This window comes from Sneathiella chinensis, assembly GCF_012720115.1.
Classification (GTDB): domain Bacteria; phylum Pseudomonadota; class Alphaproteobacteria; order Sneathiellales; family Sneathiellaceae; genus Sneathiella; species Sneathiella chinensis.
Map to the genome: position 1 here is coordinate 574220 of NZ_VNWN01000002.1, position 53837 is coordinate 628056.

Annotated in this window: 60 protein-coding genes, 2 tRNA genes, 1 pseudogene and 1 riboswitch (2 of these 64 running past the window's edge); of the genes and pseudogenes, 29 read left to right on the forward strand and 34 right to left on the reverse strand. The window is 58.2% G+C overall.

Annotated elements, in window-relative coordinates:
• The 3 genes in view from FQB27_RS02720 to ftsE are tightly spaced (at most 1 nt apart) and all read right to left on the reverse strand, a layout consistent with a single transcriptional unit that may run on beyond the window.
• Positions 1-432, reverse strand: partial view of a D-glycero-alpha-D-manno-heptose-1,7-bisphosphate 7-phosphatase gene (locus FQB27_RS02720; protein ID WP_169559324.1) — the 5' portion only. It extends 120 nt beyond the left edge of the window; 432 of the gene's 552 nt are visible here — the first part of the coding sequence; it begins with the start codon at positions 430-432; its stop codon lies off the left edge, out of view.
• 1 nt (position 433) lies between these two features.
• Positions 434-1318, reverse strand: a complete 885-nt coding sequence (locus FQB27_RS02725; RefSeq protein WP_169559325.1) for a cell division protein FtsX — start codon at positions 1316-1318, stop codon at positions 434-436.
• Positions 1318-2016, reverse strand: a complete 699-nt coding sequence (gene ftsE / locus FQB27_RS02730) for a cell division ATP-binding protein FtsE (protein ID WP_169559326.1) — start codon at positions 2014-2016, stop codon at positions 1318-1320. Before ftsE ends, FQB27_RS02725 begins: the two co-directional genes overlap by 1 nt.
• A gap of 124 nt (positions 2017-2140) precedes the next feature.
• Between ftsE and FQB27_RS16930 the strand changes: the two are divergent.
• From FQB27_RS16930 to FQB27_RS02745, 4 genes and pseudogenes are all read left to right on the forward strand, one after another.
• Positions 2141-2236: pseudogene (locus tag FQB27_RS16930) on the forward strand (MJ0042-type zinc finger domain-containing protein); the annotation flags it as partial.
• A gap of 30 nt (positions 2237-2266) precedes the next feature.
• Positions 2267-2875: a DUF3426 domain-containing protein gene (locus FQB27_RS02735; RefSeq protein WP_240953333.1), complete on the forward strand. Its 609-nt coding sequence runs from the start codon at positions 2267-2269 to the stop codon at positions 2873-2875.
• Between the two features lie 64 nt (positions 2876-2939).
• Positions 2940-3482 (forward strand): hypoxanthine phosphoribosyltransferase, encoded by a 543-nt coding sequence (hpt, locus tag FQB27_RS02740; RefSeq protein ID WP_169559328.1) that lies wholly within the window; start codon positions 2940-2942, stop codon positions 3480-3482.
• Between the two features lie 14 nt (positions 3483-3496).
• The gene (locus FQB27_RS02745; protein ID WP_169559329.1) at positions 3497-3916 is read left to right on the forward strand and encodes a response regulator; all 420 of its coding nucleotides are present in this window, start codon (positions 3497-3499) and stop codon (positions 3914-3916) included.
• A gap of 254 nt (positions 3917-4170) precedes the next feature.
• Here FQB27_RS02745 and FQB27_RS02750 read toward each other — a convergent pair.
• Together FQB27_RS02750 and FQB27_RS02755 are read right to left on the reverse strand one after the other, a co-directional pair.
• Positions 4171-4256 (reverse strand) — tRNA-Leu (locus tag FQB27_RS02750).
• Between the two features lie 94 nt (positions 4257-4350).
• Positions 4351-5061 (reverse strand): response regulator, encoded by a 711-nt coding sequence (locus tag FQB27_RS02755; protein WP_169559330.1) that lies wholly within the window; start codon positions 5059-5061, stop codon positions 4351-4353.
• 260 nt (positions 5062-5321) lie between these two features.
• Between FQB27_RS02755 and FQB27_RS02760 the strand changes: the two genes are divergently transcribed.
• Genes FQB27_RS02760 through FQB27_RS02770 form a run of 3 tightly spaced genes read left to right on the forward strand, consistent with a single transcriptional unit; the run spans position 5322 to position 7016 of the window.
• Positions 5322-5900 carry a YqaA family protein gene (locus FQB27_RS02760; protein WP_169559331.1) on the forward strand — a complete coding sequence of 193 codons (579 nt, stop codon included), beginning with the start codon at positions 5322-5324 and terminating at the stop codon, positions 5898-5900.
• A 25-nt stretch (positions 5901-5925) separates the two neighbouring features.
• On the forward strand, positions 5926-6435 hold the full coding sequence (locus tag FQB27_RS02765) for a disulfide bond formation protein B (protein WP_206374233.1): 510 nt from the start codon (positions 5926-5928) through the stop codon (positions 6433-6435).
• Positions 6432-7016 (forward strand): demethoxyubiquinone hydroxylase family protein, encoded by a 585-nt coding sequence (locus tag FQB27_RS02770; RefSeq protein WP_169559332.1) that lies wholly within the window; start codon positions 6432-6434, stop codon positions 7014-7016. Before FQB27_RS02765 ends, FQB27_RS02770 begins: the two co-directional genes overlap by 4 nt.
• A gap of 69 nt (positions 7017-7085) precedes the next feature.
• Here FQB27_RS02770 and FQB27_RS02775 read toward each other — a convergent pair whose 3' ends face one another.
• The 5 genes from FQB27_RS02775 to FQB27_RS02795 all read right to left on the reverse strand — a co-directional run bounded on the left by FQB27_RS02775 (position 7086) and on the right by FQB27_RS02795 (position 11213).
• A complete protein-coding gene (locus FQB27_RS02775; RefSeq protein ID WP_169559333.1) occupies positions 7086-7814 on the reverse strand; it encodes a hypothetical protein in 729 nt (242 codons plus the stop codon).
• A gap of 94 nt (positions 7815-7908) precedes the next feature.
• Positions 7909-8460 (reverse strand): HNH endonuclease, encoded by a 552-nt coding sequence (locus FQB27_RS02780; protein ID WP_169559334.1) that lies wholly within the window; start codon positions 8458-8460, stop codon positions 7909-7911.
• 130 nt (positions 8461-8590) lie between these two features.
• Positions 8591-9292 (reverse strand): alpha/beta hydrolase, encoded by a 702-nt coding sequence (locus tag FQB27_RS02785; protein WP_169559335.1) that lies wholly within the window; start codon positions 9290-9292, stop codon positions 8591-8593.
• The gene (locus FQB27_RS02790) at positions 9289-9942 is read right to left on the reverse strand and encodes a DNA-3-methyladenine glycosylase family protein (RefSeq protein ID WP_169559336.1); all 654 of its coding nucleotides are present in this window, start codon (positions 9940-9942) and stop codon (positions 9289-9291) included. Before FQB27_RS02790 ends, FQB27_RS02785 begins: the two co-directional genes overlap by 4 nt.
• Positions 9939-11213 carry a S41 family peptidase gene (locus FQB27_RS02795; protein WP_169559337.1) on the reverse strand — a complete coding sequence of 425 codons (1275 nt, stop codon included), beginning with the start codon at positions 11211-11213 and terminating at the stop codon, positions 9939-9941. The genes FQB27_RS02790 and FQB27_RS02795 overlap by 4 nt, the downstream gene beginning before the upstream one ends.
• A gap of 123 nt (positions 11214-11336) precedes the next feature.
• Here FQB27_RS02795 and gluQRS point away from each other — a divergent pair, with 123 nt between their 5' ends.
• Positions 11337-12182 carry a tRNA glutamyl-Q(34) synthetase GluQRS gene (gluQRS, locus tag FQB27_RS02800; protein ID WP_169559338.1) on the forward strand — a complete coding sequence of 282 codons (846 nt, stop codon included), beginning with the start codon at positions 11337-11339 and terminating at the stop codon, positions 12180-12182.
• A gap of 115 nt (positions 12183-12297) precedes the next feature.
• Here gluQRS and FQB27_RS02805 read toward each other — a convergent pair whose 3' ends face one another.
• Positions 12298-14310, reverse strand: a complete 2013-nt coding sequence (locus tag FQB27_RS02805; protein ID WP_169559339.1) for a protein meaA — start codon at positions 14308-14310, stop codon at positions 12298-12300.
• Positions 14311-14568: 258 nt separating this feature from the next.
• Between FQB27_RS02805 and ccrA the strand changes: the two genes are divergently transcribed.
• Both ccrA and FQB27_RS02815 read left to right on the forward strand, forming a co-directional pair.
• Complete coding sequence (gene ccrA, locus FQB27_RS02810) at positions 14569-15873, forward strand: crotonyl-CoA carboxylase/reductase (protein ID WP_169559340.1); 1305 nt, start codon at positions 14569-14571, stop codon at positions 15871-15873.
• A 56-nt stretch (positions 15874-15929) separates the two neighbouring features.
• Positions 15930-17609, forward strand: coding sequence for an acyl-CoA dehydrogenase family protein (locus FQB27_RS02815; protein ID WP_169559341.1), 1680 nt, complete (start codon positions 15930-15932; stop codon positions 17607-17609).
• Between the two features lie 94 nt (positions 17610-17703).
• On the opposite strand, the gene FQB27_RS02820 is transcribed toward FQB27_RS02815, so the two are convergent.
• The 3 genes from FQB27_RS02820 to FQB27_RS02830 form a co-directional block, all read right to left on the reverse strand.
• Complete coding sequence (locus FQB27_RS02820) at positions 17704-18591, reverse strand: YihY family inner membrane protein (protein ID WP_169559342.1); 888 nt, start codon at positions 18589-18591, stop codon at positions 17704-17706.
• Between the two features lie 58 nt (positions 18592-18649).
• Entirely contained in the window at positions 18650-18844 is a 195-nt protein-coding gene (locus FQB27_RS02825) for a tautomerase family protein (protein ID WP_169559343.1), read from the reverse strand.
• A 125-nt stretch (positions 18845-18969) separates the two neighbouring features.
• Complete coding sequence (locus FQB27_RS02830; protein ID WP_169559344.1) at positions 18970-20160, reverse strand: NAD(P)/FAD-dependent oxidoreductase; 1191 nt, start codon at positions 20158-20160, stop codon at positions 18970-18972.
• 62 nt (positions 20161-20222) lie between these two features.
• Here FQB27_RS02830 and FQB27_RS02835 point away from each other — a divergent pair, with 62 nt between their 5' ends.
• The 5 genes from FQB27_RS02835 (at position 20223) to FQB27_RS02855 (ending at position 23815) form a co-directional block, all read left to right on the forward strand.
• Positions 20223-20417 carry a twin transmembrane helix small protein gene (locus tag FQB27_RS02835; RefSeq protein ID WP_169559345.1) on the forward strand — a complete coding sequence of 65 codons (195 nt, stop codon included), beginning with the start codon at positions 20223-20225 and terminating at the stop codon, positions 20415-20417.
• 9 nt (positions 20418-20426) lie between these two features.
• Positions 20427-20996, forward strand: a complete 570-nt coding sequence (locus FQB27_RS02840) for a cob(I)yrinic acid a,c-diamide adenosyltransferase (RefSeq protein ID WP_169559346.1) — start codon at positions 20427-20429, stop codon at positions 20994-20996.
• 201 nt (positions 20997-21197) lie between these two features.
• Positions 21198-21947 carry an electron transfer flavoprotein subunit beta/FixA family protein gene (locus FQB27_RS02845; protein WP_169559347.1) on the forward strand — a complete coding sequence of 250 codons (750 nt, stop codon included), beginning with the start codon at positions 21198-21200 and terminating at the stop codon, positions 21945-21947.
• Complete coding sequence (locus tag FQB27_RS02850) at positions 21947-22876, forward strand: electron transfer flavoprotein subunit alpha/FixB family protein (RefSeq protein ID WP_169559348.1); 930 nt, start codon at positions 21947-21949, stop codon at positions 22874-22876. The genes FQB27_RS02845 and FQB27_RS02850 overlap by 1 nt, the downstream gene beginning before the upstream one ends.
• A gap of 66 nt (positions 22877-22942) precedes the next feature.
• Positions 22943-23815: a 3-hydroxybutyryl-CoA dehydrogenase gene (locus FQB27_RS02855; protein ID WP_169559349.1), complete on the forward strand. Its 873-nt coding sequence runs from the start codon at positions 22943-22945 to the stop codon at positions 23813-23815.
• Positions 23816-23824: 9 nt separating this feature from the next.
• On the opposite strand, the gene FQB27_RS02860 is transcribed toward FQB27_RS02855, so the two are convergent.
• The 4 genes from FQB27_RS02860 to arsC form a co-directional block, all read right to left on the reverse strand.
• Entirely contained in the window at positions 23825-24784 is a 960-nt protein-coding gene (locus FQB27_RS02860; RefSeq protein ID WP_169559350.1) for a DMT family transporter, read from the reverse strand.
• A 304-nt stretch (positions 24785-25088) separates the two neighbouring features.
• On the reverse strand, positions 25089-26273 hold the full coding sequence (locus FQB27_RS02865; protein ID WP_169559351.1) for an acetyl-CoA C-acyltransferase: 1185 nt from the start codon (positions 26271-26273) through the stop codon (positions 25089-25091).
• Positions 26274-26395: 122 nt separating this feature from the next.
• Positions 26396-27325: a methylmalonyl Co-A mutase-associated GTPase MeaB gene (meaB, locus tag FQB27_RS02870; protein WP_169559352.1), complete on the reverse strand. Its 930-nt coding sequence runs from the start codon at positions 27323-27325 to the stop codon at positions 26396-26398.
• A 15-nt stretch (positions 27326-27340) separates the two neighbouring features.
• Positions 27341-27688, reverse strand: a complete 348-nt coding sequence (arsC, locus tag FQB27_RS02875; RefSeq protein ID WP_169559353.1) for an arsenate reductase (glutaredoxin) — start codon at positions 27686-27688, stop codon at positions 27341-27343.
• Between the two features lie 133 nt (positions 27689-27821).
• Between arsC and FQB27_RS02880 the strand changes: the two genes are divergently transcribed.
• From FQB27_RS02880 to FQB27_RS02900, 5 genes are all read left to right on the forward strand, one after another.
• Positions 27822-28658, forward strand: a complete 837-nt coding sequence (locus FQB27_RS02880; RefSeq protein ID WP_169559354.1) for an ABC transporter permease — start codon at positions 27822-27824, stop codon at positions 28656-28658.
• Positions 28659-28829: 171 nt separating this feature from the next.
• Positions 28830-30002, forward strand: coding sequence for an aspartate aminotransferase family protein (locus tag FQB27_RS02885; protein WP_169559355.1), 1173 nt, complete (start codon positions 28830-28832; stop codon positions 30000-30002).
• Positions 29999-30931 carry an ornithine carbamoyltransferase gene (gene argF, locus FQB27_RS02890; RefSeq protein WP_169559356.1) on the forward strand — a complete coding sequence of 311 codons (933 nt, stop codon included), beginning with the start codon at positions 29999-30001 and terminating at the stop codon, positions 30929-30931. Before FQB27_RS02885 ends, argF begins: the two co-directional genes overlap by 4 nt.
• Before the next feature lie 20 nt (positions 30932-30951).
• Entirely contained in the window at positions 30952-31881 is a 930-nt protein-coding gene (gene hslO, locus FQB27_RS02895) for an Hsp33 family molecular chaperone HslO (protein WP_169559357.1), read from the forward strand.
• A 79-nt stretch (positions 31882-31960) separates the two neighbouring features.
• Positions 31961-32554 carry a hypothetical protein gene (locus FQB27_RS02900; RefSeq protein ID WP_169559358.1) on the forward strand — a complete coding sequence of 198 codons (594 nt, stop codon included), beginning with the start codon at positions 31961-31963 and terminating at the stop codon, positions 32552-32554.
• Between the two features lie 109 nt (positions 32555-32663).
• On the opposite strand, the gene FQB27_RS02905 is transcribed toward FQB27_RS02900, so the two are convergent.
• The 4 genes from FQB27_RS02905 to metZ form a co-directional block, all read right to left on the reverse strand.
• Complete coding sequence (locus FQB27_RS02905) at positions 32664-34115, reverse strand: TrkH family potassium uptake protein (protein WP_206374237.1); 1452 nt, start codon at positions 34113-34115, stop codon at positions 32664-32666.
• Positions 34116-34139: 24 nt separating this feature from the next.
• Positions 34140-34715, reverse strand: coding sequence for a GTP cyclohydrolase I FolE (gene folE, locus FQB27_RS02910; protein ID WP_240953334.1), 576 nt, complete (start codon positions 34713-34715; stop codon positions 34140-34142).
• Positions 34716-34838: 123 nt separating this feature from the next.
• The gene (apaG, locus tag FQB27_RS02915; RefSeq protein WP_169559360.1) at positions 34839-35246 is read right to left on the reverse strand and encodes a Co2+/Mg2+ efflux protein ApaG; all 408 of its coding nucleotides are present in this window, start codon (positions 35244-35246) and stop codon (positions 34839-34841) included.
• Positions 35247-35397: 151 nt separating this feature from the next.
• Positions 35398-36597 carry an O-succinylhomoserine sulfhydrylase gene (metZ, locus tag FQB27_RS02920; protein ID WP_169559361.1) on the reverse strand — a complete coding sequence of 400 codons (1200 nt, stop codon included), beginning with the start codon at positions 36595-36597 and terminating at the stop codon, positions 35398-35400.
• A 42-nt stretch (positions 36598-36639) separates the two neighbouring features.
• Positions 36640-36718: riboswitch (SAM riboswitch) on the reverse strand.
• Between the two features lie 100 nt (positions 36719-36818).
• Here metZ and FQB27_RS02925 point away from each other — a divergent pair.
• Positions 36819-36892 (forward strand) — tRNA-Gly (locus FQB27_RS02925).
• An 82-nt stretch (positions 36893-36974) separates the two neighbouring features.
• Here the strand turns inward: FQB27_RS02925 and FQB27_RS02930 are convergent.
• The 3 genes from FQB27_RS02930 to FQB27_RS02940 form a co-directional block, all read right to left on the reverse strand.
• Entirely contained in the window at positions 36975-37142 is a 168-nt protein-coding gene (locus FQB27_RS02930; protein WP_169559362.1) for a hypothetical protein, read from the reverse strand.
• Positions 37143-37153: 11 nt separating this feature from the next.
• Positions 37154-38329, reverse strand: coding sequence for a GGDEF domain-containing protein (locus FQB27_RS16870; protein WP_169559363.1), 1176 nt, complete (start codon positions 38327-38329; stop codon positions 37154-37156).
• 152 nt (positions 38330-38481) lie between these two features.
• Complete coding sequence (locus tag FQB27_RS02940; RefSeq protein WP_169559364.1) at positions 38482-39252, reverse strand: enoyl-CoA hydratase; 771 nt, start codon at positions 39250-39252, stop codon at positions 38482-38484.
• 121 nt (positions 39253-39373) lie between these two features.
• On the opposite strand from FQB27_RS02940, the gene FQB27_RS16555 reads away from it, so the two are divergent.
• The gene (locus tag FQB27_RS16555; protein ID WP_206374242.1) at positions 39374-40192 is read left to right on the forward strand and encodes a NifU family protein; all 819 of its coding nucleotides are present in this window, start codon (positions 39374-39376) and stop codon (positions 40190-40192) included.
• Positions 40193-40272: 80 nt separating this feature from the next.
• On the opposite strand, the gene FQB27_RS02950 is transcribed toward FQB27_RS16555, so the two are convergent.
• Positions 40273-42003, reverse strand: a complete 1731-nt coding sequence (locus tag FQB27_RS02950; protein ID WP_169559365.1) for an adenylate/guanylate cyclase domain-containing protein — start codon at positions 42001-42003, stop codon at positions 40273-40275.
• Positions 42004-42244: 241 nt separating this feature from the next.
• Between FQB27_RS02950 and FQB27_RS02955 the strand changes: the two genes are divergently transcribed.
• From FQB27_RS02955 to ggt, 3 genes are all read left to right on the forward strand, one after another.
• Positions 42245-42823, forward strand: a complete 579-nt coding sequence (locus FQB27_RS02955) for a hypothetical protein (RefSeq protein ID WP_169559366.1) — start codon at positions 42245-42247, stop codon at positions 42821-42823.
• Between the two features lie 143 nt (positions 42824-42966).
• Positions 42967-43185, forward strand: coding sequence for a DUF4170 domain-containing protein (locus FQB27_RS02960; protein WP_169559367.1), 219 nt, complete (start codon positions 42967-42969; stop codon positions 43183-43185).
• Between the two features lie 120 nt (positions 43186-43305).
• Positions 43306-44895, forward strand: coding sequence for a gamma-glutamyltransferase (ggt, locus tag FQB27_RS02965; RefSeq protein WP_169559368.1), 1590 nt, complete (start codon positions 43306-43308; stop codon positions 44893-44895).
• 118 nt (positions 44896-45013) lie between these two features.
• Here ggt and argS read toward each other — a convergent pair whose 3' ends face one another.
• Complete coding sequence (gene argS / locus FQB27_RS02970) at positions 45014-46783, reverse strand: arginine--tRNA ligase (protein WP_169559369.1); 1770 nt, start codon at positions 46781-46783, stop codon at positions 45014-45016.
• Between the two features lie 289 nt (positions 46784-47072).
• Here argS and FQB27_RS02975 point away from each other — a divergent pair, with 289 nt between their 5' ends.
• Both FQB27_RS02975 and groL read left to right on the forward strand, forming a co-directional pair.
• Positions 47073-47360 carry a co-chaperone GroES gene (locus FQB27_RS02975; protein ID WP_169559370.1) on the forward strand — a complete coding sequence of 96 codons (288 nt, stop codon included), beginning with the start codon at positions 47073-47075 and terminating at the stop codon, positions 47358-47360.
• Positions 47361-47390: 30 nt separating this feature from the next.
• Entirely contained in the window at positions 47391-49037 is a 1647-nt protein-coding gene (gene groL, locus FQB27_RS02980) for a chaperonin GroEL (RefSeq protein WP_169559371.1), read from the forward strand.
• A 122-nt stretch (positions 49038-49159) separates the two neighbouring features.
• Here groL and FQB27_RS02985 read toward each other — a convergent pair whose 3' ends face one another.
• From FQB27_RS02985 to FQB27_RS03000, 4 genes are read right to left on the reverse strand one after another with little or no spacing between them, the layout of a single operon-like run.
• A complete protein-coding gene (locus FQB27_RS02985) occupies positions 49160-49786 on the reverse strand; it encodes a DUF938 domain-containing protein (protein ID WP_169559372.1) in 627 nt (208 codons plus the stop codon).
• Positions 49779-50252 (reverse strand): periplasmic heavy metal sensor, encoded by a 474-nt coding sequence (locus FQB27_RS02990; RefSeq protein ID WP_169559373.1) that lies wholly within the window; start codon positions 50250-50252, stop codon positions 49779-49781. The genes FQB27_RS02985 and FQB27_RS02990 overlap by 8 nt, the downstream gene beginning before the upstream one ends.
• Positions 50239-50691: a hypothetical protein gene (locus tag FQB27_RS02995; protein ID WP_169559374.1), complete on the reverse strand. Its 453-nt coding sequence runs from the start codon at positions 50689-50691 to the stop codon at positions 50239-50241. The genes FQB27_RS02990 and FQB27_RS02995 overlap by 14 nt, the downstream gene beginning before the upstream one ends.
• Positions 50688-51257 carry a sigma-70 family RNA polymerase sigma factor gene (locus FQB27_RS03000; RefSeq protein WP_169559375.1) on the reverse strand — a complete coding sequence of 190 codons (570 nt, stop codon included), beginning with the start codon at positions 51255-51257 and terminating at the stop codon, positions 50688-50690. Before FQB27_RS03000 ends, FQB27_RS02995 begins: the two co-directional genes overlap by 4 nt.
• A 218-nt stretch (positions 51258-51475) precedes the next feature.
• Between FQB27_RS03000 and FQB27_RS03005 the strand changes: the two genes are divergently transcribed.
• On the forward strand, positions 51476-51979 hold the full coding sequence (locus FQB27_RS03005) for a GNAT family N-acetyltransferase (RefSeq protein ID WP_169559376.1): 504 nt from the start codon (positions 51476-51478) through the stop codon (positions 51977-51979).
• A gap of 62 nt (positions 51980-52041) precedes the next feature.
• Here FQB27_RS03005 and FQB27_RS03010 read toward each other — a convergent pair whose 3' ends face one another.
• Positions 52042-52671 carry a bactofilin family protein gene (locus tag FQB27_RS03010; RefSeq protein ID WP_169559377.1) on the reverse strand — a complete coding sequence of 210 codons (630 nt, stop codon included), beginning with the start codon at positions 52669-52671 and terminating at the stop codon, positions 52042-52044.
• A 186-nt stretch (positions 52672-52857) separates the two neighbouring features.
• Here FQB27_RS03010 and FQB27_RS03015 point away from each other — a divergent pair, with 186 nt between their 5' ends.
• Entirely contained in the window at positions 52858-53055 is a 198-nt protein-coding gene (locus tag FQB27_RS03015) for a DUF2842 domain-containing protein (protein ID WP_169559378.1), read from the forward strand.
• A 194-nt stretch (positions 53056-53249) separates the two neighbouring features.
• On the opposite strand, the gene FQB27_RS03020 is transcribed toward FQB27_RS03015, so the two are convergent.
• Both FQB27_RS03020 and FQB27_RS03025 read right to left on the reverse strand, forming a co-directional pair.
• On the reverse strand, positions 53250-53675 hold the full coding sequence (locus FQB27_RS03020) for an NUDIX hydrolase (RefSeq protein WP_169559379.1): 426 nt from the start codon (positions 53673-53675) through the stop codon (positions 53250-53252).
• 10 nt (positions 53676-53685) lie between these two features.
• On the reverse strand, positions 53686-53837 hold the final stretch of the coding sequence (locus FQB27_RS03025) for an alpha/beta fold hydrolase (RefSeq protein WP_169559380.1). 631 nt of this gene lie beyond the right edge of the window; only the last 152 of its 783 coding nucleotides appear in the window; the start codon falls outside the window, past its right edge; its stop codon occupies positions 53686-53688.

Below are 53837 nucleotides of genomic sequence, written 5' to 3' on the forward strand. Positions count from 1 at the left end.
CTGCACCAGAATACGGTGGCAGCCTGCGATGCAGGCCGCTTGCAGGTCCCGTTTGCTGTCCCCGACCAGAACCGTATTGCGGGGCTGTTCCCGAAACCGGGTCAGGGCCTCAAGGATCATGCCGGCACCGGGCTTGCGGTTCTCGGTTGCTGCCCAGGGGGCGTCGGGTGCGATCAGGATGTCATCCAACCGCCCGCCTTTGGCCTTCAGGGCGGATTTCAGTTTTCCGTGGATGTTGTCCAGGGTCTCAAGCGTGATAAGCCCCCGCCCGATACAGGACTGGTTGGTGACGATCACCACCTTGTGGCCCCGGGAATTGAGCGTCGCAATAGCCTCAAGGGCGCCGGGAATGAACACCAGTTCATCGGGGCTTTTGACGAAATCGGCGCGGTCTTCGTTGATCACCCCGTCTCTGTCCAGCAATACAAGCACTCTACATCATCCGTTTCAACGAGCTCAAGACAATCCACCGCACTGTAAACAAGGTCAGAAGTGCGACAATCACCGGTAACATAGCCAATGCAATCCATCCTTCCAACACCATTGTTGGGGCGCTGAGAAGGGTGGCGTCCAACCGGCCTGCCAGAAGGGAGAGCAGAACCATGACAATGATGGCAAAGGCCAGCCCCGGCAGCGAGCCGAGAAAGCTGAGCCGGGCGAAATAGGTCTGGAATTGCCGGGCGATATAGGTATCCCGCGCGCCGATCAGGTGCAGGACCTCGATCACGTCCCGGTGCATGACAAGCCCGGTCCGGGCCGCGAAAATGACGATAATCACCGTGACGATGCTGATCAGGAGCATGATGGCCGCCGCCAGAAACTGAACGGAGCGGGCAAGGACGATCATTTTGTCCAGCCACGGGCGGTGGGTGTTGAGCCGGGCTTCGGGGATGGCCTTGTTCAGGGTGGTGGCCATGGCGTTGAGGTCCACCGGGCTGTTCTCGCTGATGGTGACTTCCACAAGGCGCGGGAGCGGCAGTTCCCGAATGATGTCGGCCCGCCCAAGGAAGGGCTCAAGAAGCGAGGCGGCTTCCTCGACGCTGATCGGGCGGACGGTTTCCACACCGGGGGTGCGTTTCAGGAAACTTACCACTTCCTCGACTTTTCGGTCCTGTGCATCGCCGCCCACATGCTGGATTTCCACGGTCAGGTTGCCGCTGATCTCGCTGGACCAGTTTTCAACGGCGGCACTGATGGAAAAAAGTCCGGCCAGCGCCAGCGCCGCCAGAAAAATCATGGAAGAGATCACGACCGGTAGATAGCGGCTGGAGGCATCCTTCTCCAGTTGCAGTTCGCTGGTCTTGCCAAACAGGTTCATCAGTACAGGCTCCGGTCAAACTGTTGCAGATACTCTTCCGCATGGGTGTGGTGCAGGGTGCCGCTCTTCAGGTACATGACCGGATATCCGAAACGGCGGATCAGTCCCAGATCGTGGGTGGCGACAACAACGGTGGTACCGATCTTGTTGAGTTCCTGAAACAGGTACATCAGCCGAAGACCCATTTCCGCGTCCATGCTGCCGGTGGGCTCGTCCGCGATCAGAAGCTGGGGCCGGTTGATGACAGCGCGGGCAATGGCAACGCGCTGCTTTTCACCGCCGGACAGGGTTGGCGGGCGGGCATCGACCTGATTGCCAAGCCCGACCCAGTCCAGCAATTCTTCCACATGGCGGCTGATCTGTTCTTCCTCAACCCCGGCAATGCGGAGGGGCAGGGCCACATTCTCCAGCGTTGTCAGATGGTCCAGCAGGCGAAACTCCTGATAGACCACGCCAATTTTTCGGCGAAGTTCAGGCAACTCGTCCCGGCTCAGGCTGCTGGCCTCTTTGCCGAACAGGGTGAGCAGGCCCCGGCTGGGACGATGGGAGAGCGACAGCAGTTTCAGCAGGGAACTTTTCCCCGCCCCCGTCGGTCCGGTCAGGAAATGGAACGAGCCCGCTTCCAGATGCAGATTGATATCCCGCAAAACTTCCGGGCCCATCCCATACCGCATCCCGACATTTTCAAACCTGACCAAACGATCCTCCCAAAAAAAACAGCAAAAGGATAAACTAAGATGGATTTATCCGGCAATCTTGTGCATGTTTTGTCAAACGCCTATAAACAGATCGTTTAACCTGTGGATTAATAAATTCCGACCTATGATATTAACTTGTTCATCATGTTCAACGCGTTATTTGATCGACCCCGCTTCTGTTGGAGTGAACGGGCGGTTGGTCAAGTGCGCCAAGTGTGGCCACAAATGGCGTGAGTACCCACCTGCCGACATGCCGAAACAGGTCGCGGGCGACGAACCCGTTGAGGGACTGGAAGCCGAGGCGGAGGTTGCCGGGGACGCAGGCCTGAGTATTGAGGAAATGTCCGCCCGCAAGCCGCGGGTGCCGCGGGAAAGAATTCCGGTGCCGGAGAAGAAGAAATCCGGTTGGCTGGGCTGGCTGATATTCCTGCTTTTGCTGGCGGCGATTGTCGCGGGCGGGTATTATGGACGGAATCAGGTGGTCAGTGTCTGGCCGCCGGCGGCCAAGCTGTACCAGAAACTCAAACTGGACGTTCAGACCCGCAACACCCTTGGGCTTGAGATCCGGGATTTGACCACGCGGTCAGTGGTTGAGAACGGGGTGACCCGGCTGACGGTGGTCGGGAATATCGTCAATATTACGGAAACCGACCGGCCCATTCCAAGGATCAGCATCCAGTTGATTGATGATGCCGGAGACCATGTCTATAGCTGGAGCACCTCGATTGAGCAGACCCTGCTGGAAGGGTGGGGAAGCGTTGAGTTCACCAGCAGCATGAACCAGCCGCCCGAAGATGCGAAACAGGTGCGGGCGAATCTGTTGCCCCTGAGCGATCCTGAAGGAAAAGCGGCCAACTAGGCCGGTTTTAAACACGAATTCGGAGGCCCGCCAAGATCGGGCGCCCTGACTATTGGAGAGAGACATGACCGCCAAAGAGGCAAAAGTTGAAGTGCTGTACTCAAGCGGCGATATTGCAAAACGGAACAGCGAGATTGCCGAGGAAATCGCCCGCGATATGGGGACAGACCTGCTGGTGATTGCGGTTTTGAAAGGCAGTTTTGTGTTCGCCGCCGACCTGATCCGCGCCCTGCACCATGCCGGTGTGCGCCCGCAGATCGATTTCATGGCGCTTTCTTCCTATGGCGACAAGACAATCAGCAGTGGAACCGTTGTGATTACCCGCGATATCGTGGATACCGTGAAGGGCCGGCGTGTTCTGTTGATTGACGATATTCTGGAATCCGGCCGGACCATGGAATTTGCGACCCGCGAGCTTCTGGACCGCGGTGCCTCCATGGTCAAGACATGTCTCATGCTCGACAAGAAGGGGAAACGTCTGGTTGATTTCGAGGCGGATTTTGTCGGATTCGACTGCCCGGACCTTTTTGTTATTGGCTACGGCCTTGATTACGCGCATTATTACCGGGAACTTCCCTATATTGGACATATTGTCAAAGAAGAATGAGGCGAAAGGCGTGAATGGCGAGGATACTGGTAGCTGACGACGAGGCATCTTTGCGGGAATTTGTTCACCGGGCATTGACCCATCACGGGCATGATGTGGTCTCGGTGAATGATGGCGCGGAAGCCTTGCTGGAGCTGCAACGGGACCCGGCCTTCGATCTTCTTCTGACGGATATTGTCATGCCGATCATGGATGGCATTGCCCTGTCCCTGAAGGTGGCCAAGGATTTCCCCGACCTGAAAATCCTGCTGATGACCGGCTATGCCGCAGAACGCCAGCGCGCCCACAATCTGGACGACCTGATTCACGATGTGATCTCGAAACCTTTCACCCTGTCCGAGATTTGCGGAAAGGTGGAAGAGGCACTGGTCTCAGAGCCGGGGCCGGGGGAGGGTGCCTCCACCCGCGATATGGGCCTGATCGACAAGCGCTAGGGCCGCGTCGGTCAGCTCTTTGGCAGGGCGTCCCTGTTCTTTTTCTCTCTACGCTCCGAAGACACCCACTCCACCCAAATCTTTATCGATCTCGGTTTGATGTCCTGCGCCTGTTGGCAAGGTTGATTCGTGCTGTCCGTTCATGAGGGGGAGGCCGGACAAGCCGAGGCCGGATAAAGCCATGCACGAACGCACCGGGCCGCAGGCCACAAAAACAGAGTATTGGGAGAAATGTCGGGGGAAATATCGGGAGATGGTGCCCCTGGCCTGACTCGAACAGGCACGTCCTGAGGACAACAGATTTTGAATCTGTCGCGTCTACCAATTCCGCCACAGGGGCAATCCGTGGGAACAGCCGCAATATAACGATGAAATGATCCCGGTCAATAGAACAAATGACACGGCAAACGACTTTATTGCGCGGGGGTCTGTCTTTATTCCAGCGTTGTCAGGATGGTATAGCCGGAACCGCGGACCGATTTGATCATCTGCTGCTGGTCCTGACCGATTTCCAGTTTCTGGCGCAGTCGCCGCACAAGGGCATCGATGTTGCGGCTGTTTTCCTTCAGTTCCTTGTTGAAGATCAACAGGCTGAGCTGTTCGCGGTCAACCGGTTGGCCGGGGGTTTCCAGCAATACGCGCAACAACTGGAATTCCGCCATGGTGAGCGGCACATCTGTTCCGTCCGGGGCGGCCAGTTTGTGGTGGGGCAGGTCCAGTGACCAGCCGGAAAAATTCACGTGGGTGCCGGATCGTTCCGGGGTGCCATTGACGGTGGTTTTGGTGGATCGGCGCAGTACGCTCTTGATCCGGGCCAGAAGTTCCCGTCGATTATAGGGTTTGGCCACATAATCGTCGGCGCCCATTTCAAGCCCGATGATCAGGTCCACACTTTCGCCCTTGCCGGTCAGGATGATCACGCCCACATTGGATCGTTCCTTCAGATACCGGGTCAGGCTTAATCCGTCCTCTCCGGGGAGCATCAGGTCCAGGACAACAAGATCGAAATCGTCTTCGGCGAAGACGGATTTCATTTCATTTGCGTCACTAGCTTCGGCAATCTCGTAATTTTCCCTCTCAAGCGTAGCGCGAAGCGTTTTACGCAGGTCGGGATCATCATCAACTACCAGAATTTTCTGTTTCATTATCGCCAGTACATCCTGTTTTCAATTCTCGCATCCGAAAGGGCGGAACTGCACATTCCTTACTATATGCTGTAACAAAAAAGTTACAAGATTAATTATCAGCTCATATTCATGGCAGCTGAACAAAAAATGTTCTCTTTCATACAGTTAATGTACAATAAAACCAAAGAATTTTTGCCTTCCGGGCTATGGAAGTCGCCCGTCAGGTGCTATAAACTGGCCCCTTCTATCAGTGCAAGAATTCGGGAACTTCGATCTCCATGCTAAGGCGATTATATGATTATACCATGGGTTTGGCGGCCCGTCCGCGCGCCAAAGCCCTGCTTGGTGGTGTGGCCTTTATCGAAAGTTCGGTCTTTCCGATTCCGCCCGATGTTCTGCTTATTCCCATGGTCCTCGCCAACCGCGATCAGGCCTGGCGCATCGCCACCATCTGCAGCATCTTTTCCGTTCTGGGCGGTTTGTTCGGATATGCCATCGGGTATTTCTTCTTCCAGATGATCGGTGGGCCGGTTCTGGAATTTTACGGCTATATGGACAAGTTCACGGCCTTTCAGGGGGCGTATAACGAATGGGGCGGGTGGATCGTCGCCTTTTTCGGGCTGACGCCTTTTCCCTATAAGGTGATCACCATCGCAAGCGGTGTGGCTGAGCTTAGTCTGGGGATTTTCATCGTGGCCTCGGTGCTGTCACGCAGTGCCCGCTTCTTTCTGGTGGCCTGGCTGTTTCGCCGGTATGGCGAGCCGATCCGCACCTTTGTTGAAAAATACCTCGGGATTTTGACCATCCTTTTCTTTATTGTCCTGTTCGGGACCTTTTATCTGTTGAAGTTCCTGTAGTGACCGGCACCGGCGTAAGGGGGAAATGATGATATTTTCACAGGTGAATGCGCTGCGCATTTCTGTTCTGGCCAGTGTTGTCGCATTGGGAGCGGCGTTTGTGGCGCAGTATGGCTTTAACCTGCTTCCCTGCGTTCTGTGCCTGTATCAGCGCTGGCCCTATGCCGTGGTGATCGCCATCGGTATTGTCGGCCTGACCTTCGCGAAGACAAGACGGTCATCGGCCTTTCTGTTCCTGATCCTGATTGCCGCAGGCTTCGCGGTAACCGCCGGTATCGGTGGCTTCCATGTGGGGGTTGAACAGGGATGGTGGGCCGGAACGGCGGAATGTGCCGCCGATACGGGCAAGGTCCTGTCCATGGAAGACCTGAAGGCGCAGATTCTGGATGCGCCCATTGCCAAATGTGATGAACCGGCATGGCAGATGCTTGGAATTTCCATGGCGGGGTATAACTTGATTTTTGCAAGTCTGTTGGCGGTCTATGCGTTGGCCGCTGCGTTCAAGGGTCGCAAGACCGGTGAGGAGTTGGCATGAGCAAACCATCTAACCAGCAATCCGAAACCAGAAAAGTAACCGGCGAGGGCCGCCTGCCCGGTGATCCCCGCAAAGAGGATATCGTCGAGCGGATCATCCGGGTCGATCATGCGGGCGAGTTCGGCGCGGTTCGCATCTATGAGGGGCAGTTGGCTGTCCTGAAGAATACGGACGAGGCTGATACCATCCGCCATATGAAGGAGCAGGAAGAGGTGCACCGCGCCCGGTTTGAGGAATTGATCGCGGATCGCCGGGTGCGCCCGACAGCCCTCAGCCCCCTCTGGAATATGGCCGGGTTCGCCCTTGGGGCAGGAACGGCCCTGCTGGGGAAAGAGGCGGCGATGGCCTGCACCGAGGCGGTGGAAGAGGTCATCGACGAGCATTACCAGAGTCAGCTTGACCAATTGGGCGAGGATGAAGCCGAATTGAAGGAGATTATCCAGAAATTTCGGGACGAGGAAATCGAGCACCGGGATATCGCCCGTGAACGGGGCGCGGCGGAAGCCCCCGGTTATGAGGTGCTGACCTCTGCGGTCAAGGCCGGCTCAAAGCTGGCGATCTGGCTGTCCTCGCGGGTCTAGGCCCGCGATCAGGGGGCAGGGGATCAGGGCCCGGCGACAGCAGCAGCGGTAGCCGGACCCGGTCGTTCTTTACGGGAAGTCGCAGCGCATTGCCGAGACTTTGGCAAAGCTCTGGCGTCCGCTTTCAATGGTGAAGCGATATTCATCCGCGCCGAACACCATGCTTTTCTCAAGCGGCAGCAGGCCGGTAATTTTTTCAGATTTCCCGCCAGTCTCGCGGAAGGTGATGGTGACCGGTTTCGCCGGATCGAACCACGCTTCGGGTTTGCCGTCCGCGTTCAGGAAGGATTCACCGTCTCCGGTCACGATTACGGCCCCGTCATTCAGGCTGATGGAATTGGCCACCTGATTGAAAATGGGTGTGTTGACGATAAACCGCTTTGATTCCGGTTTCTTGTCACAATTCTGGCTGTTCTGAATAAGTTGGATAACCGATTGCAGGCGGGCGGCCTCCAGCCCGTCGTTCATGCGGGTGCGGACCAGTTCAAGGATATTGCGAAGTTCCCCGGCGGGCATCTCGCTTTCATACTTGTTGCGCCATGAGCGGGCCTCGGCCAGCGCCGTGCTTTGCCGGTTCAGGGCATCGCGGGCCTGGTCGTTCAGACGCTCGTTCTCGCGGGTCAGGGTCAGGACCTGATCTTCCACATTGGCAACGCGGCGGTCAGCCTCTGCCTGGCCCTCGAAATAGCCATAGGCGCCGGCGGCGCTCAGCAAAAGAAGGTAAAAGAAGAATTTCAGGACGCGGTTGCGCCGCTCCACACTTCGTCTTTTCTCGGAAAGACCAAGACCATAACTCATGATTAGTCACTTCAGTATAAGCCAAAGGGAAATATTTCCCCCTGTGTATAACCGTTTGGGACCGGCCATGGCAAGCGGTGTACAGAGCGCCGGACTAATCTATCAGCTCTGTGTCCCAGTAAAGATAATCGCGCCAGCTGTCATGCAGGTAGTTCGGCGGAAAACCCTGTCCCTGTTTGTTGAGCATATGCGCGGTTGGCGCATAGGGGCGAATGGTCGGGAACATGTTGGCTTCTTCCGGCAATCGCCCGCCTTTCTTCAGGTTGCATGGTGCGCAGGCGGTGGTGATATTTTCCCAGCAGGTTTGCCCGCCTGCCCGCCTAGGAAGATAATGGTCAAAGGTCAGGTCATCCGGGGAATTGCAATACTGACACCGAAACCCGTCGCGCAGAAAGACATTGAACCGGGTGAAGGCCGGTTTGCGGTTCTGGCGGATATAGCGTTTGAGGGAAATGACACTTGGCAGGCGCATTTCAAAGCTGGGGGAATGGACGACGGTGTCATATTGGGAAACGATATTGACCCGCCCCAGAAAGACGGAGCGAAGCGCATCCTGCCACGACCACAGGGAAAGTGGGAAATAACTCAGTGGCCTGTAATCGGCATTCAGAACAAGCGCCGGATACTTTTCTGCCGAAGATAGCACGGTCTTGGACCCTCCTTATCTTGTCTAAGGAAAGTCTGGCGCGGTTAAGGTCAAAAATCAATTCCTAATACAGTATTTAGTGTTAAATTTTTGTGACCCTACTGTATGTCGTGTCACAATTGCAGGTTGATCAGCCGTTAAAAAGACCGCCGAGGAAGCGCTGTCCCAAGGCCAGCCCGGTTTCGTCAATACCGTGGGACAGGCTCGGTCGGGCGGTGGTCTCAACGGGGACGGACAGGGACTGCAGGACCCGCCTTGCGTGTTCAAGGGCGGCGATGGGCAGAATGTCGTCTTCCTCGCCGTGGATAAGGCAGACCGGGGGTTTGCAGCGAATGTCCCGGGCCAGCGTGCCGGGGGCCACAAGCGCCCCGGAATAGCCCAGAATGCCCGCCGGGCCGACCGGATGGCGAAGCGCCGTATAGAGCGCCATCATGGTCCCCTGACTGAAGCCCACAAGCGCCAGATCCTGCCAGCCAAGAGACAGCCGTTCCAGTTCTGCATCCAGAAAGGCTTCAATTTTTGGCGCCGCGGTTTCCGCACCCGGTGTCAGGGCGTCAAGGGCTTGTTCAATGGCATGGGGATCGCGCCGGGACAGGGTCGGGTCGTATCGGTTGAGGGAGAACCACTGCCGACCGAACGGGGTCAGTTCGCATTCTTCGGGGGCGTGGGGGGCAATAAAGGCGGCATGGGCCAGTTGGGGCTGCCAGATTTTTGCAAGCTGGATCAGGTCATCGCCATCGGCGCCATAGCCATGCAGCAGAACGACCAGTTGGCGGGCGGGTTGGCCGGAAAGGGGGGAGAGCCGGGGGCCATCCAGAAAAGCGGAACTCATTGACCGGTTGCCTCTTTGAAGGTTTTGCGTGTGGCCGGTTGTACCACATCCACATAGTAACGCCACAAAACGCGGGCGGCCAGTGTCCGGAACGGGCGCAGGGGTTCTGCGTGTCGATCCATTTCCTTCTGGGAGGGACGCTCCTCCAGTCCTTTCAGGTGCTGAAGCGCGATTTTCAGGGCCACATCGCCTGCGGGCCAGATGTCCTGCCGTCCAAGGCAGGCGATCATGTAGATTTCGGCGGTCCAGCGGCCAATCCCCTTGACCTCTGTCAGGGCGGCAAGGATGTCTTCGTCTTCCAGCGCATGCAGGCCGCCAAGGTTGAGCTTTCCGCGCACGATGTCGTCGGCAAGGGCCCGGCAATAGACGGCTTTCTGGCGACTGAGGCCAAGGGCTCGAAGCTGTTCCTCGTTCTGGCGCAGCAGGGTTTCGGGCTCAAACGGCTGGATGGCGGCCTCAAGGCGGGTCCAGATGGCTTCGGCGCTGGCAAGAGAGACCTGCTGTTCGACAATGATCCGGGTCAGTTGCTCAAAACCGGCGGGGCGCTGTCGGTCGGGCAGGGGCTGGATCAGGGGCAGGGCGCGGGCAAAATCCTCGTCCTGCCGGATCAGGTGTTGAAGGCCTTCCTCCAATCCGGCCCGGGGTGTCATTGGGCATGGGCCGCTGCGGCCGTTTCCAGTGACGGGTTGCACATCATGGTTCGGCTGGCCCGACCGATCGGGGCCAGAAGTTGCTCCTGTCCCGTGTCGGCATCCCGGATGTCCGGCGTCAGGCCGATATGATTGAACGACAGGTCCCGGCCCACGGTGAAACGCCCGGTGGTCAGGCGCAGGCCGCCGCCATTCTCCAGATCGAACAGGGTCTGCATGGACCCCTTGCCATAGGATTTTTCCCCGAACAGGCGGGCCCGGCCATTGCTTTGCAGGGCGCCCGCGACGATTTCCGCCGCCGAGGCAGACCCTTGATTGATCATGATGATCATGGGCAGGCCATGAACGCTGTCACCCCGTGCGGCCCGTTCTTCGGTAAAGCTGTTGCCCCGGTTCATGGCCTTCAGGATATGGCCCTGATCAAGGAACTGGTCGGCCACATCAATGGCCGAGGAAACAAGACCGCCCGGATTGTTGCGCAGGTCCAGAATAACGCCGCAGAACCGACCGCCAAGGTCCCGGTTGATGGCCTTGAGGGCGTCTTCCACCTCGTCCCCGGTCTTGCGGTTGAAGGACAGGATACGGATATAGCCGATATCCCCGTCCGCCTTGTATTCAACCGAATGCAGTTCGACACGGCGGCGGGTGACGGTCAGCTTCAGGGGGGTGTCTTCCCCGTCTCGCTGGATGGTCAGGACAGACGAGCTGCCTTCCGGCCCCCGCAGTTTGCTGACCGCATCATGCAGGGACAGACCTGACAGCGGGTCACCGTCCTGATGGGTGATGACATCGCCCGACAGGATGCCCGCTTCCTCGGCGGCGGACCCGGCAATTGGCGAGAGAACCGTCAGTTCATCGTCGCGCATTTCAATGCGAACGCCGAAGCCGATGAAGTCCCCGTCCAGACTTTGTTGATAGCGGCTGTAGGTTTCCGGTGGCATATAGCCGGAGAATTTGTCGAGAGAGGCAAGCAGGGCGTTGAGGGCGCGGGTGGTCGGCGGTGTGCTGTCCGATGTGTTCCGAAGGCCCCGGATGGCCTCGTCCACAAGGTCATCCAGATTAACCTCGTCCACATAGCGGGCGTTGATGGTGATCAGGGCATCTTCCAGCGTGTCCACATCCCGGTTCAGGGTGTCCGACGGGCCAATGACATTCAGGTAGGCAGCTTCGTACCGATCCACCGCGTTGGTGACGGCCTCATCCGAGACGAAAGGCAGGGCGCAGGCGGTCAGAAGCGCGAGGAGATTGGCAGTGATCAGGAGTTTCCTCAAGCGGTGCGCCTTTCATCGGTATTATTAACAAAACATTAACGAAGCTAGTGGGTTCCTGTTCCGGTTACAAGTAATCCTGTGATTTTTTTTGTTTTTATGCCGCGTCTCGGCTAGATTGCCGCCATGAAAATTGTTACCCGATTTGCGCCGAGTCCGACCGGCTACCTGCATGTTGGACATGCCTATTCCGCGTCTCTGGCCTGGCGACTGGCACAGGAAAGCGATGGTTATTTCCTGCTCAGGATGGAGGATATCGACCAGACCCGCTGCCGCCCTGAATTTGAGGCCGCCCTGCTGGAGGATCTGGCGTGGCTGGGCCTGACATGGGAGCAACCGGTTCGCCGCCAAAGCGAGCATCTGGACGATTATGCGGTTCTGGTGGATCGCCTGTTCGAGCGGGACCTGATCTATCCGTGTTTTTGCACGCGCAAGGAAATTGCCGCAGAAATCGCCCAAAGCCAGTCCGCGCCCCATGGGCCGGATGGGCCGGTTTATCCCGGTACCTGTAAACATCTGAGCCGGACCGAGCAGGAAGACCTGTTTGCGACGGACAAGCCCTATGCCCTGCGGTTGCACATGGACCGCGCCCTTCAGGCGGTGGCGCTGGACAGCCTGACATTCCGGGAACAGGAAAAGGGATGGATCCAGTGCGATCCGGCCCGATTCGGGGATGTAGTGCTGGCCCGCAAGGAAACGCCGGCCAGTTATCATCTGGCGGTGACGTTTGACGATGCCATTCAGGGGGTTAATCTGGTGGTGCGTGGGCAGGACCTGTTCGAGGCGACCCATATTCATCGCCTGTTGCAGGCGCTGCTGGATTTGCCCACACCGGAATACCGGCATCATGGGCTGGTCACCGACATGAAGGGCAAGCGTCTTGCCAAGCGGAACAATGACGCCATGCTGAAAACCCTGCGCGAACAGGGCTATACCCCCGAAGAGGTCCGCAAGCTGGTTGGGTTCGGCTGATCCCCGGTTGAGTGCCGGTTGCGCGTGGGCGGCCGGTTGAAAGGGGACTGCCGGGTGGTGGCAACGGCGCCCCGCCCGAAGGCGGGGGCCGTGTCTGCCGGTGCCGGGTTTCGGATCAGGCGGCGGCGTCGTGCCGAAGCACAATATCCACCATGTCGGACATGATACCCATCATGTCGAAATCCTTCGGCGTGTAGACAGCCGCCACCCCGGCGGCTTTCAGTTTCTCGGCGTCTTCTGGCGGAATGATGCCGCCGACAACCACGGGGATATCGGACAGGCCGGCGGCTTTCAGTTTTTCCACCACCTCGCTGGCCAGTGAATTGTGCGATCCGGACAGGATCGACAGGCCCACCAGATGGACGGATTCTTCAAGCGCCGCATTGACGATCTGTTCCGGGGTCAGTCGAATGCCTTCATAGACCACTTCCATGCCGCTGTCGCGGGCGGCCACGGCAATCTGTTCGGCGCCGTTCGAATGACCGTCCAGACCCGGTTTGCCAACCAGAATCTTGATCGGGCGACCCAGCGATGTGGCGGCCTCGGAAACCTTGCCGCGCACCGCGTCGATGGCCCCGCCGGAGACGTTGGACACAGAACCGCTGACCCCGGTGGGGGCGCGGTATTCCCCATAGATGGAGCGCAGGGCTTCGGACCATTCGCCGGTTGTAACCCCGGCCTTTGCCGCCGCGATGGAGGCAGGCATGATATTCTCGCCGTTGGTGGCGGCAGTCTTCAGGGCCTCAAGGGCGGCTGTGACCTCGTCCTGATTGCGGGCGGCGCGCCAGGCGCGCAGCCGTTCAATCTGTTCCGCTTCTACGGCGGGATCGACGGTCATGATGCCGCCATCGCCTGCCTGTGTCAGCGGGGACGGGGTGGATTCGGTGAAGCGGTTGACGCCAACCACCGGAATATCGCCGGAAATGACCGACTGCACCCGGTTGGTGTTGGACTGGACCAGGGCCTCTTTCAGATAACCGGATTCCACGGCGGCAACCGCCCCGCCCATCTTTTCGATGCGGGACAATTCCTCGCGGGCGGCCTGTTTCAGCTCTTCCACCTTGCGGTCGATTTCAACCGATCCCTCGAAAATGTCGCCATATTCCAGAAGATCCGTTTCAAAGGCGACAATCTGCTGCAGACGCAGGGACCATTGCTGGTCCCACGGGCGGGGCAGGCCAAGGGCCTCGTTCCACGCGGGAAGCTGGACGGCGCGGGCGCGGGCCTTCTTGGACAGCACCACCGCCAGCATTTCCAGCAGAATACGATAGACGTTGTTTTCCGGCTGCTGTTCCGTCAGGCCCAGCGAGTTGACCTGAACGCCATAGCGGAAGCGGCGGAATTTTTCGTTTTCCACGCCATACCGTTCCAGCAGGATTTCATCCCACAGGTCGACAAAGGCGCGCATCTTGCACATTTCGGTGATGAAACGAATGCCCGCATTGACAAAGAAGCTGATCCGGCCCGTTGCGGCGGGGAAGTCGGCCGGGCTGATCTGGCCGGAATCCCGTACCGCATCCAGCACGGCAATGGCGGTCGCCAGCGCAAAGGACAGTTCCTGTGTCGGCGTCGCGCCTGCTTCCTGCAGATGATAGGAACAGACGTTGGTCGGGTTCCATTTCGGCATTTCCTTATAGGTGAAGCTGACCACGTCGGTGATCAGTTTCATGCTCGGGCTGGGCGGGAAGATATAGGTGCCGCGGGACAGATATTCCTTGATGATGTCGTTCTGAACCGTTCCCTGCAGGGCCATGCGGTCGGCGCCCTGTTCCTCTGCGACGGCGATATAAAGCGCCAGCAGCCACGCTGATGTGGCGTTGATGGTCATCGAGGTGTTCATCTTTTCCAGAGGAATCTCGTTGAACAGGGTCCGCATGTCGCCAAGATGGCAGATGGGAACACCGACCTTGCCGACCTCGCCCCGCGCCAGAACATGATCCGAATCATAGCCGGTCTGGGTCGGAAGGTCGAACGCCACAGACAAACCCGTTTGCCCTTTTCCAAGGTTTGTCTTGTACAGTTCGTTCGATGCCTCGGCCGATGAATGGCCGGAATAGGTACGGAAAAGCCAGGGCTTGTCCTTCTGTGCAGATGCGTTTTCCAAGGGTTCTCTCGCGGTTGTATTCATAATTATCTTTCGTTTTAACCTTAAGAAGCTGCCGCTTATTTCGTTATTGCTCTCCCAGCAGCAATATCATAACTTTGTTTTGCGGTGCAAAAAAACTTGCACATGATTAAAAGTTCAGCAATCATCGCGTCATATTAGCAGGGATAACAAAAATGCGGGAGGAAATTTGATGCGCTGCGAAAATTCTTCCCCTCAAGCAAGAAACAAGTCGGTGTCGCTGCTACGGCACTGCAAAACGAGTTAAGAGGAACAATTGCCATGTCCGAGAGTCAAGCCCCGAAACCCACCGTGGTCAGTGACGCCAAAACCGAAGCTCCGCTGAAGGATCTTTATGAGGTTGGCGAAATTCCCCCGCTGGGTCATGTCCCGTCCAAGATGTATGCGTGGGCCATTCGCCGCGAGCGTCACGGCGAGCCGGAAAAGGCCATGCAGGTCGAGGTGGTGGAAACCCCGCAGCTTGATTCCCACGATGTGCTGGTTCTGGTCATGGCCGCCGGCGTGAACTATAACGGTGTCTGGGCCGCCCTTGGCGAGCCGATCTCCGTGTTCAACGTTCACAAGCAGCCTTATCACATCGCCGGCTCCGATGCGTCCGGTATCGTTTATGCCGTTGGCAGCAAGGTCACCCGCTTCAAGGTTGGGGACGAGGTTGTTGTTCACTGTAACCAGGATGATGGCGACGACGAGGAATGTAACGGCGGCGATCCCATGTTCTCACCCAGCCAGCGGATTTGGGGCTATGAAACCCCGGACGGGTCCTTCGCCCAGTTCTGCCGCGTGCAGGATCGTCAGTTGATGCCGCGTCCGCGCCACCTGACATGGGAAGAAAGCGCCTGCTACACCCTGACACTGGCAACCGCCTACCGCATGCTGTTCGGCCACCGTCCGCATATCCTGCGCCCGGGTCACAACGTTCTGGTCTGGGGGGCCTCCGGTGGTCTTGGTTCCATGGCGATCCAGATTTGTGCCGCTGCCGGTGCCAACGCCATCGGCGTGATTTCCGACGAGACAAAGCGCGATTTCGTCATGTCCCTTGGTGCGAAGGGCGTCATCAACCGCAACGATTTCGATTGCTGGGGCCAGTTGCCGACCGTGAACGGCGAAGGTTTCGATGACTATATGAAAAAGACCCGCGAGTTCGGCAAGGCCATCTGGGAAATAACCGGCAAGGGCAATGACGTGGACTTCGTGTTCGAGCATCCGGGTGAAAAAACCTTCCCGGTTTCCTGTAACATCGTGAAGCGCGGCGGCATGGTTGTGTTCTGCGCCGGGACCACCGGTTTTAACCTGACAATGGATGCCCGCTTTGTCTGGATGCGCCAGAAACGTATTCAGGGCAGCCACTTCGCCAACCTGAAACAGGCCTCGCAGGCCAACAAGATGGTGATCGAGCGTCGGATTGATCCGTGCATGTCAGAAGTCTTCGCATGGGATGATATTCCGCGGGCTCACACGAAAATGATGAATAATGAGCACAAGCCGGGTAACATGGCGGTTCTGGTGTCTGCAAAATATCCGGGTCTGCGTACTTTCGAGGATGCGATCGAGGCGGGGAACTCCTGAGTTCCCCCATTTTGCCCGTACACCGGCAACGATAACAAGAAGACAGATAGAGTATCATGACTGACACGAATACTTCTCTCCTGCTGGAGGGCCTTGATGGCCTGTGTGGTGAAGCCCTCGAAGCAGCAGAAACCCTGAAACAGCGGGCGATCCAGTCCGTTGCCGCCTTCACCCGGGGTGAAAATGGTCGGATTTCCTCGGCGCTGGTCGAGGAAAACCAGTATGCGACCCACGGTCTTGCCTGGCTGGTTACCTATGTGGAAACCCTGAAGGAAACCCTTAACTGGTCCCGGTCCCTTGCGGCGGAAAACAAGCTGGGTGAGCTTGAGGAACTGATGCTTCAGGCCGGTTTCGCAGAATATCTGGCCCAGTTGGCCAACGGTATTCCCATGACCCTTGGCGAAATCATTCGCCCGTCAGACCTTGGTCTGGACGATGCTGCCATTGACGCTTTTCGGACCCGTGCCGTCCTGACCCTGACGGGTAAGGGCTACACACCGGCCGTGCGGGAGCGGATCGCGACCCTGATTGCCGAGGGACTGGATACCGGTGATTTCGGTGATCCGTGCCTTGATGAGACCTATGCCATGATTCGGGATCAGTTCCGCCGGTTCGCCGACGATGAAGTGATGCCCTTTGCCCATGAATGGCACCTGAAGGACGAACTGATCCCCATGCCAGTGGTCGAGAAAATGTCCGAACTGGGTGTGTTCGGCCTGACCATTCCAGAAGAATATGACGGTCTTGGCCTTGGCAAGATGTCCATGTGCGTGGTGTCTGAGGAACTGTCTCGCGGCTATATCGGGGTTGGCTCTCTCGGGACCCGCTCTGAAATTGCGGCGGAATTGATCCTGACCGGCGGAACGGACGCCCAGAAACAGAAATGGCTGCCGCAGATTGCGACCGGCCAGATTCTGCCGACGGCGGTTTTCACCGAACCGAACACCGGTTCCGACCTTGCCTCCCTGCGGACCCGCGCCGTCCGGGATGGCGATGTCTACAAGATCACCGGTAACAAGACATGGATCACCCATGCGGCCCGCGCCGATGTGATGACCCTGCTGGCCCGTTCCAACCCGAACGAGCCGGGCTACAAGGGCCTGTCCATGTTCCTGGCGGAAAAACAGCATATGACCGAGGACGAGGATTTCCCGACACCGGGCATGACCGGCGGCGAGATCGAGGTGCTGGGATATCGCGGTATGAAGGAATATGAACTTGGCTTCGACAATTTCGAGGTGAAGGCCGAAAACCTGCTGGGCGAAGAGGAAGGCAACGGCTTCAAGCAGTTGATGCAGACCTTCGAAAGCGCCCGTATCCAGACAGCGGCCCGGGCGCTGGGTGTGGCCCAGAATGCCTTGGAGCTTGGCCTGCGCTATGCGCTGGACCGGGTTCAGTTCAACCGTCCGATCATCAAGTTCCCGCGTGTGGCTGGCAAGCTGTCCAGCATGGCCGTGGAAATCATGATGGCCCGTCAGCTGACCTACGCGTCCGCCCGTGCCAAGGATGAAGGACGCCGCTGCGACCTTGAGGCCGGTATGGCCAAGTTGCTGGGGGCCCGCGTTGCATGGGCAGCGGCGGATAACGCCCTGCAAATCCATGGCGGTAACGGCTTTGCGCTGGAATACCCGATCAGCCGGGTGCTGTGCGATGCCCGTATCCTGAATATCTTCGAGGGGGCCGGTGAAATTCAGGCCCAGGTGATTGCGCGTCGTCTTCTGGAAGGCGCCAACTGATCCTTGTAAAGACAGGAATGAACCGGCGTACCCATCAGCCTTTGGCTGGACGGGGCGCCGGTTTTTCTTTTCACGGGCCGGATCAAACGATGATCTAGTCTCGCGCCTTGGGAAGATCCTCTACCGCAATGGCATCATCGCGGGTCTTCATTTTTCCGGTGAAGCGGAAGCCAAGAACGGCGGTGATGGTGGCCCCCAGCAACACCATGACCCAGCTCAGATACAGCCAGATCAGGAAAATCGGCAATGCCGCAAGGGCGCCGTAAATAACCTGATAGGTCGGGAACAATTCCAGATACAGCTTGAACGCATATTTCCCAAGAATGAACAGCGCCGCCGCAACCGCCGCCCCCAACGCGGCATGACGCCATTTGACCCGGCGCGCGGGGACCAGCCGGTAAATCAGGAACAGGATCAGGAAACAGCCGGCAAACGGGATGCTGAAATTGAAATAGGGGGTATAGGCGGACAGGTCCATGCCGCTGAATTCCCGTGTCAGGCTGGCAATCCACCGGGCCAGCGTCAGGCTGGTGCCAATGGCAACGGGGCCCAGCAGGGTGATCAGCAGATAGGCGATGAACCGTTTGAAAATATTCCGGGTGACATCCACCTGCCAGATTTTTGTGAACACGGATTCGATGCTGGATAAAAGAAGCATGGCCGTGATCACAAGGCCCGCCACCCCGAAATAGGTCAGTTTCCGGGAATTCAGAACCAGATCCTGAAGGATGGACTGGATATGGGAAATGGTGGAGGGCAGGAAATTATCCAGCAGCAGATAAAAAAGATCGATCTGGATTTGGTAAAAGGCATCCAGATAGGTGAACAGGGCAAGGGACAGCGCCGCCAGCGGCACAATGGCCAGCAGGGTCTGGTAGCTGAGCGCCGTAGCCATGCGCGGGCAATTCTGGTTGACGAAATGCCGGGCAATGTCGCGAACGAGGGAGAGGAGGAGCGAGCCTCCCGTCTGTTTGTCCGTCATGTCCTGATCCCTGTCATGCCCTGTCCTGTCCGCCGGTCGATACTGGGGTGTCCGTGGTTTAGTCGGGGTATTTCAGGCGGGCGATTTCCCCGCCAACACCCCAGTTGTCCTTGGAAATATCGGTGATGACGATGCTGACGCTGGCTTCCTTGCAGCCTGTCACGCGGACCATTTCCCGTGTCAGGGCCTGAACCAGTTCCCGCTTGGTTTCGTTATCGCGGCCTTCAAACATTTCTACTCGTACGATTGGCATGGGCCATCCTTTCCTGTGGGTGATTTCCGGTCGTTCGTCTGGTGCCGGAAATCTGTTGTTGTTGCTGTTGTCGCTGTCGCTGTTTTTGTTGTTTCGTTGATCGGGGGGCGGGGAGTGTTCCGACCCTAGACAACGTTGATTTCCGGCCGGGCAATGCCATCGATCATACGCTGGAACGAGAAAGTCTCAAGATCGAGGGTCTGGTACCGCCCGTGGGTGACCAGTTCCGCAATGGCGCGTCCCACTGCCGGGGATTGCTGCAACCCATGCCCGGAAAATCCGTTGGCAAAGACAAGGTTCGATATGTCCGGATGGAAACCCAGAACCGCGTTCTGATCCAGCAGGTTATAGGCATAATGCCCGGCCCATGCGCCTTCCATCTTGATCGCCTCAAAGGCCGGAACCCGGTGGGCAAGAACGGGCCAGACATGTTCTTCGAACCAGCTGTAATCCACATCGAAATCAAGGCAATCCGGGTCGTTCTCCGGGCTGGGCGAACAGCCAGAGATGAACTGGTGTCCTTCGGGCCGGAAATAGACCCCGCTGGGATCAATGGTCAGCGGGCATTTGCCAATATCCGTGCGGCAGGAAAAAGAATAGACGAACCGCTTTCTGGGGCGAACGGCAAGGTCGATCCCCGCCCATTTGGCGACCGTTGCCGCATGAACCCCCGCCGCATTGATGACGGTGCCTGCGGACAGTCGCCGCCCTTCCAGAAGCTGCACGGATGTGACCCGGTTGCCCTCCCGCTCAAGGCCAATGGCCTCATCCTTCAGGTAGGTGACCCCCTGATGGATGGCCTTGCGGCGAAAGGCCTGATTGAGGCCATAGGCATCCAGCCAGCCTTCCCCTTCAAGGCCGATGCTGCCACCGGCAAGGTCGCTGACATTCATCCAAGGATAGGCGCGGGCCAGATCGTCCGGGTCCAGCAGGGCCACCGGGACCCCTTCGCGGCTCTGGATGGTGTGGTTGTTGTACAGGATGGGGATTTGCGCGTCCTGTGCCAGAAAAAGATATCCGTTTTCCTTCAGGTCGATATCGACCCTGGTGCCGTCCACGCTCAGATATTCGGTGATGTTGCGCAGGAAATCGATGGAGAATTGCGAGATCCGGATATTCTCCGGGGTGGAGAATTGCTGCCGGATGCCTCCGGCGGACCGGCCCGTCGAGCCGAACTCATAGGCCGGGTCTTTCTCGATGACGGCAATGCGGGTTTTCCCGTCCTGCATTGCAGATAGAAAATAGGCGATGGCAGAGCCGATGACCCCACCCCCGATGATCACGGTGTCGTAGTTGTTGTTTGAACCTGTTACCACTTTGCTCTTCCCTGTTACAAAGCCGCCTTTGATCGGCGCGATTATTATGGTATTCCCTGTTGATGCTTGATTATCTCATTATTGCGGCCATTGTCGCAACCGCCGGTGTTTTACTTGTGGGTATACTGTCCATGAGCCGGGGCGGTGATTTCAACCGAAAAAACAGCAACAAGCTGATGCGCCTGCGCATTATCATGCAGGCAATCGCCCTTGTTCTCATCATGCTCAGCCTGTGGCTGGGGGCGAGCGGAAGCTAGGGGCGTTGCATGGTAAAGCTGACAAAAATCTATACCCGTGGCGGGGATAAGGGACAAACGTCGCTTGGCGATGGCAGTCGGGTGCCCAAGGACAGCATCCGGGTCGAATCATATGGCGATGTGGATGAACTGAACGCGGTGATCGGGATTGCCCGTCTGCACACGGACGGGGACGCGGAGGCGGACGGTATGCTGGGCCGGATCCAGAACGACCTGTTCGATCTTGGGGCCGATTTGTGCACCCCGCACAGTGACAATCCGAAATACCCGCCTCTTCGCATTGCGGAGGAGCAGGTCACCCGTCTGGAGCAGGAGATTGATTCGCTGAACGCGGAGCTGTCGCCCCTCAATTCCTTCATTCTGCCGGGCGGGTCTGCCGCCTCTGCGCACCTGCATCATGCGCGGACGGTTTGCCGCCGCGCCGAGCGGCGCATGGTTTCTCTGGCAGAAGTCGATAAAATAAACGAAATATCAATACGTTACATAAACAGGCTTTCCGACTTCCTGTTTGTGCTGGCCCGCTCCCTGAATGACAAGGGCGCGCGGGATGTCCTTTGGGTGCCCGGTGCGAACAGATAGACTTTAAACCTCTTGAAATGTCGTTTAAATAAACAGTCGGGGCCAAACCAAATGGTGGTGTCGCAACCAATTTGACAGATTGTCATTTGCTAATTATTGTGCACTGCCGAAAAACATCTGAAACGCCCCCCCTTAACGGATGCAGGATCAGTATTTTCCTGTAGGACCGAAGGGCCAACTGGCTTGGGAGATAACCGATCCATGAAAGTTCTCGTCGCTGTAAAGCGTGTAGTGGACTACAACGTAAAGATCCGTGTTAAAGCGGACAATACAGGTGTAGACCTCGCAAACGTAAAAATGTCTATGAACCCCTTCGACGAAATCGCCGTCGAGGAAGCTCTTCGTCTCAAGGAAGCTGGCAAGGCAACCGAAGTGGTCGCCGTTTCTGTCGGCCCGCAGCAGGCACAGGAAACCATTCGTACAGCCCTCGCCATGGGCGCGGATCGTGGTGTTCTGGTCAAGACTGATGACGAAGTCGAGCCGCTGGGTGTTGCAAAGCTCCTGAAAGTGGTTGCCGACGAAGAAAAGCCGGACCTCATCATCGTTGGCAAGCAGGCCATTGATGACGACAGCAACCAGACCGGTCAGATGCTGGCAGCCCTGCTGGGTTGGTCACAGGGTACCTTCGCATCCGAAGTTGACCTGGGTGAAGGCACTGCAAAGATTACCCGTGAAATCGATGGCGGCCTGCAGACAATCGATCTGAAGATGCCAGCAATCGTGACCACAGACCTGCGTCTGAACGAGCCGCGCTACGCGTCTCTGCCGAACATCATGAAGGCGAAGAAGAAGCCGATCGACGAGAAGGTCGCAGCCGACCTCGGTGTTGATATTGCGCCGCGTCTTGCCACATTGAAGGTGGAAGAGCCTGAAGCCCGTGCTGGCGGTGTAATGGTCGAAAGCGTAGCCGAACTGGTAGACAAGCTTAAAAATGAGGCGAAGGTAATCTGATGACTGTTCTTGTACTTGCTGATCATGATAATGCCGCGCTTGGCGCAGCAACCCTGAACACGGTCACTGCTGCTTCCGAAATGGGTGGTGACGTTCACGTTCTCGTCGCCGGTTCCGGCTGTGCCGCTGTTGCGGATGCCGCTGCGAAAGTCGCCGGTGTTGCCAAGGTGATCCTGGTGGACGATGCTGCCTACACCAACGCGCTGGCCGAAAACGTCTCCACACTGGTTGTTGGCATGGCCGACGGCTATGACGCCATTCTGGCTCCGGCCACCACATCCGGTAAAAACATCCTGCCGCGCGTTGCTGCGCTGCTGGACGTTGCCCAGATTTCCGAAATCACCAAGGTTGTTTCCAACGACACCTTCGTTCGTCCGATCTATGCCGGTAACGCCATGGCGACCGTGCAGTCCAAGGACGCCAAGAAGGTGATCACCGTTCGTGCAACCGGTTTTGATGCTGCTGCTGCCGAAGGTGGTTCCGCTGTCATTGAAAATGGTGCGGCTGCCGGTGATGCCGGTCTGTCCTCCTTCATCGGTGAGGAACTGTCCAAGTCCGAACGTCCGGAACTGACAAGCGCCCGCATCGTGATTTCCGGTGGTCGTGGCATGCAGTCCGGCGACAACTTCCCGCTGTTGGAAAAAGTCGCTGACAAGCTGGGTGCCGCTGTTGGTGCCAGCCGTGCCGCTGTTGACGCCGGTTTTGTTCCCAACGACTACCAGGTCGGTCAGACCGGTAAGGTGGTTGCGCCGGAACTGTATATCGCCGTCGGTATCTCCGGTGCGATCCAGCACTTGGCCGGTATGAAGGACAGTAAGGTGATTGTCGCCATCAACAAGGACGAAGAGGCTCCGATTTTCCAGGTTGCCGATTACGGTCTTGTTGCCGACCTGTTCAAGGCTCTTCCGGAACTGGAAGAAGCACTTTAATGGCTTGTGCTTGCGATAAACCCGGCGTTATGATCGCCAACTCTTTCGTATGACAGGACAACAGGCATGATTAATGTAGTGGGAGTAATCGGCGCTGGACAGATGGGGAATGGTATTGCCCATGTGATGGCGCTCGCCGGCCTTGATGTATACCTGAAGGATGTGAGCCAGGAAAATCTGGAACGCGCCATGGGTGTCATCGAGCAGAACATGCAGCGTCAGGTTGGCAGTGGCAAACTTGATGAAGGGGAGATGGTCGCCGGCCTTGCTCGTATTTCCCCTGTCCTGACAGATGAGTATCTTGGCCATGTCGATCTTGTGATCGAGGCGGCAACCGAAAATGAGGAAATCAAGAAGTCCATTCTTGCCCCTCTCGGGTCGCAAATGAAGCCGGAAGCCATTATCGCAACCAACACCTCCTCCATTTCCGTGACCCGGCTTGCCGCGGTCACGGATCGTCCCGGCCAGTTCATGGGTATGCACTTCATGAACCCGGTGCCGGTGATGAAGCTGGTTGAACTGATCCGCGGGATCGCCACAAGCGAGGAAACCTTCCAGACCATCAAGGATCTGACAGGGCGCTTGAACAAGACCCCGACCCCTGCCGAGGATTTCCCGGCCTTCATCGTGAACCGGATTCTGCTTCCGATGATCAATGAGGCCATCTACACCCTGTATGAAGGGGTGGGAACCGTGCAGGCGATTGATACAGCCATGCGCCTTGGTGCGAACCACCGGATGGGACCGCTGCAACTGGCCGACTTTATCGGTTTGGATGTGTGCCTTTCCATCATGCAGGTTCTGTACGAAGGTCTTGCAGATACAAAATACCGTCCGTGCCCGCTGCTTGTAAAATATGTGGAAGCAGGCTGGCTTGGCCGGAAGACCGGGCGTGGTTTCTACGACTATTCGACGGACGAACCCACACCGACCCGGTGATGAATGGATCTATGTTATCTTGTCTTCAAGCCCCGGTTCGCCGGGGCTTTTTTTTGCCTGAACGGGCGGCGGGGCTGACCGGGTATCGCGGTTGAAGGTGGCGGTCAGGATGATGCCGGGGGTCAGGACCAGAATGCTGATCCAGCCAGCGGTGGTCATCGGCTCTCCCAGCAATCGAATACCAAGCAGGGCGGCAATGGCGGGCACGCCGGACATCATGGCCGCCGTGACGGGCGCCCCGATATGGCGGACGGCCGCTGCCACCAGAACCATGCCGAACAGGGTCGCCAGAACCCCCTGATAGAGCGCTTGCAGGCCGATCTCGGACCAGCTTGCCTCGGTCAGGCCGGATGGCAGAGCCACGGCCCACACCGGAAGATAGAGAACCCCGTTCACCACCGAAGCACAGAACAGCACCTGCATGGAGGTCACCCCCCAAAGCCGGGTGGCGATCATGTACATGGCAAAGAACAGCCCGGCCAGCATGAACAAAAGGTCCCCGGTCAGGGTTTCTGCGGTTGTCGCGCCGCTGCCCCCGCCCAGCAGGGTGAGCGAGGCACCGACCAGAATGAGTGCCGATCCTGCAAGCTGCATCCGGTGCGGCACCTGTTTCAGCCACACCCACCCCAGCAGGACGGTAATCATGGGCAGGATGCCGTTCATGAATACTCCGCCGTGAGAGGCCGGGGACAGGGTAAAGGCGGTAAAGACAATCAGGTTGTAGGGAATGCCCGCCAGTTGGGAGACCACCAGCACCCGTTTCAGGGTCATGCCCCGCCACGGCTTGAAATAGAGCACCAGCGGCAACGCCAACAGGCCCGAGATCCCAAAACGCATGGCGGCAAGGTCATAGGCGGTGAGGGCGGATGTGGCACCGGAGCGGGTCGTGACAATCCAGCCGGACCACAGGCACACAATGGTCGAGGCGCAGATAAATCCGATAAGTGTGTTCTGTCTGGTTTCGACCATGCTGGACCTGATGTTCTTGTTGTTCTTGCAGGGATGGGGGCGATTGTCCCTAAACTGAAAATGAATGACGGATATTCAATCAGCTTTCCATTCCGTTAGCCAGCCTTTTCAAGGCGGTCATGAAGGAGGCGGAAGGGGGAGAGATAGGGGGCAGAGGAGGGCCAGAGGGGGACAGGAAAACAGCGGAAGCGGGAGTTGGACCGGTAGAGGAGAGGCAGAGAGGCCCGGCGGTGTAAGCGCATAAAAAAAATCCCCGGCGGTTGGGCCGGGGATTTCTGTGTTCCGTTTGTTACGGGGCAGGGGATCAGTTGACCTCGAACAGGCCAGCCGCACCCATGCCGCCGCCGATGCACATGGTCACGACCACATATTTCGCACCGCGGCGCTTGCCTTCGATCAGGGCGTGACCGGCGAGACGGGCACCGGACATGCCATACGGGTGCCCGATGGAAATGGCGCCGCCATCCACGTTCAGAAGGTCATTGGGGATGCCCAGCTTGTCGCGGCAGTAAACAACCTGCACGGCAAAGGCTTCGTTCAGTTCCCAAAGGCCGATATCGTCCATTTTCAGGCCGTGGCGTTTCAGCAGTTTCGGAATGGCGAAGACCGGGCCGATGCCCATTTCGTCCGGCTCACAGCCCGCCACAACCAGTCCGCGATAGGTGCCAAGCGGCTCGATATTGCGTTGCTGGGCCAGTTTTGAATCCATGACCACACAGGCGGACGCGCCGTCGGAAAGCTGGCTGGCGTTACCGGCGGTGATAAAGCCGTCTTCGCTGACAACCGGCTTCAGCTTGGCCAGATCCTCAAGGGTGGTTTGCGGGCGGTTGCCTTCGTCCTGCGTCAGGGTCACTTCCTCATACAGGGTTTCACCGGTTTCCTTGTTGACCATCGCCTTGGTGGTGGTCATGGGAACGATTTCCTGATCAAAGCGGCCTGCGGCCTGACCGGCGGCGGTACGCATCTGGCTTTGCAGGGCGTATTCGTCCTGTTGATCGCGGCTGATGTTATAGCGGCGGGCAACGGTTTCAGCCGTCTGCAGCATGGGGTCATAGATGGACGGCTTGTTTTCCAGCAGCCATTCATTGCGGGCGCGGAAGGTGTTCATATGCTCGTTCTGGACCAGGCTGATGCTGTCCATGCCGCCAGCCACCATAACCGGCACCTGATCAACGATGACGCGCTGGGCGGCCATGGAGATGGTTTGCAGGCCGGAGGAGCAGAACCGGTTGACGGTGACACCGGCAGTGGTCACAGGCAGGCCGGCGCGCAGCAGGCTCTGGCGGGCGATGTTGCCGCCGGTGGCGCCTTCCGGGTTGGCCACACCGAAAATAACGTCTTCCACTTCGTCCGGGGCGATGCCGGCGCGTTCAACCGCGTGCTTGATCACATGGCCGCCCAGATCGGCACCATGGGTGTTGTTGAAGGCGCCGCGATAGGCTTTGCCGATAGGGGTACGTGCGGTGGATACAATGACGGCTTCTGCCATGAGACTTCTCCTGTTTCTTGCTTATTGTCAGGTCTGACGCCCGATCGTGACCACAGCTTATATAGGCAGGGTCACAAAGAAAAGCAGGAAGTTCGGCTTTCGTGAATATGCGGGCCCGGCGTTCAGCTTTCCAGCCGTACGGCAATGGACAGGGCTTCGCGGGCCGCTTCCTCAAAGGTTACCTCACCGCGGACAAGTTTGGCCGACAGCCGTTGCAGGGCGGGGTTTCCGTCATCCTCAAGGATCGCGGCAAGATATTCCATGGTTGCCGTTTTCAGCAGTTTGCGCGGCCGGTCCTTGCCTTTTTGCGAGGCGTCCGCGAGGGCGGCGATTGTTTCCACCCGATCGGCCAGCGCATCCAGCCCTTCCCCTTCAAGGGCGATGGTTTTCAGCACGGGAACCGTCTTGCCGGAATTGCCGGTGGTCCGGGCCTCCAGTTGGCGGGCGGTCCGTTCGGCCAGCGGGTTGTCCGCCTTGTTGACCACCAGAATGTCAGCGATTTCCAGAATGCCGGCCTTGATGGCCTGAACATCGTCGCCAAGGCCGGGGGCACAGACCACGATCTTGACATCGGCAATGTCCGCGACTTCCACCTCGGACTGGCCCGCTCCCACGGTTTCCAGCAGGATAAAGTCCTTGCCGAAGGCGTCCATCACGTCAATCACATGGGAGGCCGAGCGGCTGAGGCCGCCCAGATGCCCGCGAGAGGCCAGACTGCGCACAAAGACCTGATCGTCCCCGGCATGGTCGGTCATGCGGATACGATCGCCAAGAACCGCGCCGCCGCTCAACGGGCTGGACGGGTCAACGGCAATCACGCCGACAGATTTTCCCCGCTGCCTCAGTGCCTTGACGAAGGCCCCCACAAGGGTTGACTTGCCTGCGCCGGGCGCCCCGGTGAACCCCACCACGGTTGCCCGGCCAAGATCGCCGGAAATGGCTTGCAGGATCTCTCCGGTGGTTGGGCCGCCATTTTCAACAATGGTTATGGCCCGGGCCAGCGAGGCCCGGTTGCCGGCCCGCAGGCCAATGACAAGATCCTGAACAGACATGGGCATGATGATCAATCAGAGGATATCGAGAACGGATTCCGGTGGGCGGCCAATGCGAACCTGCCCGTTGGCAAGTACAATTGGGCGTTCGATCAGTTTGGGGCTGTTGATCATGGCGTCAATCAACTGGTCGTCGGACAGGCTGGCATCGTCCAGATTGTTGTCCTTGTATTCCGCTTCCTTCTTGCGCATCAGGTCCCGCGGGGCCATGGACAGTTTGTCCAGAATATCCTTCAATTCCTCGCGAGAGGGCGGGGTTTTCAGATACTCGACCACTTCCGGCGTAATGCCTTTTTCTTCCAGCAGGGCCAGTGTCTGGCGGGATTTGCTACATCTCGGGTTGTGCAGGATCTTGACGGACATGATGTTTCTCCAACCTGTAGGCAGCGTTCCGGGGACGGTTTCTGTCGGCCGGGTTGCCTTATTCTGTCTTTTTACGCACAAGTGTGACACGGATGACTTGCGCCTTTCTCAATGTGGGAATATTTAAAGGGCCATGACTATAGAAACAACAGAAAATAACCCCGTCACTGTAAACAGGGACGCGGGCGACACAAATCATATCGGCCTGGTGAACTGGCTCGGGCTTTACACATTGCTTGCCAAGGAAATCAAGCGGTTCCTGAAAGTGCCGGCGCAGACCATCTTTGCGCCGATGATGACGACCCTGCTGTTTCTGGCCATCTTCACACTGGCCTTCGGGGGCTCCGGCCGCTATGTGGGCGAGGTGAGCTTCTCGGCCTTTCTGGCGCCGGGCCTGATCATGATGTCCGTGATCCAGAATTCGTTTGCCAATACCTCGTCATCGCTGGTGATTGCCAAGGTACAGGGCAACATCGTGGATGTTCTGATGCCGCCCCTGTCGGCGCTGGAACTGACGGTCGCCTATGCTTTCTCCGGTCTGGCGCGGGGCTTGGTCGTGGCCCTTGCGGTGGCCACCTGCATGTGGCTGTTCATTGATCTTCGGGTGCATTCCTGGGGGGCGGTGATCTATTTCGTCATTGGTGCGGGCCTGATGCTGTCCCTGCTGGGCGTGATCGGCGGGATCATTTCTGACAAGTTCGATCATATTGCGGCCGTGACCAACTTTGTGGTGATGCCGCTGTCCTTCCTGTCCGGGACCTTCTATTCCATCGAGCGCCTGACCGGTATCTGGTATGAAATCAGCCACCTGAACCCGTTCTTCTACATGATTGACGGGTTCCGTTATGGCTTTATCGGCACGTCCGACAGCACCCTTCTGAAAGGGGCGCTGGTGGTTGGTGTGCTGGACCTGATTCTTTTTGCTGTTGTCTGGGCGCTGTTCAAGCGCGGCTACAAGCTGAAAGCCTAGGGAAACACCGGGGCGAACGCCCCGAAACCCCTTCACAATAAAGAGTTTGATTGACAGGAAACGCGGTCCTGTCAATACTTCCGCGCTTTCTCGGGTCGCGAGGCGGTTTTCATCCCGATTCGCGCCTGTTACCCTACAGACATTGCGTCGATTTACCTGTGGAGAAAGCACATGATACCCGCGTTGTTATCAAATTATGCTCCTGCTGATCTTTCCTTCGAAAAAGGAGAGGGTGCGTACCTGATGGGGAACGACGGGCGACGATATCTGGATTTTATTGCGGGTATTGCAGTGACATCCCTCGGTCACGGGCATCCGCGTATCATGGAAGCCCTGGTCGAACAGGCGTCAAAGGTCTGGCACGTATCCAACGTGTTCCGCATTCCCGGACAGGAGGAACTGGCCCGCAAGATGGTGGATGCCACCTTTGCCGATGCGGCCTTTTTCTGTAACTCCGGCGCCGAGGCCAACGAGGCCGGCCTGAAAATGATCCGCAAATATTTCAGCAGCAACGGACAGCCTGAACGCTATCGCGTGATTGCGTTTGACGGGTCGTTCCACGGCCGGACACTGGCAACCATTGCCGCCGCCGGTCAGGACAAGCTGCTGGACGGCTTTGGCCCGGCCATGGACGGTTTCGACCATATTCCCGTGGGCGATATTGACGCTGTGCGGGCGGCCATCACGGACGAGACCGCCGGTATCATCATCGAACCCATCATGGGCGAGGGCGGCATCAAGGTGGTGGACCCCGATTTCCTGCGGGCGCTGCGCGCCTTGTGCGATGAAACCGGCCTGTTGCTGATGTTTGATGAAATCCAGACCGGTATGGGCCGGACAGGCAAGCTGTTCGCCTATGAGCATCTGGGCATTGCCCCGGATATCCTGACCTCCGCCAAGGCGCTTGGAAACGGGTTCCCGATCGGGGCCTGTCTGGCGGTTGAAAAAGTGGCCAAATGCATGACCGCAGGCAGCCACGGGTCAACCTATGGCGGCAATCCGCTGGCCGTTGCCGTGGCCGGTGCGGTTGTGGATGTCATGACCGAAGACGGTTTCATGGACCGGGCGGCCCGCATGGGCGGACATCTCAAGCAGTCCCTGTGCGGCGTGGCCGATCGGTATCCGTCCGTTATCGAGGAAGTGCGCGGCGTTGGCCTGCATCTTGGGCTGAAATGCAAGACCGAGAATACCCGGTTGCTGCAAGCGCTGCGCAAGAACGGTGTTCTGGTGGCACCGGGCGGGGACAATGTGGTGCGTTTGTTGCCGCCACTGATTATTGAAGAACAACAGATCGCCGAATTTATCGAGGCGCTGGAACACGCCTGTGAGGAGCTGGCAGAATGACCCAACCTACCCATTTTCTTGACCTGCACGAAATTGACAAGGCCGCGCTGCGGACCATGATTGACGATGCGCTGGCCGTGAAAAAGGCGCGTTCCGGAAAGCCGAAAGGAACCCGCGACGACGATCGTTCGCTGGAAGGGCGGACACTTGCCGCCATTTTCGAGTTCCCCTCAACCCGGACCCGTGTGTCCTTTGACATGGCCATGCGTCAGTTGGGCGGCGATACAATGGTGCTGAACAGTGGCGATCTGCAACTGGGGCGCGGCGAAACCATTGCCGATACGGCGAAGGTCCTGTCCCGCTTTGTGGATGCCATCATGATCCGCACCAGTGACCATGGCAAGCTGCTGGAACTGGCGGAAAACGCCACCATTCCCGTCATCAACGGCCTGACCAATGACAGTCACCCCTGCCAGTTGATGGCCGATATCCTGACCTTCGAGGAGCATAAAGGCTCCATTGAAGGCAAGGTCGTCGCATGGAGCGGCGATGGCAACAACATGGTGTCCTCTTGGATTCACGCGGCTGGCCAGTTCGGCTTTGAATTCCGCGTTGCCTGCCCGGAAGCCCTGTCCCCCGATCCGCGAGCCCTTGACTGGGCTCGTCAGACCGGGGCCAATGTGCATGTTACCCGCGATGCGGACGAAGCCGTTCGCGGTGCCGATTGCGTGGTCACGGATACGTGGGTTTCCATGGGCGATGACGCTGGCGACCGCCACAATCTTCTGGCGCCGTTCCAGGTGACAGAAAAATTGATGGAAAAAGCGGCCAGTGACGCCATATTCATGCATTGTCTACCGGCCCACCGGGATGAAGAGGCGACGGCGGCTGTCATGGATGGCCCCCAGTCGGTGATCTTCGATGAAGCGGAAAACCGTCTTCATGCCCAGAAGGCCGTCTTGCGTTGGTGTCTTGGACAGACACGCTAGTTTTATATATTGGTATCCTCATGTCTGAACCGCAGAACAAACCCATTCTTGTCGATAACCTGATCCAGCCGTTCCAGATGGCCGAAGCCGGTGTTCGTGGCCGCCTTGTCCGTCTGGGCGATGTGGTCGATACGATCCTGAACCGGCACGACTATCCGGAACCGGTCGCCCGGTTTCTGGGGGAAACGCTGGTTCTGGCCGCCATTCTGGGCGGGGCGTTGAAATTCGACGGTATTTTCACGGTTCAGACAAAGGGGGACGGCGCCATCTCCATGATGGCCGCCGACATGACCACGCCGGGTGACCTGCGGGGCTATGCCGCGTTCGACCCGGACAAGCTGGCCGCGGTTGCCGCCGGGGCCAACGGCGATCCGGTCAAAAGCTATTTCGGCAAGGGCTATGCCGCCTTTACCATCGATACCCGGGATACGGATCACCGCTATCAGGGGATTGTGGAACTGGAAGGCACCAATCTGGCCGAATGTATGGAAAATTATTTCACCCGTTCGGAACAGCTTGAAACCGCCCTCAAGGTGGCTGTGGACCGTGTCGATGGCAAATGGCGGGCTGGCGGGATCATGGTCCAGCGGCTGCCCTTCGAGGCCTCCAAGTGCGGCGATCAGGAAGAATATGAGGATGGCTGGCGGAACGCCAAGGCCCTTCTTGGCACTGTGACCGTCGAGGAACTGACCGGTGCACGTCAGAAGACCTCGGAGCTGCTGTACAAGCTGTTCCACGAGGATGGGGTCTGGCTGTATGATCCGCAGCCCTTGCAGGATCAGTGCAGTTGCAGTGGCAAGCGGGTGATTGCCACCCTGAAAACCTTTGCCGCCGCCGATCTTGCGGATATGGCGGATGACGGGGTGATCACGGCGGATTGCCAGTTCTGCAATACCCAGTATCGCTACGCGCTTGACGATATCGAGGCCGAGAAAAACGCGGCCTCCTGACAGGTTTCATCAAATTGCCCTCTTCATTCTGCATCGTCTACCGGCTATTGTTGGGGCGAAATTCAGCATCGAGGTGGGAATGATCAAGTTGAACCGAATTGTTTTGATGGTGGGGGCCGCCTTGGCCCTCGTCCTCTCCGGGTGTGTCTCTACCCCTGAAAAGCAGACCTTCGCGGATATCACGTTCCAGCACTTGACCCCGATCAATCTGGATGTGGGGGAAATCCGCGTGGTCAACGATTTCCGGGCACCGTTGAAGGCCCCGCATGTGGAACATGAACTGCCGGTCAAGATTGACCAGTCCGTGACCCGCTGGGTTCGGGACAGGCTGAAGGCTGTGGGGAACTCCGGCTCGGTTGCGGTGGTGACCATCAAGGATGCCAGTGCGGTCGAAACTTCCCTTGAGAAGACAACAGGCCTGTCCGGTCTGGTCACGCGGGATCAGGCGGAACTCTATACCTTTCAGGTGGACGTGGACCTTCAGATCCAGACCATTTCAGGGTCCCGTGGCTTTGCCAATGCGGTTGCCAAGCGGCAGAAATCCGTGCCGGAGGATATCAGCCTGAACGACCGGGAACAGGTCTATTACGGACAGGTGGAACGCCTGATGCAGGACTTTGATCTGGAGATGGAAAAGAATATCCGCCAGTTCATGTCCGCCTTTGTCCGTTAAGCCCGGAAGGGCGGACCTGATCGCGAGATGACAGGCAGTGCCCCGGCGGGGCGCTGCCTTTTTGTTGGAAAGGTGGAGAGAGCGAGAGCGCTTTTCCCGGCAAGCTCGATCAGCGCTGCCAGAACCGTTTTGTGAACAGGACCAGCACGGTAAACAGTTCAAGACGGCCTAGCAGCATGCCAAGGGACATCAGCCACTTGGCAGAGTCGGGCAGAGACTTGAAGGACCCGGACGGCCCCACGATATCGCCGAGCCCCGGTCCCACATTGGCGATGGCCGTCCCGGCGCTGGAAATGGCGGTCAGGAAGTCAAGGCCGGTCAGGCTGAGCGCCACGGTCAGCAGGGCAAAGGTGGCCATGAACAGGAACATGAAGCTCATCACGGCGGTGATGGTGTCCCGGCCCAGCGGGCGCCCGTTATACTGGGGCTGGAAAATCCCGTTCGGCTGGATCAGTTGTTTCAACTGGCAGCTCAGGGACTCGAACACCACCTGAAAGCGGAAAATCTTGATCCCGCACGAGGTGGACCCGGCGCAGCCGCCGACAAACATCAGGAAGAAGAACACCGCCACCGCAAAGCCGCCCCACGCGTTATAGTCTGTGGTGGCATAGCCGGTCCCGGTAATGACCGAGGTGACGTTGAACGCCGCATAGCGGACGGCCATGACAAGGCTGACCTCGGCGGTGGCCAGTTGCCATGCGGTCATCAGGAAGATGCCGAACACCAAAATCACCAGGAACCAGCGGACCTGGCTGTCATTGGCAAGGCTGCCGGGTTGTCCCTGTGTCAGGCGCATATACAGCAGGAAGGGCAGGCCGCCAAGGATCATGAAGACCACGGCAACGGCGTCAATCAGGGCATTGTCAAAATGCCCCATGGACCCGTCCGAGGTCGAGAAACCGGCGGTCGAAATGGTGGTCATGGCATGGGCCACGGCCTCAAAGAAGCTCATGCCCGCCAGATAATAACAGATGGTGCAGATGATGCTGAGGATCAGGTAGATGGAGCCGATGCTCTTGACGATCTCGGCAACGCGGGGCAGGGCCTTTTCCGACGAGGCTTCCGCCCCCTCCATGCGGAATAGCTGCATTCCGCCGACCCGCAGCAGCGGCAGGATGGCGATGGCCATGACAATGATGCCAATGCCGCCCAGCCATTGCAGCAGGGCGCGCCACAGCAAGATGCCCGGCGGGGCGAAATCAAGGCCTGTCAACACGGTGGAGCCGGTGGTGGTCAGCCCGGACATGGCCTCGAAATAGGCATCTGTATAGCTGATATCCAGTTCGCTGAAGGTTAGCGGCAGGGCGGCGAAGGCCGGGATCATCACCCAGGAGACGGTGGTCAACAGAAAGGCCTGCCGGACACTGAACTCCATCTGGCTTTCCCGGTTCGACAGGAACAGCCCGCCGCCGATGAAAATGGCAACGACGGCGGCGGCCAGAAAGACCTGCCAGTCCTGATGCCCGAAATACAGGTCAACCGCAGCCGGGATCAGCATGGCCAGACCCAGAACCGTCAGAAGCATACCGGTAATGGCAGAGATCAAACGGAAATTAATCAACGGGGCCTGACTCCGGGGTTCGGGCTAGCGACGGTCGACGAACGACAGCAGTTCGCGCCGGGTGATGTCAGAGTCGCGGAAACAGCCCAGCATGGCGCTGGTGATCATGGTAACGCCGTCCTTGTGGACCCCGCGTGTGGTCATGCACTGGTGGGCGCTTTCGATGATCACGGCCACGCCTTTCGGTTTCAGGGCATGGTCGATGGTTTCGGCAATCTGCTGGGTCAGCTTTTCCTGGATTTGCAGGCGCTTCGAGAAGGCGTCCACGACCCGCGCCAGCTTGGAAATGCCCACCACCCGGTTGTTGGGCATATAGGCCACATGGGCGACCCCGATAATGGGAACCATGTGATGCTCGCAATAGCTTTCCAGACGAATGTCCTTCAGGACAATCATCTCGTCATAGCCATGCACCTCCTCAAAGGTGCGTTCCAGATATTCCTCGGGGTTCTCGTTATATCCGGCGAAAAATTCCAGATAGGATCGGGCGACACGGTCCGGGGTGCCGAGAAGCCCTTCGCGGGACGGATCGTCGCCTGCCCATCGGATCAGGGTGCGGACAGCTTCTTCCGCTTCTGCTTTTGTGGGTTTGTCCATCATAGTCTTTGTAACCGGGCTAGATTTGCTCATTCTGTGTATCTCACTAAAGAATATCGGGGGGGGTTGCAAGCCATCTGTTCTGTTGGCTGCCGCCGTCCCCTGTGATACGGAGCAGGGAAGCGATCAGTTCAGGCGCGGTTTCTCATGGGGGCTGTCCAGCGAGAAGGCGGGGATATCCACCGCCAGCCAGTCGCCGCCCTCCACTTCCATGTCGTAGGTCCCCACCATGATGCCGGACGGGGTCCCAAGGGGCGTTCCGCTGGTATATTCATAGCTTTCGCCGGGGGCCAGCACCGGCTGTTCCCCGACCACGCCCGCGCCCCGGACAACCTCGGTCCGCCCATCGGCATCGGTGATGTGCCAGCATCGCTGGCGCAGGGTGACCGTGCGGGTTCCCTTGTTGTGGATACGCACCTTGTAGGCCCAGACATACAATCCGTCTGCCGGGTCCGAGCGTTCACTGAGAAACACGGGAAGGACCGATACCTCGATGCCTTCCGTTGTTTTTGAATATGCGGCTTCCCAAGTCATTTTGGGCCTCGTTCTTTTCCCGTTGCCGGGCCTGTTTCCGGCAGATTACCTGAAAAACCTCATCTTCCCCACTTTTTTCCTGTGGGTGTTTCGGAACGCGAGGGGGCGCGGCACCGGCACCCGGCGCCCGCCATCCCCGTTCCGGCCCGGATCAGGACAGGGCTTCGCCCAGATCCGCAATCAGGTCGTCCGCATCCTCCAGCCCGACAGACAGGCGGACCATCCCTTCGGAAATACCCAGATGCCGTTTCAGGTCTTCCGAGACACTGGCATGGGTGGTGGTGGTCGGATGGGTGATCAGGCTTTTGGAATCGCCAAGATTGTTGCTGATATCGATCAGGTTCAGCTTGTTCAGGAAGGCAAAGGCCTTGTCCTGTCCGCCTTCCAGTTCGAAACTGACCAGCGTGCTGCCGCGTTTCATCTGGCGGCGGGCCAGATCGGCCTGCGGGTGGCTGTCGCTGCCCGGATAGATGACCTGCTGGATGCCTTTGGCATTTTCAAGGAAGGCGGCGATCTTTTCCGCGTTGTCCGTCTGCCGGTTAACCCGAAGGTCCAGCGTCTCCAGACCCTTCAGAAGGTTCCACGCGTTGAACGGGCTGAGGGCAGGGCCGGTATGTTTCAGGTAAGGGGACAGGGTTTCCTCGATAAACTCCTCGTCGCCAAGAATGACACCGCCAAGGCAGCGGCCCTGACCGTCGATATGCTTGGTGGCGGAATAAACCACCACATCGGCGCCCAGTTCCAGCGGCTTCTGGAAGATGGAGGTGGCGAACACGTTGTCCACGATCACCTTGGCGCCGACCGCATGGGCCATCTCGGCAACGGCGGCGATATCGACAATTTCCAGCGTCGGGTTGGACGGGGTTTCAAGGAACACGGCGGCGGTCTCCGGCGTGAAGGCGGCCTTCCATTGATCCAGATGGGTGCCGTCCACCAGCGTGATACCAACGCCGAAGCGGGGCAGGATTTCCTCGATGATATAAAGACAGGAGCCGAACAGCGCCTTTGGCGCCACCACATGATCCCCGGCCTTCAACTGACACATCAGCGCCGCGTTGACAGCGGCCATGCCACTGGAGGTGCCCCGGGCGCCGCCTGCCCCTTCAAGGGCCTGCATGCGTTCCTCGAACACGGACAGGGTGGGGTTGGCATAGCGGGAATAGATATAGCCTTCATTTTCACCGGTAAAGCGCCCGGCGGCTTCCTCGGCGCTGTCATAGACAAAGCCGGAATTCATGAAGATCGCTTCAGAGGTTTCCTTGAACTGGGACCGGCTCAGTCCCCCGCGCACCAGTTTGGTGGCTGTTCCTACGTTACGATTACGGATACCTTTGTTTCTTGTCACAGTCATTTTGACCTCGAGGCATAAAAAAACCCCGACCACCAGTCAGGGTTCTCACGAGCCCCGACCTTTTAGCGTTTCATTTAACGTGGCCGCAAGCCGGTCGGCACAAATCACCACGGAGGCCTGATTATGGGAAACAGGCGGGTGCTGTCAAGTGTCTGAAATCGGTGTTTTGTTCGTATTTTTTATTGTGCTTTTTCAGCACATTATGTACATATCGCCAAGAGGCGGGCGTAGCTCAATGGTAGAGCAGGAGCTTCCCAAGCTTAAGACGAGGGTTCGATTCCCTTCGCCCGCTCCAGATTTTCCCTCGAATTTTCCTGTATTTCTGCGGCTATCGCCTTGGTTTGCCCCGGCGAATTTGCGCGTTTTTCCCGCGCCCGCTACACGTAGAAAATCAGCGCCTGCAGGGCCAGATAGACGGCGATGGCGATCAGGAACAGGTTGATGCTGCGGTCTGCGGCCTTGCCCATTTCTTTCAGCTTCTTTGCGAACAGAAGGCGCCCGATAAACAGGGCGACGAAGGCGATAAGCAGGATTTTCAGCAGCATGGGGGCTCTTTTCAGGACGCGATTGAGGTATTGGCTATTCTGACCACGGACACATTGTTCTTGCCGTGGGTCTTGACCCTATACATCTCTTCGTCGGCCTGATCCACCAGATCGGTCCAGCTTTTTGTCCCGACGGAGCGGATATCCGTGATGCCAATGCTGGCGGTGACCGGTTGGCCGTCCGGGCGCAGCCCGAAGCCGTTTGTGCGCATGCGGCGGATGGCCTTGCCGGCCCCGGCGGCGTTGGTGTTGGGCAGCAGCATGACGAATTCCTCGCCGCCCCAGCGGATCAGCACATCGGAATCCCGCAGGTTCCGTTTCATGCTGGCCGCCGCCTCGGCCAGAATGCGGTCCCCGGCCTCGTGGCCGAACTGGTCATTGATGATCTTGAAGTTGTCGATATCCAGAAAGACAACGGCCAGATCGGCTTTCTGGCGCTGGGCAATCCGGAACTGAACGTCGAGGATTTCCTCGCCGCTGTTGCGGCTGTAGCAGTTGGTCAGGCTATCGACGGAGGCCTGCTCGACCAGTGACAGCATGTAGCTGAGCTGACTGATGGAGGAAAAGGCACAGAGCATGCTGGCCCCCATCAGGGACAGCAGGATCCCCAGCCCCGGCATGGGATTGACCTGACTGGGCATGAGCGACAGGATCAGCAACTCGCTGGTGAAGATCAGGATCAGCGTCAGGAAGGTTTCCTTGAAGGTGAGCGGGAAGATGGCGATGCAGACAACCACCAGAAACGGGAAAATCGCATAGCTTGCCGAGGTCAGGCCATCAATGGATTCAACAAATTGCGGCAGGATCAGCGGTTGGTACAGCCCCTGAAAGACCAGATTGATCGCAAAGAAGATGCCAAGCGCAACATAGGCATCCCGAAGGGTGTCTTTCTGGCGGGTGACGACCATCAGGCCCAGAAGAAGCAGCGCGGATATGCCCCGGAACAGGGCCAGTGAGCTGGATGTTTCCGGCGGGAAACTGGCCACATCCATCAGGATACCGGCCAGAAAGAGGACCATGCCCACAATGGTCATCAGGCGAATACGGGACAGGATCACCAGTGCCCGGCGGCGTACAAGCAAGTGGGAATGAAGCCGGGCAGAGATCAGACCGGCAATTCGTTGATGTGAAATCTTTTCCCCGCTGCCGCCGGTAATGACGTTCAACAGATACCTTAACGCAGACACTCAGGCCCCCCCGAGGGATGATACAATTACGACACTCGGTACTGATTGTTACAAAAAGTATCAAATTTTATGGATTGCCATAAGGGAAATGTGAAAAACGGGCCGAATCATCGGCCCGCTTTGCAGTGACTGTGACATGAATAAGACAGGAATTACCGTTTCCGGTTGATAAAGGCTGTCATCATGGTGCGGGGCTCGTCCACCTCAAAGGCCTTGGCGTAGCTGTCGATGCCGCACTGGATGCCTTCCTCGGCCGTGGTGTTTTCCCACATGTTGCAGAGTTCCTTCTGCAACCGGATGGCGTTTCGGCCGCCCTCCAGGATTTCCTCGACCACCACATTTGTCGCTTCATCCAGCTTGCCTTTTTCGGCAAGGCGCTGGACGAAACCGGCCTGATAGGCCTCATCCCCGTACAGGGTGCGGGCGGTCAGGACCAGATCCCGGGCAAGGCCGACACCCAGGGTGCGGGGCAGGATGGCCGCCTCGATAACGGACGGGATGCCGACGCGCACTTCCGGCATGGCGAATTCGGCGGTTGCCTCGGCCACGACGATGTCACAGATGGCCGCAATTTCCATACCGGCACCAAGGCAATAGCCGTTCACACGGGCGATCACCGGAACGGGCAGGGCGCGAATGGCGGCACAGACATTATGCAGCGAGGTGATGAAGGCGCGGGCAGTATCCGGGTTCAGTTCAGCCATTTCGTTGATGTTGGCGCCGCCGACAAAGGCTTTTTCACCGGCACCGGTCAGGACCACAACCGCAACATCCTTGTCGGATTTCAGCGCATCAAAGGTGGCCTGCAGTTCGACAAGGATGTCTGAATTGAGGGTATTCAGCTTTTTCTGGTTGTCGATGGCGACGGTACAAACATCACCATTTGCGGTTTTTTCGCGGGTTGTTTTCACAAAAGATGCCATTCTATTCTCCAATTTTTGTTATTAGGCATTATATTTGAGGGAGAACCCCGGAAAAGCGGGGAGGTATCCCGGGATAATTTCGGGCAACCCTAACCATTTGTTGTGAAGTTGAGAAGAGCCAATGTTCATTCAGACACAGGCAGGCGATACCCCGGCGCGGTTGGAATTCTACCCCGGTAAATCCGTGGTTGAAGCCGGCGGGATCAAGATCAATCGGGAGGAGGCGGAAAGCCGCTCCCCGCTCGCGCAGCGCATCTATGCGGTGGCAGGTGTTGAGGGGGTGACCCTCAATACGGACAGTGTGCTGGTCGAAAAATCCGCCGATGCAAACTGGGATACGCTGCGGACTGAAATTTTTGGCGCCATTATGGCCCATTATGAAAGCGGTGCCCCGGCCCTGAAAGAAGGCGCGTCCGGCGAGGACGGCGAGTTCGATACGGAAATCATTGATCAGGTGAAGGACCTGCTGGCCACCCGGATCGTTCCGGCGGTCACCCAGTCCGGCGGGGATGTGGGCTTTCACAGCTACAAGGACGGGAACCTGTACCTGAAGCTGCAAGGCTCCGCCTTTTCCATGCTGACCGGTATTACCAACATGCTTCGGCATTATGTGCCTGAAATCAAGGCCGTGGTCGATCACCGCGAGGCGCTGCCCCGTCCGGGCCTTCATTCAGAAGAAGGGCTGGTCATTCGCGAATTGCTGCAAACCCGGATCAATCCGTCCATCGCGGCCCATGGCGGGTATATTACGCTGGTGGATGTGAAGGATGCGGTTGCCTATGTGCGCCTTGAAGGCGGCTGTCAGGGCTGCGGCATGGCCGATGTCACCCTGAAACAGGGCGTGGCCAAGGAAATCATGGAAAAGGTGCCGTCCATTACCGAGGTTCTGGATGTGACAGACCATGCGGGCGGGGCCAACCCCTATTACCGACCGTCCTGATCGGGTCCTGATCGGTTCCTGATATTCTAACGATTTTTACGCCTCTTTCTTGATCCCGGCCTGACGCTGTCTTGCCGGGATCAACGTTCCAGACGATAGACCTGAACGCTCTTGTGCCGTCCCTTGACGGAATGGGTGCCCACATCCCGGACGCCCGTATCGATATGGGCGGCTTGCCGGGTCTCCTCGGATATCAGGGTGCAGACCTCTGACGGGCAGTTCTGGTTGGGCAGGCTTTTGCCCAGTTGCTCGATCCGCTGGGCGATATTCACCGTATCGCCAACCACCGTATAGTTGATGCGCCCGGAAGAGCCGATATTCCCCACCACCAGTTCGCCGCTGTGAATGCCGATCCGCATACGGATCGGGGGCTCCCCGGCCTTGACCCGTTCCCGGTTGTCCTGATGGATGGCCGCGTCAATCTTTTGCGCTGCCCGGCAGGCCCGCTCGGCGTGGTCCTCCTGATGGGCGGGGGCGCCCCAGAAGGCCATGACCGCATCGCCAATAAACTTGTCAACGGTCCCGCCTTCGGCCTCGATGCAGTTGGTTACCAGTTCGAAATGGTGGTTCAGCAGGTCCGCCACCTCGTGCGAGGACATGGTCTCGGCCAGCGAGGTGAAGCCGACGATATCGGTGAACATGACCGAGACGCAGCGGGTTTCCGAGGCCGCGACACCGGATTCCATCAATTGCCGGACCAGGCTTTTCGGCACATAGTTTTCAAACCAGTGCAGCCCGCGCAGCATGGTGGCGTGGGCCTGCGCCGCTTCGTCGATTTCCTGAAAGCGGCTGGATGGCAGTTCCGCCTCTGCCGAGAAATCAAGACCGGAAACCTTTTTCGAGGCGTTGGACAGCACCCGGATCGGGCGGGCGATCCGCCGTCCCATGAAGAAGGCAAGGATCACCCCCAGCACCAGAATGCCAAGTCCGACGATGCCCGCCATGGCCAGACGCCGGACTTCCCGGGTGGCGTCTTCATACTTGACCCGGTACCCGATGATGAACGGCCGATCCGTATAGCCTTCGAGGGAGGTATAGAAGAACTGGTAGCGCTCTCCGTTCACATCGAGGATATGCCCGTCAAACCCCAGTTCATCCCGGAACAGGCGGAACGGACTGCGGTCCCCTTTCCAGATATTGGCAAGGACGGGGTCGCGGATTTCCGACAGTTTCGGCACCACCCCTTCATAGGTGACGGTGTCTGAATTGACCGGATAGGCGTCCTGCGTCAGAACATGGTCCTTGCCATACAGGATGAACCGGTCCTCATCTTCCGACAGGCCGTTCTTCTGGATGGCCTTGCTGATAACCGAGACAGGAACCGCGGCGAACAGGATGCCGATCAGGTCGTTCTCCTTGTAAATTGGCTGGCGGAAACTGAGGACGGTTTCCCCGGCGTCCGGGGCGTAAACCAGCCGTTGCCAGCTTCCTGTCCGATGATCGAAGGCATCACTGACCGTGGCGGCCGTAATCGGGTCGCCGGAATTGTCGAATAGAAAGGTTTTCTCTGTGCGTCGGTCCGCAACGATGGTGGTCAGGTTGGGATAGACAAAAACCAGTCCCTTGATCTGGCTGGACCCGGCCAGTCCGGCCAGCAATGAATGTTCCAGTGCCTGTACATCGTCGGAGTCGATCTGGCCACGATAGATCAGCTCCGCCAGATAGCGGACCTGTTCCTCGGCCGGGTTCAGAAGATTTTCAAGGTTGGCCTTGACCAGATCCATTTCCGCCTTTGCCTTGTCGATCAGCAATTCGCGGGTGTTGGTCAGGCCGGATATGATGCTGATCCCCAGAACGGACAGGACTGCCACTGCGACCAAAGTACCAAAGCCAACCGCCAGCGCCGTGGCAATGGAAATTCGACCCTTCGGGTGTGTGGGGGCATCAGGTGTTGAAATCGCTTCTCTCCAACAAGGACCTCATCTGGACGGGGCGCAGTGTATCCGGTTTACCGGGCAATGCAACGTGGATTGATGGGGCAGGCTGTTCAACCGTGCCTCAAACCCCCTATTGTCGTGGACTTTCCGTTTCGTTGCCGGTATGAGTTTGGGTATGAACATGCTGTTGATCTTTGAAATCGTCCTTTTGCTGGCCTGCATCTTCTCCCTTGCGATGATGCGGCGCAGTTATTTCCCGGTCAATCTTTTCTGGGCGGTCGGGGTGACCGCGATTGGCGCGGCGGCGGCGCTGGGCGCCTTTGTCTATGCCGGATTTGACAGCGTTGCCCCCTATCACACTACCGTGACCCGGTTTGCCGGCTCTGTCGGGCTTGTCAGTCTGGCGCTGGCAGCGGCGGGCGGTATTTTTTCACGCCAGTTTCATCAGGCAGGCTGGTGGATTGTCCTGATCGGGATCATGGCGCTGGTCGGGGTTCTGTTGTTCGATGCGTGGCAGTTGTCGGAAAATGTTCGATATGGCGTGATCGGGGTTCTGGTTCTGGCGGCGGTTTATCGGTTGCTGTCGGCCTTTTCCATCGGGATTTTTCTGGCCGCCGGGACGGCGTTTCTGGTTATTGCAGGCACGGCCGCGGGCAGTGTCGCCTCCATGGTCGGCATGAACAGCACCAACCTGTATCATCTTCTTCTTTCGGTGGCGGTCCTGCTTTTTGGCATCTACGCCATGAAAGAGTGAAAAGGCCTTGAAACGCTGAGGCAAGCAGCCTAATACGTTAATCGAATTTTTAAAGAACCAATGTATGAACGGTACAGGGGATCGCGGGAACGCTTTTTCCCGGTGCTTTTGTTTTTTTCAAACGGAACAGACCGAAAATCATTATGACTGACACCGAGGCTCAACACACTACCAAGGATCTCTTCGTCGTATTTGGAGGACGGGTGATCGATACACGCGGTCGGGATTTTGCCGATCCCCGCAAGATGGATGTTTGCGGCTTTTTTGAAAGCCGGGAACAGGCGGTGGACGCATGGCGCGCAGCCAGCCAGAAGCATGTGGATGACGCATTCACCAAGTACGTCATCGTAAAGGTCTGGTAAAAGCCGCGACGGACGCTGATTTTCCTGCCGCTTTTTGGGAAACGGGCAAAAGATATTTTGCCTGACGCGTACCTTGGGGGTACGCTGGCAAAAATTCCCAATAAAAAGGTAGGTACAACGTTGCGTAACTTTTCTCTTCCCGGACGTTCCGTCACTTACGGACTTAATGGCGCTATCGCCACTTCCAGCGTTCATGCCTCACAGGTCGGGCTGTCGATCCTGAAGGCGGGCGGTAACGCCATGGATGCGGCCATTGCCGCCTGTGCGGTGCAGTGTGTTGTCGATCCCATGCAGACCGGGATCGGCGGTGACTGCTTTGCCCTGATTGCCCCGAAAGGCAGCGACCAGATTGAGGGGCTGAACGGCTCCGGGCGGGCGCCTGCGGCCTTGACCGCAGATAGCCTGCTTGAACAGGGCATTGACGAGATCGCCCTGACCAGCCCCCATTCTGTTACGGTTCCCGGTGCCATTGATGCCTGGGAAAAACTGCATCGTCAGTATGGCAGCATGGATTTCGCCGACATTCTGGCGCCCGCCATCGATTGCGCTGAAAACGGGTTTGTGGTCACCCAGCGGACGGCTGTGGACTGGGCTCTTACCGAACAGAAGCTGTCCGCCAATGCGGCGGCGTCCCGGCTTTATCTGAAAAATGGCAAGGCCCCGGCAGCCGGAACCGTCTGGCGGTCACCGGAACTGGCACAGACCCTGAAGGCCGTGGCCCGTCACGGCCGGGCCGCCTTCTATGAGGGCGAGATTGCCGAAAAGATGGTGGCGACGCTGAACGCGGCGGGTGCCGTTCACGCAGCAGACGATTTCGCCGCGACCGCCGCCGACTTTGTCGATCTTGTGTCCACCGATTACAAGGGGAACCGGGTTCACCAGATCCCGCCGAACGGGCAGGGCATCACGGCGCTGATCATGCTCAATATCCTCAAGGGCTATGACATGGCGGGGCTGGACCCGGTTGGTACCCGGCGTCTGCATTTGCAGGCCGAAGCAGCGCGGTTGGCCTATCTGGCCCGCGATTTGTACGTTGCCGATCCCACGCAGGCCGAGGTGCCGGTTGACATGCTGTTGTCCGACGAGTTTGCGGCCCATCTTCGCAATCATATCACCGAGGGCAAGGCCGGCGATCCGAAAGGGGCCGGTGCGTTCGACAAGCACAAGGACACGGTTTACCTGTCCGTGGTGGACCGGGACGGAACAGCGGTTTCCTTTATCAACTCCGTGTTCCATCCGTTCGGGTCCGGCATTGTGTGCCCGGATACGGGGGTTGTCTTCCAGAACCGGGGCGCCGGTTTCGTGGTCGACAAGGATCACCCCAACTGCGTCGCGCCGGGCAAGCGGCCCATGCACACCATCATTCCCGGCATGGTCACGGCCAAGGGCAAGGCGTCTATTTGCTATGGTGTCATGGGCGGCGGTTACCAACCGGTCGGTCATGCCCATGTACTGTCCAATATCTTTGATTTTGGCATGGATGTGCAGGAAGCCATTGATTGCCCGCGGGCCTTCTATAACGCCGGTATTCTGGAGCTTGAGGAAACCATCGCGCCGGAGGTCCGGCAGGAACTGGCCGACATGGGCTATCAGATCAAGACCCCGGACATGCCCCATGGTGGCGGTCAGATGATCATGATCGATCATGAAAACGGTGTTCTGGCCGCTGGCAGCGAACCGCGCAAGGACGGCGCGGCACTGGCCTATTAGAACGATCGTTACAGAATATGAAAAAAGCGGCTTTTAAGCCGCTTTTTTTGTGTTTTTTCGCTCTTTTTCCAAAACCGGCCGATTTCGGGTCGGCCGGGTCACCGGATTGGAGAAGACGTTACATGCGCTCCGGCACGTCGATGCCCAGAATATCCAGAACTGCCTCGATCTGGCGAAGCGTGATGGCACAAAGCCGCAGGCGGGACGCACGGATGGCGGCATCCTCTTCGCCCAGCACATGACAGTCATGATAGAAGGCGTTGAATTCCTGGGTCAGGGAATAAACATGCTCGCAGAGGATATTGGGCGCGTTCTTTTCAGCGGCCGCCTGAACGGCCTGCGGCAGGGCGGCAAGGGCCAGCATCAGGTTGCGTTCCGCATCCTTGCTTGCCACCAGTGCCCCTTCGGTCAGGCCCTGATCCGCGGCCTTCCGCAGCATGGACTTGATGCGGACGGCGGCGTACATCTGGTACGGGCCGGTCTTCCCCTCAAATCGGGTAAAGCGTTCCAGATCAAACACATAGTTTGACATGCGCTGGTTGGACAGGTCGGCAAACTTGATGGCGGCCACACCGACGCGGGTGGCAATGGCCTCCAACTCGGCGGTGTCGAACCGGTCTTCCATGCCCGCTTCGACCACAACCTTGTGGGCCTCGCTGATGGCATCGTCAATCAGGCTGCGAAGACGGACAACCCCGCCGTCACGGGTCTTGAGGGGCTTGCCGTCCGTGCCGTTGACGGTGCCGAAGCCCACATGCTCAAGCCGGGCTTCCGCATCAAGGCTGCCGCACTTGCGGGCGGCCCGGAAGACCTGCTCGAAATGCAGGCTCTGGCGGGCATCCACAACATACAGGATGGTATCCGGGTCGTGTTCTTCCTGCCGCATCTCGATGGTGGCAAGGTCGGTGGTACCGTACATGACCGCCCCGTCTGATTTTTGCAGGATCAGCGGCGGCATTTCCTTCTTGTCGTCTTCTTCGGCGACACGAACGATGACGGCGCCGTCGGACAGCTCGGACAGGCCCTTTTCCTCCAGCCGTTTCAACATGCCTGGGATATGGTCGTTGGTATCGGCCTCGCCCTTCCATTCGGTGAAGTTGGCGCCCAACAGGTCAAAGTCGATTTTGGTCTCGGCCACGGACACGTCCAGCATATGCTGCCACAAGGCCCGGTAACCGGGGCGACCCTGTTGCAGCTCAAACGTGGCGGTACGGGCGGATTCGAGGAAGGCCGGGTCTTCCTTGCTGCGCCCCGAGGCCGCCGGATAGAGGACCTGCAACTGTTCAACGGTGACCGGTGAGGTGGCCGGATAGGGGCCACTGAAATCTGCATCGAAATAGGGCAGGTCCGGCTGTTCGCGCTCGATCTCCTTGATAAGGAGGCCCATGGGCAGACCCCAGTCCCCGAAATGCACATCGCTGATCACCCGGTCGCCGAGGAAAACCCGGAGGCGCCGCAGGCTTTCACCAATGATGGTGGCGCGGAGATGACCCACATGCATGGCCTTGGCCACATTCGGCCCGCCATAGTCGAGAATCACGGTTTCCGGATCATGACCGTGCCGCGCCCCGAAATAGGGATCATCGGCCAACTCATTGATATGGCCGAGCAGGAAATCATCGGACAGGCTGAGATTGATAAAGCCGGGACCGGCGAGGGACAGATCGGAGAAGTGACCGGTTTCCTGCAGCTTGGCAACGATCTGATCGGCAATTTCCCGCGGGTTGCGCTTGGCCGCCTTGGCAGCGGCAAGGGCACCATTGCACTGAAACTGGCCCAGTTCTCGTCGCTGCGAGACCACGACCCGGCCAAGAGAGGAATCCAGGTCGCATTGTGCAAAAGCCTGCCCGACAAGGGCGCTCAACTGATCAAGGAGTGAAACGGTCACGCGTCTTTTCTTTCGAAATTACTGGTATTGATTCAGGGCTTGTTTATATAAGGGGAGAGCCCGGCCCCCACATATGGCCATCTGTCTAATGGAAAAAACCGGCAAGGCCAAGGATTTTGCTGGAAATTATGGCCTTTCGCCAGAAAATTCCAGGAAAAATCGGCCCCTCCCTTGACACTCAAAACCGCATTGCATAAATCGGATGGGAATTCGTTAGCACTCTCGGTTGGTGAGTGCTAACATCCGACCAAACCAACTGTAACTGACTCTGAATTAGGGAGAGTTTTGAATGTCATTTCGTCCTTTGCACGATCGCGTGCTGATCAAGCGTGTAGAAAGCGAAGAAAAAACCGCTGGCGGTATCATCCTCGTGGACAGCGCGCAGGAAAAACCGATGGAAGGCGAGGTTATCGCCGTTGGTAACGGCGCGATCAAGGAAGATGGTTCTGTCCGTGCGCTCGACGTTTCTGTTGGTGACAAGGTACTGTTCGGCAAATGGTCCGGTACCGAAATCAAGCTCAACGGCGAAGAGCTGTTGATCATGAAAGAGTCCGACATCATGGGCATCCTCGGCTAACCACACAAACAGAATTAGGGAATCAAGAAAATGGCAAAAGTCGTAAAATTTGGCGCCGATGCGCGCAGCCAGATCCTCAAGGGTGTCAACACACTTGCAGACGCCGTTAAAGTAACGCTCGGCCCGAAAGGCCGGAACGTTGTTCTCGACAAATCCTTTGGCGCACCGCGCGTGACCAAGGACGGTGTTTCCGTCGCCAAGGAAATCGAGCTGGAAGACAAGCTTGAAAACATGGGCGCACAGATGGTCCGTGAAGTTGCTTCCAAGACCAACGACGTTGCCGGTGACGGTACCACCACAGCAACCGTTCTGGCACAGAGCATCGTTCAGGAAGGCATGAAGGCCGTTGCAGCCGGCATGAACCCGATGGACCTGAAACGCGGCATCGATCTGGCCGTTGGTAAAGCCGTTGAAAGCATCCGTGCGGGCGCAAACCCGGTTGCCGGTGCAGAGGAAATTGCCCAGGTCGGTACCATTTCCGCAAACGGTGAAGCCGAAATTGGCCGCATCATTGCAGACGCCATGCAGAAAGTCGGCAACGAAGGCGTTATCACGGTTGAAGAAGCCAAAGGCCTCGAAACCGAGCTGGACGTTGTTGAAGGCATGCAGTTCGACCGCGGTTACCTGTCACCATACTTCGTGACAAACGCTGAAAAGATGATGGCTGAAATGGAAAGCCCGTTCATCCTGCTGCACGAGAAGAAGCTGACCAACCTGCAGCCGATGCTGCCGATCCTGGAAGCTGTCGTTCAGTCCGGCAAGCCGCTTCTGATCATTGCTGAAGACATCGAAGGCGAAGCGCTGGCAACTCTGGTTGTCAACAAGCTGCGCGGTGGCCTGAAAATTGCTGCTGTTAAGGCTCCGGGCTTCGGTGACCGTCGTAAGGCCATGCTGGAAGATATCGCCATCCTGACCGGTGGTCAGCTGATCTCTGAAGAGCTGGGCATCAAACTGGAAAGCGTTACCCTCGACATGCTGGGTACAGCGAAGACTGTTACGATCTCCAAGGAAGAAACCACAATCGTTGACGGTGCAGGCGCCAAGGAAAAAATCGAGGCTCGTTGCACACAGATCCGTTCACAGATCGAAGAAACTTCTTCTGACTACGATCGTGAAAAACTTCAGGAACGTCTGGCCAAGCTGGCTGGTGGTGTTGCCCTCATCAAGGTTGGCGGCGCAACTGAAGTTGAAGTGAAGGAACGCAAGGACCGCGTTGACGATGCCCTGCACGCAACCCGCGCTGCTGTTGAAGAAGGTATCGTTCCGGGCGGCGGAACAGCCCTGCTGTACGCATCCCGCGCACTGGACGGTCTGGAAGGCGTCAACAACGACCAGAATGTTGGCATCAAGATCATCCGTCGTGCACTGGAAGCTCCGGTTCGCCAGATTGCAGAAAACGCCGGTTATGACGGTGCTGTTATCGCTGGCAAGCTGCTGGAACAGAGCGACGCCAAGTTCGGCTTCAACGCACAGACAGGCGTCTACGGCGACCTGCTGAAAGACGGCGTTGTTGATCCGGCCAAGGTTGTCCGCACCGCACTGGAAGACGCATCTTCCATCGCTGGCCTGCTGATCACCACCGAAGCGACTGTTACAGACGCTCCGAAAAAGGAAGGCGCCGCACCGGCAATGCCTGACATGGGCGGTATGGGCGGCATGGGTGGCATGGGCTTCTAAGCCGATCATCCCAACCGAAAAAGAGAAGGGCTGCGATTTCGCAGCCCTTTTTTTGTGCTTGTTATCTGGCGGGCGGAAAACCCCTGATCCTTCGGGACGGGCCCTGATCCTTCGGGACGGGATCAGCGTTTGACGAAAACCTGCAGGAAGTTGTTGGACGGCATGGGGCAGCTTTCGGTCAGTTCAAGCCGGTGGCGGTCCGCCTCGGCGGCAACCGCGTCAATATCCCGAACCCCGAAGCGGGGGTCCTGCGCCTGCAACCAGTGTTCAAACTGGATGTTGCTGTCGGCGGTATGCGTGCCCCCGACCTTGTAGGGACCATAGAGAAAGAGCATCCCGCCCCGGTCCAGAAGGCGTCCGGCCCCCGCCATCAACCCCTGACAAACGGCCCACGGCGAAATGTGGATCATGTTGGCGTTGAAGATGACGCGGATTGGCGCGTGCTCATAGGAGGCTGCTTCCACCGGCCAGACGGGCGCGGCGGCGTCCAGAACCAGCGGCGCGAGAAGATTATCCGCCCCGGCAAGGTCCCGCCACGCCAGAACACTGTCATTCTGGGCGGCGTCCAGATTGCTGGGCTGCCAGTAAAGATGCGGCAATTGCGGCGCCATGAAAAAGGCATGCTCGCCCGATCCGCTGGCAATTTCCAGCAGGGTACCGGTTTCGGGCAGGCGGGGCTTCAGGGTCTCTAAAATCGGTTCACGGTTCCGCGCGGTTGCGGGGGCAAAAATACGGTTATCCTCAGTCATCCCGCTGGTCCTTGTGATGGTTCCATTTCTGGCGGGCGAAGCCTTGCTGAAAAAAGGTCTGCCGCTTTTCCGGTGGCAGAGAGCGGGCCATCTCCAGAAAGGCCCCCTGCATGAGGGTGTCAATCTGCCGCCGGTATGTGGTCATTTGCTGCTGGGTTGCGCCAATGGCGGGCAGGTCCAGTTCCGGCTGGCCGAGCAGGCGGGCAAGGTCCTGCCGGGCCGTCCGGTAATCCCGGTAAATGGCCTTCATCTGGCCCCGCTTGTCGCGCCACAGGGTATCGATTGCGTCTTTTTCGCTGTCTGACAGGGTGGACAGGGCGGCATGGCGATCAAACCAGCCGCTGCCCCGGCTGTGGCCGTAACCATGCTTCATCCACTGGGTTGCGAGAAAGGCACCCGCCGCCACATTGAGGCCAAGCGAGACGACAAAAAGGACTGTCAGGACCGTTTTTTTAGCTGCTGCCATTACCAAGCTCCCATTCTTGCAGGCTGTCGGACCAGGCAAGGTCGTTGAGTAGGGGTTCATCGTCCGGCACGGTCAGGTTGGGACTGAGGATGCCGACCAGTATGCCGATCATCAGGGCAAAGGCGAGCCCGCTGCCAACCCCGACAAAGGGCCGCAGCAGAAAAAGGAAGCCTTTATCTCGCGCACCGTATAGCCGGTCGGCATCGTTCAGGACCGCCCCCATCAGGTGGGAGGGGGCATGGGCTTGCTGTTCCTGTTCCTTGAACAGGCTGTCCACCGTGCGGGCTTCGGCAAGGTGGGCGGTGACTTCCGGGTCCGGCGCCGCCAAGAGCGGGGACAGGCGCTGGCGATCCTGAGGGGGCCAGCGGGCCGGGTCTGCGCCGTAAGCGTCCAGCACCCTCAGAAGGCGCTGTTTGTCGGTGTCGGTATCATGGCTCATTTCCGGCCTCCTTTCCTGTTCTCAGCCGTTTGTAACAAATCCCGAAGTTTCCGGCGACCGCGGGCCAGCAGGGATTCCAGGGCGTCGGTCGAAATATCCAGAATGCCGGCAGCCTCCCGCCCGGAGCATTCTTCCAGATGGACAAGACGGATGGCAGCCTGTTGCCGGGCTGGCAATTGTTGCAGACTGTGGGTCAGGCTGTCATGCATTTGTTGTCTCTCTCTCAGCTCAAACATGGACGGGGCCGGGTCGGCCTGCTCCGGTATTTCCGCGGAACTGAACCGTTTGGACTGGCGCAACCGATCCATGCACAGATTATAGACCACGCGATAAAGCCAGGTCTTGATCCGGGCCTGGGGCTGCCAATCCGGGGCGGCCTTCCATAGGCGCAAAAAGGCTTCCTGTGCGGTATCTTCCGCATCGCTTCGGTTGCCGAGCAGGGACAGGGCCTGCCGATAGGCGCCGTCCAGATGCTCGCGGGCCAGAAGGCGGCTGGCAGAGCCATCCCCCCGGGCGACCCGGCGCATCAAATCCGCATCACGTTCAACAGGGTCTGTTTTTCTCATAAGCCTTTGGTTTTCATTGGTTTACAAGGTCGGTAAATGACTTTTCCCTGGTCCCGTCCACGCTCTGTCACCCAGTATAACGGGGCAGGGGTGTTTTTCCGTCGTTGTTTGTGAAAAAAATGCGACCCCGTGCCCGTTTTGCGCGGGCTGACTTTGTCGGACAGCAAAAGGGTGTCATGATAGGGACGATTTTTCAGGGCACCGGGAAAGGAGTCAGGATGACAGTTGAAATTCGGCCGGAGCGCCCGGAAGAGGCGGCGACAATCCGGCAGGTGACAGAAGCAGCCTTTGCCCTTGCCGAGCATCGGGACGGGACGGAAGGGGCCATTATTGACGCCCTGCGCCAGCTTGGCGGATTGTCCGTTTCCCTTGTTGCCATCGAGGCAGGGGCGATTGTGGGGCATGTGGCGTTCTCGCCTGTTCTGGTGGCGGGGGAGGATCGGAACTGGTTCGGGCTTGGCCCGGTCTCGGTTTTGCCTGACAGGCAGCGGCAGGGCATTGGCGACGCCCTTGTGCGGGCCGGTCTGGCGCGGCTTGAGGGGATGGGCGCCGGGGGCTGCGTGGTGTTGGGAGACCCGGATTATTATCACCGCTTCGGGTTTCGGGCGGAAAGCGACCTGCGGTATGAGGGGGTGCCGCCGGAATATTTCATGGCCCTGTCGTTTGGCGGCGAGACGCCTACGGGGGCGGTTATCTATCACGCGGGGTTTTCGGCGACCTGACGGGGTGGCAGGCTCCCGGTCGGAGGAGCCTGCCTCGCGCCACAGGGGAGACGTGAGCGCGGTTAGTGGGTGGCGGTAATGCCGTCTTCCTTTTTGGACTTGTCCACCAGCTTGCCAGCGATGGATTCAGCCATTTCCGTCATGGTTCTTTTTTTTGAGCCGGTCTTGTGCAGGTTGCCGGAAATCTCGGCGCCGGGCTCGATTTCAATCTCACCATATTCGATGATGCCGGAGACGCGCCCGGTCTTGCGGATGATCAGGCGGCTGCGGGCGGTCAGGGTGCCTTCGAATTCGCCAGAGATGTCCGCCGTGTCGATGGTAACCTCGCCGTTGAACATGCCGCTTTCGGTGATCTCGATTTCCTTGGAATTCATGGAGGCCTCAACCTTGCCTTCCACAACCAGACGGTCACAGGCGGTGATTTCGCCCTTCAGATGGATGTCCTTGCCGACGTGAAGGCGGCTGGTGCTGGACTGGTCCTTGTTCTGGTCGGAGGAGGCGCGGGTGCCGCCGGTATTCAGCGGAAAGGGGGATGTGGCGGTGGCGGTGGCGTAGGGTTTGGCCTTGTCAGGATCGGAGACCGGCTTGACCCGGCTGACCGGTTGGGAGGCCTGGGATGGCTGGGTGGATGCGGACGTGTCCGCAGGTGTTTCGGCGGCGGTGGTGTCGCCCGCCTTTTTCTTGTTGAACATGTCCCTCTCCTTTGAATGACGGTACGAGGAGATTAAAGGCGGCCAACATGGCGCATTTGAGGAAGAAGACTGGCAAATTTATGGAGATTCTGTGGCCCGGTAGGGATAGGTCGTTGCTTTTTTCGCGTCATCCCGTAGGGTGCCCGAACAGGTCCGGTACCGGACAGGAATGAAGTGAAGGTCCCTATGAAAAGTCGTAAAATTGCGGGGTTGTTGCTCCTGCTTGTTCTGCTGACAGTCTATCCGCTTGGTGTGATGTTGCTGGCCGTCAATATCCTGCCGGACAACCGGTGGGTCGAGCTGCTGTTTTATCCGGTTGCGGGAATATTGTGGATTTTTCCAGCCATGAAAATCATCAAGTGGATGCAGTCCGGACAGGAATAATGGCGGGGATCGGTGCGGCATAAAAAAAAGCCGGATCGAGAGGGGGGAGTCGACCCGGCTTGCTGCCTACCAGTGGGAGAGGGGAGTTTCTCACTGATGAGCAACAGAGTGTTCTGTGTATGTCACTCTATTGCTAATATAGTACGTTCCCCAATGGTTTCCAGATGCGGAAATGCAGAAAGACAGCAAGTTTTTCAGAATTGTTTTCGCGAGGCCCGGATGATCTCGGCGGTTTTCTCCCATAGGCAGATTTGATCCAGATCTTCCATCCGTATCCAGCGTATTTCAAGGGCGTCATCGCCCGCCTGCGCCGTGCCGGGCAGGGCCCGGGCAACATAATTTATAAGGGTATAGTGGCATTCTGTCTGCCCCTCGGCGTTTGGCAGGATCAGGTCGGTAACGCCCGCCAGCCCCAGCAGTTCAATCCGAAGGCCGGTTTCTTCCAGAATTTCACGGTGGATCGTTTGCTCCACCGTCTCGCCAAATTCCTGTCGTCCGCCGGGCAGGCTCCACGCATGTTTAAGCGGTTCCTTGCCCCGGCGAATCAACAGGCATTCCTCGTCTCGCCAGATCGCGGCAGAGACCCCGACAACGGGATGGGCGGGAAATGTGGCGGTCATCGGGACGGCCTCACAGGGTGGCCTCGACTTTCATGCACAGGCGTTCGGTCGCCATGATCAGGCGGTTCAGGTCATCGGCCTCGGACAGGCGGTGGTCGCCGTTCTTGATCAGGGTCGTCACCACATCCTCACCCTGCAGGGCGTCCTGTATCCGAAGGGCGG

What these genes read in the sequence shown, in the direction of transcription:
- FQB27_RS02725 (WP_169559325.1), bottom strand. Translation starts at nt 1,318, where the DNA reads ATGAACCTGTTTGGCAAGACCAGCGAACTGCAACTGGAGAAGGATGCC.
- FQB27_RS02735 (WP_240953333.1), top strand. Translation starts at nt 2,267, where the DNA reads ATGCCGAAACAGGTCGCGGGCGACGAACCCGTTGAGGGACTGGAAGCC.
- hpt (WP_169559328.1), top strand. Translation starts at nt 2,940, where the DNA reads ATGACCGCCAAAGAGGCAAAAGTTGAAGTGCTGTACTCAAGCGGCGAT.
- FQB27_RS02745 (WP_169559329.1), top strand. Translation starts at nt 3,497, where the DNA reads ATGGCGAGGATACTGGTAGCTGACGACGAGGCATCTTTGCGGGAATTT.
- FQB27_RS02755 (WP_169559330.1), bottom strand. Translation starts at nt 5,061, where the DNA reads ATGAAACAGAAAATTCTGGTAGTTGATGATGATCCCGACCTGCGTAAA.
- FQB27_RS02760 (WP_169559331.1), top strand. Translation starts at nt 5,322, where the DNA reads ATGCTAAGGCGATTATATGATTATACCATGGGTTTGGCGGCCCGTCCG.
- FQB27_RS02765 (WP_206374233.1), top strand. Translation starts at nt 5,926, where the DNA reads ATGATGATATTTTCACAGGTGAATGCGCTGCGCATTTCTGTTCTGGCC.
- FQB27_RS02770 (WP_169559332.1), top strand. Translation starts at nt 6,432, where the DNA reads ATGAGCAAACCATCTAACCAGCAATCCGAAACCAGAAAAGTAACCGGC.
- FQB27_RS02775 (WP_169559333.1), bottom strand. Translation starts at nt 7,814, where the DNA reads ATGAGTTATGGTCTTGGTCTTTCCGAGAAAAGACGAAGTGTGGAGCGG.
- FQB27_RS02785 (WP_169559335.1), bottom strand. Translation starts at nt 9,292, where the DNA reads ATGAGTTCCGCTTTTCTGGATGGCCCCCGGCTCTCCCCCCTTTCCGGC.
- FQB27_RS02790 (WP_169559336.1), bottom strand. Translation starts at nt 9,942, where the DNA reads ATGACACCCCGGGCCGGATTGGAGGAAGGCCTTCAACACCTGATCCGG.
- gluQRS (WP_169559338.1), top strand. Translation starts at nt 11,337, where the DNA reads ATGAAAATTGTTACCCGATTTGCGCCGAGTCCGACCGGCTACCTGCAT.
- FQB27_RS02805 (WP_169559339.1), bottom strand. Translation starts at nt 14,310, where the DNA reads ATGAATACAACCGCGAGAGAACCCTTGGAAAACGCATCTGCACAGAAG.
- ccrA (WP_169559340.1), top strand. Translation starts at nt 14,569, where the DNA reads ATGTCCGAGAGTCAAGCCCCGAAACCCACCGTGGTCAGTGACGCCAAA.
- FQB27_RS02815 (WP_169559341.1), top strand. Translation starts at nt 15,930, where the DNA reads ATGACTGACACGAATACTTCTCTCCTGCTGGAGGGCCTTGATGGCCTG.
- FQB27_RS02820 (WP_169559342.1), bottom strand. Translation starts at nt 18,591, where the DNA reads ATGACGGACAAACAGACGGGAGGCTCGCTCCTCCTCTCCCTCGTTCGC.
- FQB27_RS02825 (WP_169559343.1), bottom strand. Translation starts at nt 18,844, where the DNA reads ATGCCAATCGTACGAGTAGAAATGTTTGAAGGCCGCGATAACGAAACC.
- FQB27_RS02835 (WP_169559345.1), top strand. Translation starts at nt 20,223, where the DNA reads ATGCTTGATTATCTCATTATTGCGGCCATTGTCGCAACCGCCGGTGTT.
- FQB27_RS02840 (WP_169559346.1), top strand. Translation starts at nt 20,427, where the DNA reads ATGGTAAAGCTGACAAAAATCTATACCCGTGGCGGGGATAAGGGACAA.
- FQB27_RS02845 (WP_169559347.1), top strand. Translation starts at nt 21,198, where the DNA reads ATGAAAGTTCTCGTCGCTGTAAAGCGTGTAGTGGACTACAACGTAAAG.
- FQB27_RS02850 (WP_169559348.1), top strand. Translation starts at nt 21,947, where the DNA reads ATGACTGTTCTTGTACTTGCTGATCATGATAATGCCGCGCTTGGCGCA.
- FQB27_RS02855 (WP_169559349.1), top strand. Translation starts at nt 22,943, where the DNA reads ATGATTAATGTAGTGGGAGTAATCGGCGCTGGACAGATGGGGAATGGT.
- FQB27_RS02860 (WP_169559350.1), bottom strand. Translation starts at nt 24,784, where the DNA reads ATGGTCGAAACCAGACAGAACACACTTATCGGATTTATCTGCGCCTCG.
- FQB27_RS02865 (WP_169559351.1), bottom strand. Translation starts at nt 26,273, where the DNA reads ATGGCAGAAGCCGTCATTGTATCCACCGCACGTACCCCTATCGGCAAA.
- meaB (WP_169559352.1), bottom strand. Translation starts at nt 27,325, where the DNA reads ATGTCTGTTCAGGATCTTGTCATTGGCCTGCGGGCCGGCAACCGGGCC.
- arsC (WP_169559353.1), bottom strand. Translation starts at nt 27,688, where the DNA reads ATGTCCGTCAAGATCCTGCACAACCCGAGATGTAGCAAATCCCGCCAG.
- FQB27_RS02880 (WP_169559354.1), top strand. Translation starts at nt 27,822, where the DNA reads ATGACTATAGAAACAACAGAAAATAACCCCGTCACTGTAAACAGGGAC.
- FQB27_RS02885 (WP_169559355.1), top strand. Translation starts at nt 28,830, where the DNA reads ATGATACCCGCGTTGTTATCAAATTATGCTCCTGCTGATCTTTCCTTC.
- argF (WP_169559356.1), top strand. Translation starts at nt 29,999, where the DNA reads ATGACCCAACCTACCCATTTTCTTGACCTGCACGAAATTGACAAGGCC.
- hslO (WP_169559357.1), top strand. Translation starts at nt 30,952, where the DNA reads ATGTCTGAACCGCAGAACAAACCCATTCTTGTCGATAACCTGATCCAG.
- FQB27_RS02900 (WP_169559358.1), top strand. Translation starts at nt 31,961, where the DNA reads ATGATCAAGTTGAACCGAATTGTTTTGATGGTGGGGGCCGCCTTGGCC.
- folE (WP_240953334.1), bottom strand. Translation starts at nt 34,715, where the DNA reads ATGATGGACAAACCCACAAAAGCAGAAGCGGAAGAAGCTGTCCGCACC.
- apaG (WP_169559360.1), bottom strand. Translation starts at nt 35,246, where the DNA reads ATGACTTGGGAAGCCGCATATTCAAAAACAACGGAAGGCATCGAGGTA.
- metZ (WP_169559361.1), bottom strand. Translation starts at nt 36,597, where the DNA reads ATGACTGTGACAAGAAACAAAGGTATCCGTAATCGTAACGTAGGAACA.
- FQB27_RS02930 (WP_169559362.1), bottom strand. Translation starts at nt 37,142, where the DNA reads ATGCTGCTGAAAATCCTGCTTATCGCCTTCGTCGCCCTGTTTATCGGG.
- FQB27_RS02940 (WP_169559364.1), bottom strand. Translation starts at nt 39,252, where the DNA reads ATGGCATCTTTTGTGAAAACAACCCGCGAAAAAACCGCAAATGGTGAT.
- FQB27_RS16555 (WP_206374242.1), top strand. Translation starts at nt 39,374, where the DNA reads ATGTTCATTCAGACACAGGCAGGCGATACCCCGGCGCGGTTGGAATTC.
- FQB27_RS02955 (WP_169559366.1), top strand. Translation starts at nt 42,245, where the DNA reads ATGAACATGCTGTTGATCTTTGAAATCGTCCTTTTGCTGGCCTGCATC.
- FQB27_RS02960 (WP_169559367.1), top strand. Translation starts at nt 42,967, where the DNA reads ATGACTGACACCGAGGCTCAACACACTACCAAGGATCTCTTCGTCGTA.
- FQB27_RS02975 (WP_169559370.1), top strand. Translation starts at nt 47,073, where the DNA reads ATGTCATTTCGTCCTTTGCACGATCGCGTGCTGATCAAGCGTGTAGAA.
- groL (WP_169559371.1), top strand. Translation starts at nt 47,391, where the DNA reads ATGGCAAAAGTCGTAAAATTTGGCGCCGATGCGCGCAGCCAGATCCTC.
- FQB27_RS02985 (WP_169559372.1), bottom strand. Translation starts at nt 49,786, where the DNA reads ATGACTGAGGATAACCGTATTTTTGCCCCCGCAACCGCGCGGAACCGT.
- FQB27_RS02990 (WP_169559373.1), bottom strand. Translation starts at nt 50,252, where the DNA reads ATGGCAGCAGCTAAAAAAACGGTCCTGACAGTCCTTTTTGTCGTCTCG.
- FQB27_RS02995 (WP_169559374.1), bottom strand. Translation starts at nt 50,691, where the DNA reads ATGAGCCATGATACCGACACCGACAAACAGCGCCTTCTGAGGGTGCTG.
- FQB27_RS03000 (WP_169559375.1), bottom strand. Translation starts at nt 51,257, where the DNA reads ATGAGAAAAACAGACCCTGTTGAACGTGATGCGGATTTGATGCGCCGG.
- FQB27_RS03005 (WP_169559376.1), top strand. Translation starts at nt 51,476, where the DNA reads ATGACAGTTGAAATTCGGCCGGAGCGCCCGGAAGAGGCGGCGACAATC.
- FQB27_RS03010 (WP_169559377.1), bottom strand. Translation starts at nt 52,671, where the DNA reads ATGTTCAACAAGAAAAAGGCGGGCGACACCACCGCCGCCGAAACACCT.
- FQB27_RS03015 (WP_169559378.1), top strand. Translation starts at nt 52,858, where the DNA reads ATGAAAAGTCGTAAAATTGCGGGGTTGTTGCTCCTGCTTGTTCTGCTG.
- FQB27_RS03020 (WP_169559379.1), bottom strand. Translation starts at nt 53,675, where the DNA reads ATGACCGCCACATTTCCCGCCCATCCCGTTGTCGGGGTCTCTGCCGCG.